A 57,671-nucleotide genomic window follows, 5' to 3' on the forward strand; every position below is an offset into this window, starting at 1 on the left:
ACGATCGTGTTCGTGACGCACGACATCGACGAGGCGTTGAAGCTCGGCGAGCGCGTCGCGGTGTTCCAGACCGGCGGACACCTCGCGCAGTACGCGAAGCCGACCGAGCTGCTGGCGGCGCCTGCCAACGACTTCGTGGCCTCGTTCGTCGGCAGGGACCGCGGCTACCGCACACTCACGTTCCTGCACGCCGACGTGCCCGTGCACCCGGTCACCACGGCCAAGCTCGGTGAGCGCATCACCGTCTCGGACTGGACGCTCGTCGTCGACGACGAGAACCGGCCGAAGGGCTGGCTGTCCGGTGTGGACGGTGAGATCGAGGTCGCCGAGAAGGACCTGATCTCCGGCGGCTCGCTGTACGACGGCTCCACGCTCAGAGGTGCGCTCGACGCGGCACTGAGCTCGCCGTCCGCACTCGGGGTGGTGATCGACGACGTCGGCGCGGTGACCGGGGTGGTCAGGGCCGACGACGTCATCAAGGCGCTCGCGAAGGCCCGCGCGGCGGGTGAGGTCCCGAAGTGACCTGGATTTTCGAGAACTGGGAAAGGTTCTGGGAAGTCACCGAGGTGCACCTCCGGCTCTCCGTCGTGCCGGTGCTGATCGGGTTCGTGCTCTCCATCCCGCTGGGGTGGTTCGCCTCCCGGTCCGCGACGGCGCGCGCGGTCCTCTTCCCGCTCGCGAACGTCCTGTTCACGATCCCGTCCATCGCACTGATCGTGATCACGCCGGTGCTGATCGGCGTGAAGATCCTCGACGAGATCAACGTCATCGTGCCGCTGACGATCTACACGGTCGCGCTTATGGTGCGCTCGGTCGCGGACGCGCTCTCCGCGGTGCCCGGCCACGTGACGGCCGCCGCGAACGCGATGGGGTTCAGGCCGTTGCGGCGGTTCCTCGTCGTCGACTTCCCGCTGGCACTGCCCGTGACGATCGCGGGTCTGAGGGTCGCGACGGTGTCGAACATCAGCATGGTGAGCGTCGGCGCGCTCGTCGGGCTCGGCGGTTACGGCCAGCTCTTCACCGAGGGGTACCAGACCGACAACAGCGCGAAGGTCTTCGCCGGTCTCATCGGGACGGTCGTGCTCGCGGCGCTCGCGGACGGGCTGCTGTTGCTGGTCGGGCGAGTGCTCACGCCGTGGGCGCGGGCGGGGAGGTGAGCTGAATGGGTGGCTGGCTCTTCGATCCCGCGCACTGGTCCGGCACGGCCGGGATTCCGGCGCGGTTGCTGGAACACCTCGGTTACACGTTGATGACCCTGTTGATCGCCGCGGTGATCGCGATCCCGCTCGGCGCGTTCGTCGGCCACACCGGCAAGGGCGGGTTCGTGGTCGTCGGGCTCTCGAACGTGCTGCGCGCCCTGCCCACCACCGCCGTGCTGATCCTGGTGGTGCTGTGGGCGGGTCTCGGTGACTTCCCGGTGTACGTCGCACTGGTGCTGCTGGCGATCCCGCCGATCATGGCGGGTACCTACGCGGGCATTCGCGCGGTCGACCCGGTGGCGGTCGACGCCGCGCGAGGCGTCGGCATGCGGGAGTGGGGTGTCCTGACGAACGTGGAGATCCCGAACGCGCTTCCGTTGATCTACGGCGGTTTCCGCGGCGCCGCACTGCAAGTGGTCGCGACCGCCACCATCGCCGCCTACACCGGCGCCGGTGGTCTCGGCAGGTTCGTCTTCGACGGCCTCGCCCTGCAGGAGTTCGGACAGATGCTCGCCGGCGCGGTGCTCGTGGCACTGCTCGCCGTTCTCGTCGACCTGGGGTTCGCCAGCCTGCAAAGGCTGACGGTCTCGCCAGGGCTGCGTCCAGTGGGAACCGGAGGAAAACGATGAAGCGCATCGCGACAGTCGTCGCTGCGGCCATGCTCTTGTCGGCATGTGGCGGTGACCCGTTGACCGGCGGCAACAACAACCCGGCCCCGACGGACACGATCGTCGTGGGTTCCGCCAACTTCCCGGAGTCGACCGTGCTCGCGGAGATCTACGCGCAGGCGTTGGCGGCCAAGGGCGTGAAGGTCTCCAAGAAGCTGAACATCGGCAACCGCGAGCTGTACTTCAAGGGCGTGCAGGACGGCTCGATCGACCTGATCCCGGAGTACAGCGGCGTGCTTCTCAAGCACGTCAACAAGGAAGCCCCCGAGGTCGGCTCCGACGAGGTCTACGCGGCGCTCAAGAAGGCTCTGCCGCAGGGTCTCACCGTGCTCGACAAGTCCGCGGCAGAGGACAAGGACGCGGTCGTCGTCACCAAGCAGATCGCCGCGCAGTACAGCCTAAAGTCGATCGACGACCTCGTGCCGTACTGCAAGGAGCTCGTCTTCGGCGGCCCGCCGGAGTTCCAGAACCGCCCGGACGGCCTGCCCGGCCTGAAGGCCAAGTACAACTGCGAGTTCAAGGAGTTCAAGGCACTCGACGTCGGCGGCCCGCTGACCGTCGCCGGCCTGAAGGACAACACCGTGCAGGCGGCCGACCTGTTCACGACGGACTCGGCCATCAAGGCCAACGAGTTCGTGGTCCTCGAAGACCCGAAGAACGTCTTCGCCGCGCAGAACGTGTTGCCGCTCATCAACGAGAAGAAGGCGTCGCAGCAGGTCCGCGACACCCTGAACGCCATCTCGAAGAAGATCGACACGAAGACCTTGCTGGACCTGAACCAGAAGCTGGCGTCGCCGGACAAGCCGGAGCCGGAGAAGGTCGCGAAGGAGTGGCTCGCTTCCGCGGGCATCTGAGCTGACGAACGGGCGGGGCGGGCACCTTGAGGGTGTCCGCCCCGCTTTCGTTTCACAGCTTCAGATCGGCCACGCGTGCGCTCAGGTCGACGGTGGTGAGCCGGTCGGTGAAGCCGAGCGAGTGGTTGATGCGCCGCATGTGCTCGTTGGTGCTGTTCGTTTCGGTCTCGACGGTCTCGATGCCGGTCAGCTGGTGGAGCATGTGCGCTTTGACCAATCTGCCGAGTCCTTGGCCGCGGTGTTCGGCAACCACGGCGGTGTGCCGTTGGTGACCAACCGAGGGCCGCGAGAGAGTTCGGTGCATCACGGTCACACCGGCGGCCTCGTCGCCGTGCAGTGCGAGGACGACCCACACGTCGACTCCGGCGGCAGACAGGTCGTCTTCCTCCTGCCGCACCTGTTCCCGCGTGAGTGGGACAAGTTCGATCGCGCTGTCGCCCATGGGCTGGTCGTTCGTCGCGTTGAGCGCATCGACGAACGCGTCGAGCAGGTCTTCCGGAGCTCGCCCGGTCCAGTGCTCCAGCCGATACCCGGACGGCACTTCGCCGACCTCGGGCAGCGGGTCGGTGAGCACGAGCTCCTGCAGAGTGGCTGAACTGACGACGGTGAAGCCGCGGCTGGTCGCCCATCGCGCGCCCTCGCCGTCCGCAGGAACCCACGAGGCCTCGGCGGTGTCGCGGTTCGCCGAGCGCAGGGCGCACCGGAGCAGCGCGGTGCCGATGCCACGACCCCGCCACCGCTCGTCCACCACGATGGTGCCCACGACGAGATGCGCGTTGCCGGTCGTCGGCAGGTATCCGTCCGCGTACCCGACGATGCGTCCGTTCTCCCGTGCGACGGCGAACCGCGGGCGGCCCCAGCCGGCCTCCGGTGTCCGTCGCCGCCGCACCCAGCCGCTGAACGCCGGCAGCTCACGTGATGGCACGGCCCTCGTCCACCAGGCCACCTGAAGGTCGAACAGGGCACGCAGGTCGGGTTCGGCGGCACCGTCGAAGTCGAGTTCCTCGATGTCGATCTCGCCCGCGAATTTCGCCTGCACGGCCAGAAACGTGTAGAGGTCCCGGTAACCCAACGCGTGGTTGACGCGCAGCATGTGCTCGTTCCCGCTGCTGGTGCGCGTGAAGATCACCTCGACTCCGGTGAGCTCGTGCAGCATCCGAGTCTTCAACACCATGCCCAGGCCGCGACCGCGATGTGCCGGCACCACGACCGTGTGCAGCTGCTCGGCCGTCGTGGGGCCGCCGGGCCCGCGCTCCACGATGGTGAGGCCTGCGATCTCACGGCCGTGCAACGCGAGCACCACCCACCGGTCGCCCCCGGCGTTGAGGACGTTGGACTCCTCTCGTCGCAGGCGGTCGACCGTGTAGCCCGCCGAGTCGAGCGCCGTGTCGCCGAACGGCGCGTCCGCCATGGCGTTGAGCCCGTCGACGCACGCCTGCGCGAACTCGTCCGGTGTCCGGCCGGTCCAGGTGACCAGCTCGTAGCCCTCCGGCACCTCGCCGATCTCCGGCAGTTCGGTGACGTCCAGCCGTTGCCTCGTCATCGACGTGACGACCCGCAACCCCTGTGCAGCCGCGAAGTGCTCGCCCGCGGTGCCCTCGTACACGTTCCAGCACTCGGCGACGGTTCGTCCCGGCATCAGCGACGGCAGGGCGCGCAACAGTGCTCTGCCGATGCCACGACGGCGGAACTCGGGCAGCACCACGAGGTACACCAGCGCGATGTGGTCGTTCGCCGCTTCCTCGGTCACCCGCGCCGAGACGTAGCCGACGAGCTGCTCGCCCTCTCGTGCGACCGCGAAGCGCGCGGGCCCGAAGCCGAGGTCGTTGGGCGACTGCCAGCCGGTGACCTGGGCCTCGTAGGGCGGAGGTTCCCTCAGCTCTTCGGCCTCAGAGGCGGCGAGCACCTCGTACAGGCCTCGCCGCTCGTGTTCGGGTGCGTGCGCGAAATCGAACTCTTCAACCCCCATGCACCCGATCTAAGCAAGATCGTGCTGATCCGCCCAGGCCGCGACCGCCGCCGCGATCTCCTTCGGCCGGTCCTCCATCGCGTGGTGGCCCGCCTCGCCGAGCGCCACCACGTCCAGTGCGGCGATGTTCGCCGAGCACCAGGCCTGCAACTGCGGCCCGATCAGCAACGTCGGCGAGCCCTCGAACGTCATGAGCAGCTTCGGCACGTCGGAGGTCGCCAGCCACGCGTCGTAGGTCTCGATCCGCGGCACCAGCGAGGCGGGCTCCCCGTCGAACGGCATCTGCCGCGCCCACGCGAGCACCGGCCGCCTGCTCGCCGCGTCGGGGAACGGCGCCAGGTAGGCCGCCAGGTCCTCGTCCGACACGGGCGTCAGCACGCCGCCGGTGTACGCCTGGCGCACGAACCCGTCGTCTTCCAGCGCCTCGGTGGCGCGGAACCTGCGCACCCGTTCCTGCGCGGGCACCGGCAGCTCGGAGCCGTACATCGGCTTCACGATCGTCTCGAAGAACGCGATGCCCGCGACGCGCGAAGGGTTCCGGGCTGCCCAGTCGAACGCCAGCGCGCCGCCCCAGTCGTGGCCGACGAGCACCACGCGGTCCAGTTCGAGAGCGTCGAACCACGCGTCGAGGTAGCGGGCGTGGTCGGCGAACGAGTACTCGACGTCCGGCTTGCCCGAGCGGCCCATGCCGATCAGGTCGGGGGCCAGTCCGCCCAGCTGCGGCAGGACGTTGCGCCAGGCGTGCGACGAGCCGGGGTTGCCGTGCAGGAACACGAACGGCGCCGTGCCGGACTGCTCGTAGTGCACGGTCGAGTCGAGAACAGGAACAACAGGCATGACGGACCTTCCTCAGGACAGCGGAACGGCGAGCAGTGCGGTCAGGTCGTGCGAGAAGGCCGGGGAACGATCACCCAGCGGGGCTGTCAGCCGGTCGAGCAACGACCTGACCACGGCGACGGCGGGTTCGACCGTCGACCGGCCGTGCGGGGTCAGCTCCAGCCGGACGGTGCGGGTGTCGGTGGTGTCCCGAGTGCGCGAGATGAAGCCGGAGGCCTCCAGCGAGCGCGCCAGCTTCGAGACGTACAGCGCTTCGAGGCCGGTGTGGTCGGCCAGTTCGCGTTGCGACGGACGGTCCAGGGCCAGCAGCGACGACAGCGCGACGTACTGCGCGTGCGTCAGGCCGATGGGGTCCAACGCGCGGTCAACGGCCGTCCGCCACTTCATCGCGAGACGCCAGACGAGATGTCCAACGGTGAACTCTGCACTGCTCATGGCGGATACAGTACATGGCTACTATGTACACGGCTACTAACTGGGCGCCACGTGCCCGCCGATCCGGGCGGTCAGCTCGTCGGCCGCCTTGCGAACCTCCTTGGCGAGGTCCGGCCACGTCTGGCCGCAGGGCGTGTCGCACAGGTGCCGGAACGTCAGCGTGATGGCCGCGATCGGCCGTTCCCCGTGGTCGAACACCGGCGCCGCCACCGAGGCGAACCCCGCCGTCACGAACCCGTCCTCGACCGCCCAGCCCTGACGGCGTTCGACGGTCAGCAGCCTGCGCAGCGCGGGCAGGTTGTGCGGGCCGCGGCCGGTGCGGTCGACGAAGGACGCGACGGACGGAAACAGCGCCCTGACCTGCGCCGGGGGCACGTGGGCCAGCATCGCGCGGCCGGACGCGGTGAGGTGGGCGGGCAGGCGCACGCCGACGTCGGACACGATCGTCTGCGGCTGCCGCGGCTGTTCCCGCACCAGGTACAGCGCCTCGGCGCCGTGCAGAACACCCAGATGGGCGACCTTCTCCATCCGGTCCGCGAGCTTGCGCAGCAACGGACGGGCCAGCCGTTCCAACGGGTCGTGGCGCAGGTACGCGGAGCCGAGCTCGAACGCCGCGACGCCCAGGCCGTAGCGCTTCTCCTCGGGGAAGTGGGTCGCGAACCCGGCCTCGGTCAGTTCCGAGAGCAGGTGATAGGTCGTTGACCTGGGCAGATTGAGCTCGCGCGCCACCGACGCCGCGGAGACGGGACCCGGCCTGCCCGCCAGCAGCCGGAGGACCGCGAGGCCTCGCCGCAGCGCGGGAACGTCACTGCTGCTGCCCACAACAGTGATTTTCCCACGTGATGCAGCCCACGCCGTTCCTCCATCAGGGCACACTCAACAGAACAGGACCGAGGCGCGTCATAGGGACGTGACGGTTTTGAAGGGGGTCGGGATTGACACCGAGTTTCGATGACTTCGTGGCAGAACAGGTGACCCCGTTGCTGCGCTACGCCACCGTGCTCACGTGTGACCCGCACCTGGCCCAGGACGTGGTCCAGGAAGTGCTGCTGCGCGCGCAGCAGAAGTGGGATCGCATCGGTTCAGTCGACCTCCCTCACGCCTACGTCAAGCGCATGGTGACCAACGAGTACCTCTCGTGGCGCAGGCGCAGGGCCGCCAAGGACGTCGCTCTGTGCATGACGACTCTGGAGTCCGTCACACCTCCCGTCTCGGACACGACGCACCACTACGACGAGCGGGAAGCAATGTTGCAGCGGATCGCCAAGCTCCCCCGCAAACAGCGGGCCGCGGTCGTGCTCCGCTACTACGAGAACTACGAGGACTCGGAGATCGCACAGATGCTCGGTTGTGCCGAGGGAACCGTGCGCAGCCACATCTCACGTGCGCTGGCCACACTCCGGATGGACCACACGCCGGAGCCCGCTGGTGTCGGGTTGCGGCTCGGGGAGGGCCTGTCGTGAACGACACCGAACAGCTCGTCAAGGACGCGCTCGGCAAGCTCGCCGAACGCACCCCGCATCCGGGGCCGACGCTCAACGCCCTGCGGCGCAAGCGCAAGCGGCAACGGAACAACATCTTCCTCATCGCCACCGCTGGCGTGGCGGCCGTCGCGGTCCTGATCTTCGCGGGCGTCATCGCGAGCGACAGGTACGCGCCGCCGGCCGGCAACGACGCGGCCGCGGCGCTGGTGCCCGGCACCGGTCAGGGCGTCGTCGCCCTCAAGTACTCGCCGCACTGGCTGCCGGAGGGTTTCACCGAGACCCTTCGCGCCGCGAACCCGGACGGCACCACCGCGCGTGTCTGGGCCACCACCACGACCGTCCCGCAGGTCGACGCACCGCGGATCGAGCTCGACAGCGGCCTGGACTACGAGGGCGGGCTGGCCGAGTGGCAGGACGCGGTGGTCCGCGGCCTGAAGGCTCGCGTGCAGGTGTCCGGCACGAGCGCCGTCGTCGAGTGGAAGGCGCAGGACAAGCTGGTCGTCCAGGTCGTCGGCATGACCGACCCGAAGGAGACGGCTCTGCGCGTCGCCGATTCGGTGCGTGCGGACTCGAACGTCACCTTCCGGGCGCCGTTCAAGGTGAAGGACAGGCACGCGAACGAGTTCAAGGGCACCAGCCCCGGAGACTGGAGTGCGCGGCTTTCCCCTGCGCCCGTCGACGTGACCGTGTTCTCCGCGACGCCGGACTTCAGCGGCAAGAAGACCGAGCCCGTGACCGTCCGGGGCAAGCAGGGCGTGGTCCTCCTCGACGGCCGTGCGGTGGCGGTGCAGGAGGGCGGGGTCTGGATCAGCGCGACCAGCACCGGGGACAAGTCGGTCCAGGACCTGGTCGCGGCCATCAACGACGTCACGATCGCGCCGGACCTCGACACCGGCTGGATCGGCAAGAAGTAGCCCGTCTGGGATACCAGACGCCATCAAGCGCTCCGGGGTCGCTGAGTCGGCTCCGGAGCGCTGTGATGTCTGCATGCGACAACCGGTGGAGCTGGGTCCGAAGCCACTGACCCTCGAGGACGTTCATGCCGTCGCCCGCGACGGCGCCCCGGTGGCGATCACCGAGGCGGCCCGTGAGGCGGTCACCACCGCCCGCGGCCACATCGAACAGCTCGCCACGGCCGAACGCCCCACCTACGGCGTCTCGACCGGGTTCGGCGCGCTCGCCGTCCGGCACATCCCGCCGGACCGCCGTGCCCAGCTGCAGCGGTCGCTCATCCGCTCGCACGCCGCCGGCTCAGGTCCGGAGGTGGAACGCGAGGTCGTGCGGGCGCTGATGCTGCTGCGGCTGCGCACCCTCTCGACCGGCCACACCGGCGTCCGTTTGTCCACTGTGGACGCCATGGCGGGCATGCTGAACGCCGGCATCACCCCCGTGGTGCACGAGTTCGGCTCGCTCGGCTGCTCCGGTGACCTGGCGCCGCTCTCGGCGAACGCGCTCGCGTTGATGGGCGAGGGCATGGTCCGCAACGCCGCCGGGGAACTCGTCACGGCGGCGGAAGCGCTGGCGGAAGCCGGCATCGAACCCGTGCAGCTGGCCGAGAAGGAAGGCCTCGCGCTGATCAACGGCACCGACGGCATGCTCGGCATGCTGTCGCTGGCGATCGCCGACCTGACCAGGCTGCTGGACATCGCGGACCTCACCGCCGCGATGAGCGTCGAGGCGTTGCTCGGCACCGACCGGGTCTTCGAGCCCGAGCTGCACGCCCTGCGCCCGCACCCCGGCCAGAACCTGTCCGCGGCCAGGATGCTCGCGTTCCTGCGGGACTCCGAGATCGTCGCCTCGCACCGCGGCCCCGACTGCACCCGCGTTCAGGACGCGTACTCGCTGCGCTGCTCCCCGCAGGTGCACGGCGCCGCGCGCGACACCGTGGCCTACGCGGCGACCGTGGCCGACCGCGAGCTGGCGTCGGTGATCGACAACCCCGTGGTGCTGGCCGACGGCCGGGTCGAGTCCAACGGCAACTTCCACGGCGCCCCGGTCGCCTACGCACTGGACTTCCTGGCCATCCCGCTCGCCGACGTGGCCTCGATCGCCGAACGCCGCACGGACCGCATGCTCGACGTCTCGCGTTCGCACGGCCTGCCGCCGTTCCTCGCCGACGACCCCGGCGTCGACTCCGGCCACATGATCGCCCAGTACACGCAGGCGGCGATCGTGTCCGAGCTCAAGCGCCTCGCGGTGCCGGCGTCCGTCGACTCGATCCCGTCCTCCGCGATGCAGGAGGACCACGTGTCGATGGGCTGGTCCGCCGCCCGCAAGCTGCGCAAGGCCGTGGACGGCCTGACCACCGTCCTGGCGATTGAGCTCTTGACCGCCGCGCGGGCTCTGGACCTGCGCGCGCCCCTCAAGCCCGCCCCCGCGACGGCCGCAGCCGTGGCGAAGTTGCGCGAGACGGTCCAGGGGCCCGGCCCCGACCGCCACCTCGCACCCGAGATCGCCGCCGCCGAGGCCCTGATTCGAAGTGGAGCTCTGTAATGGTCGTACGCGCTGACCGTGGCACCGAACTGACCGCCAAGCAGTGGTCGACCGAGGCCGCGCTGCGGATGTTCCACAACAACCTCGACCCCGACGTCGCCGAGCGCCCCGAGGACCTGGTCGTCTACGGCGGCACGGGCAAGGCCGCCCGCGACTGGCCGTCGTTCGACGCGATCTCCCGCGAGCTCAAGAACCTCGAAGCCGACGAGACGCTGCTCGTGCAGTCCGGCCGCCCGGTCGGCGTCATGCGCACGCACGAGTGGGCGCCGCGCGTGCTCATCGCGAACTCGAACCTCGTGCCGGACTGGGCGAACTGGCCCGAGTTCCGCCGCCTGGAGGCCGAGGGCCTCACGATGTACGGGCAGATGACCGCCGGTTCGTGGATCTACATCGGCACGCAGGGCATCCTCCAGGGCACTTACGAGACGTTCGCCGCGGTCGCTCAGAAGCGCTTCAACGGCACGCTTCGCGGAACCCTGACGGTCACCGCCGGACTGGGTGGCATGGGCGGTGCGCAGCCTCTCGCCGTGACGATGAACGAGGGCGTCGCGCTGTGCATCGAGGTTGACCCGCACCGCGCCCAGCGTCGCCTGGAGACCCGCTACCTCGACGAGATCGCTGCGGATCTTGATTCGGCGATCGAGCGCGTGCTGGCCGCCAAGGCCGCCGGTGAGGCCGTGTCCGTCGGTGTCGTGGGCAACGCGGCCGAGATCCTGCCCGAGCTGCTGCGCCGCGAGGTCCCGGTCGACATCGTCACGGACCAGACGTCGGCGCACGACCCGCTGGCGTACCTGCCTGTCGGTGTCTCGCTGGAGGAGTGGCAGGACTACGCCGGCGCGAAGCCGGACGAGTTCACCCAGCGCGCGCGGGAGTCGATGGCCGCGCACGTCGAGGCCATGGTCGGGTTCATGGACCGCGGCGCCGAGGTCTTCGACTACGGCAACTCGATCCGCGGTGAGGCGCAGCTCGGCGGCTACGACCGCGCGTTCGCGTTCCCCGGCTTCGTGCCCGCCTACATCCGGCCGCTGTTCTGCGAGGGCAAGGGCCCGTTCCGCTGGGCCGCGCTGTCCGGCGACCCGGCCGACATCGCTGCCACCGACCGCGCGATCCTGGAGCTCTTCCCGGAGAACGAGCAGCTCGCCCGGTGGATCAAGATGGCGGGGGAGCGCGTCGAGTTCCAGGGCCTGCCCGCCCGCATCTGCTGGCTCGGCTACGGCGAGCGGCACCTCGCGGGCCTCAAGTTCAACGAGATGGTGGCGTCCGGTGAGCTGTCCGCGCCGATCGTCATCGGCCGCGACCACCTCGACTGCGGCTCGGTGGCCTCGCCGTACCGCGAGACCGAGGCCATGGCGGACGGTTCCGACGCGATCGCGGACTGGCCGCTGCTCAACGCGCTGGTCAACACGGCTTCCGGTGCCACGTGGGTGTCGATCCACCACGGCGGCGGCGTCGGCATCGGCCGCTCGATCCACGCCGGTCAGGTGACGGTCGCGGACGGCACTGAGCTGGCGGCGCAGAAGATCGAGCGCGTGCTGACCAACGACCCCGGCATGGGCGTCATCCGGCACGTGGACGCCGGGTACGACGAGGCCAAGGCCGTGGCCGCCGACAAGGGCGTGCCCATCCCGATGATGCACAGGCCGATGGAGGGCTGATGCTCGACCAGATCGCGGACGTCGGCAGAGACGCGAAGCGCGGCGGCTACTCCCGCCACGGCTACGACAAGCCGGAGCTCGAGCTGCGGCACTGGTTCGTCGAGCAGGCCGTCGAACGCGGCCTGAACGTCGAGACCGACCAGAACGGCAACCTCTGGGCGTGGTGGGGCGAGCGCGGCGACAACGCGCTCGTCACCGGCAGCCACCTGGACTCCGTTCCCGGCGGCGGCGCGTTCGACGGCCCGCTCGGCGTCACGAGCGCCTTGGAGGCCGTTGATCTGTTGCAGGCCAAGGGGTTCACGCCGCGCAGGCCGTTCGCCATCGCGGTCTTCGCCGAGGAGGAAGGCGGCCGGTTCGGGGTCGCCTGCCTCGGCAGCAGGCTCCTGACCGGTGCCATCGACGCGGACAAGGCCCTGAACCTCAAGGACCCGGACGGCATCACGCTGGCCGAGGCCATGAAGGCCGCTGGCTACGACCCGAACCTGGTCGGCAAGGACGAGAAGGCCCTGGGCCGCATCGGGCAGTTCGTCGAGCTGCACGTCGAACAGGGCCGCGGCCTGACGGTGCCGGTGGGCGTCGCGTCCAGCATCCTGGCGCACGGCCGGTGGCGCTTCACGTTCCGCGGCGAGGGCAACCACGCCGGTGCGACGTTGATCGAGGACCGTCGCGACCCGATGCTGCCGGCGTCGCAACTCGTTCTGGCGGCACGGAAAGCGGCCAAGGGCGGCGGGCGGGCCACCGTGGGACGGCTCGTCCCCAACCCCGGTGGCACGAACGTCATCGCGTCCACTGTGGACGTCTGGCTGGACGCTCGGGACAGCGACGACGCGCGCACCCGTGCGATGGTCGCGGAGATCTCCGAGGCGGCGCACAACGCCGCTGCGGAGGAGGGGTGCGAGGTGACGATCACCGAGGAGTCGTACGGCGACACCGTGCACTTCGACCCCCGGCTCCGCGACGACATCGCCACAGCGCTCGGCGGCGTCCCGGCGTTGCCGACCGGTGCGGGCCACGACGCGGGCATCCTCGCCGCGCACGTGCCGACCGCGATGCTGTTCGTGCGCAACCCCACCGGCGTGAGCCACGCACCGGAGGAGTTCGCCGAGCAGGCCGACGTCGACGAGGGCGTCAAGGCGCTGGCCGCGACGCTCGAACACCTCGGCTCATGAACTTCTGGTGCGAGCGGGCCTGGTTGCCCGACGGGCTCGCCGAACGCGTGCTGATCAGGGTCGAGAACGGTGCCGTCGCGAGCGTGTCCACTGTGGACACGATTCCGCTCGGCGTGCGAAGGCTGTACGGCGTTGTCGTGCCGGGCTTCGCGAACGCCCACTCGCACGCGTTCCACCGTGCGCTCCGAGGTCGTACGCACGACGGTGGTGGCACGTTCTGGACGTGGCGCGAAGGCATGTACGCGCTGGCGTCGAAGCTGACCCCGCAGTCGTACTACCGCCTCGCCCGCGCGGTCTACGGCGAAATGGCGCTCGCCGGCGTCTCGGCCGTCGGCGAGTTCCACTACGTGCACGACAGGTCGAACGAGTTCGGGTACGCGCTCAGGGAAGCCGCGAGTGACGTGAGCATCCGCCTCACGCTGCTCGACACCTGCTACCTCGCCGGCGGCATCGACCAGCCGGTGAACGAGGTGCAGCAACGGTTTTCCGACGGCACGGCGCAGGCGTGGGCGAACCGGGTGTCGGAGCTCAAGTCCGACGACGTCATGAAGGTCGGCGCGGCGATCCACTCCGTTCGCGCCGTCCCGCGGGCCGAGCTTTCCGTGGTGGCACAGGCGTTCCCGGACGCACCGCTGCACGTCCACCTGTCCGAGCAGCCCGCCGAGAACGAGGCCTGCCTCGCCGCCTACGGCCTCACTCCGACCGCGCTGCTGCACGAGGCGGGAGCCCTGTCCCCGCGCACGACGGCGGTGCACGCCACCCACCTGACGCCCGAGGACATCACGCTGCTCGGTGAGTCGGGTACCGGTGCCTGCTTCTGCCCGACCACCGAGGCCGACCTGGCCGACGGCATCGGCCCCGCTCGCGAGCTCGCGGACGCGGGCAGCCCGTTGTCGTTGGGCAGCGACCAGCACGCGGTGATCGACCCGTTGCTGGAGACTCGCGCGCTGGAGCACAACGAACGCCTCCGCACCGGTCAGCGCGGCCGTTTCTCCCCGGCCGAACTGCTGGCGGCGGCCACCCGGCACTCCGCGCTGGGATGGCAGGGCGGGCGCATCGAACCGGGTGCGCCCTGCGACCTCGTGGCGATCAGCTGCTCGACACCGCGCACCGCGGGTTCGCTGCCGCAGCAGGTGTTCCTGTCGGCGACGGCGTCCGATGTGGACACCGTCGTGGTAGGTGGCCGGGTGGTCGCTTCCGGCGGTGTGCACGAGACTCTGGGAGACGTCGGCAGGCTGCTGGCGGACGCGGTCGAGGAGCTGTGGGCATGAGCGTGCTGATCACCGGCATCGGTGAGCTGACGACGAACAGCGAGTCCGCCGGTGACGCGCTGGTCGTCGACGGTGAGCGGATCGCGTGGGTGGGCAAGGCTTCCGAAGCTCCGGCAGCGGACTTCAAAGTCGATGTCGAGGGCCGCGCGGTGCTGCCCGGCTGGGTCGACAGCCACACCCACCTGGTCTTCGCGGGCGACCGCACCGCCGAGTTCGGCGCGCGCATGGCGGGCAAGCCGTACACCGCGGGCGGCATCGCGGTGACCGTCGGCGCGACCAGGAACGCCACCGACGCCGAGCTGTCGGACGTCGTGCGCAGGCACGTCGCCGAGGCGTTGCGGCAGGGCACGACGTTCGTCGAGACCAAGACCGGCTACGGCCTGAACGTGGCGGACGAGGTGCGCAGCGCGCGGATCGCGGCCGAGCACGTCGACGAGGTGACGTTCCTCGGCGCCCACCTCGTCCCGCCGGGCGAGGACGCGGACACCTACGTCGAGCTGGTCCGCGGCGAGATGCTCGACGCCGTCGCACCTCTCGTGCGCTGGGCCGACGTGTTCTGCGAGAAGGGCGCCTTCGACTACGACCAGTCGAAGGCCGTGCTCATCGCGGCCAAGGAGAAGGGGCTCGGCCTGCGCGTGCACGGCAACCAGCTCGGCGAGGGACCTGGCGTCCGGCTGGCCGTCGAGCTCGGCGCCGCGTCCGTCGACCACTGCACGTACCTGTCGCAGGAGGACGTCGACGCGCTGGCCTCGTCCGACACGGTCGCCACGCTGCTCCCGGCGTGCGACCTGTCGACCCGCCAGTCGCTGCCGCCGGCCCGTGCCCTGCTGGACGCCGGTGCGACGGTGGCGCTGGCCAGCAACTGCAATCCCGGCTCGTCCTACACGTCGTCGATGGCGTTCTGCGTGACGACGGCGGTGCTCCAGATGCGGATGAGCGTCGAGGAGGCGGTCTGGGCGGCCACGGCCGGAGGCGCGCGGGCGCTGCGCCGTGACGACGTGGGCGTCATCAGGCCTGGTGCACGCGCTGACCTCCACGTGCTGGACGCGCAGTCGATCACGCATCTGGCCTACCGTCCGGGCGTCCCGTTGACCCACTCGGTGTGGCGCAAGGGCGTACGAGCCGTCTGAGGCACGACCCTCCGTGTGGGCCTACTGGCGGAGGGTGCGGCGCCGTACGGTGGCCCCGTGGTGGACTTCGCGGAGGCACTGACGAAAGCCGTCGACCGCAGCGGTCTCAGCCTCGAACGCATCCAGCACCACCTCGCCGCCCGCGGCATGCAGGTGAGCCTGTCGACGCTGAGCTACTGGCGCCGCGGCCGCAGCAGGCCGGAGCGCCCGGAGTCGTTGAAGGTCGTCGCCGCGCTGGAGGACCTGCTCGACCTCGGCGAGGGCTTCCTCACCGACCGGCTCGGCGACAAGCGGCCGCGCGGGCGGTGGGTCGGGCAGGCGATGTCCATCGAGGACATGTGGGACTCGCGCGCCACCGACCTCAGCGAGGTCATGGCGCGGATCGACCGGCTGCAGCCGACGGCGTCGACGTACGTCAGCGTGCAGGACCGGCAGGTGATCGGCCCGGACCGCCGTGAGGTGTCGAACCGTTGCACCGGCGTCGTCCAGGCGTTGGAGGACGGTGTCGACAGGTTCCTCGCGATCCAGCTCGCCGACGCCGCGGACCTCGGGGTGCCGTCGATCGAGGCGGGACCGCCGTGCCGGCTCGGCAGGGTGCGGGGTGAGGACTCCACCGGGTTCCTCGTCGCGGAGATCCTGTTCGACCGGATGCTCAGGGCAGGGGAGACGGCACTCGTCGACTACACGGTCCGGATGAGACCCGGTGCGGACAGCGAGGTCTGCGACCGGCGGTTCCTGCGGCCGGTGGGCGAGTACACGCTGCAGATCGACTTCCACCCGGACGCGGTGCCCGCGCGCTGTTACGAGTTCGCTCGGCCCTCGTTGCAGGAACCGGAAACCGCGCTGAACGACCTGTGGATCGGGACGACCGCTTCGACGCACATCCACGTGCGGAACGTGAAGCCCGGAATCTGTGGAGTGCGGTGGGAGTGGGAGTAGCCGCTACTCCCACTCCCACCGCAAGCGCCCCCAGTCGATCGACGAGCCAGGCCGAGCCGCATTCGGCCTGCCCGTCGAGGGCGCCCAGGACGGCCGTCGCCGCTGCAGGGTTGCGGTGACGGCAGGTCAGTGGGCCTTCGGCGATCAGGTTCGTTGAATCCGTGCTGATGCCGGTCAGCTCGTTCGGTGTCGCCGCGAGAAAACTAACGCGACCTGTGGGTTGGGCGACAGGTTCGAAACTTCAGTTCTCAACTCTGTCAAAACTGTGGCGGAGCCCGGCCGGGCGGACGCGAAGTGCTGGGCCCGGCCTCGGCACCGCCCAGTCGTGAGAGCGCTCCCACAAGAATCGTATATGAAAGTTGCCAGTAGAAAAACAGTCGAGGAAACGTTTGCGGAACGCCGGTTGCCGCCAAACGGGTCAAGGTCGACTGCTGATTCAGATCGTTGTTTTGCGGAGTGGCGGCGGTAGACTCGCCGGAAGTTGAAATTTCTAGGAGAGTGAATTTTGTCCGCAAATCCTCGCAGGGTTCTTTCCTTGGTCGTGACCGCGGCTCTTCTGGCTGCGTGCGGCGAAACCGGTGGAGGCGTGAGCTCCACCGAAAGCTTTCACGGCGGACCCGGAGTGACGCAGGACAAGATCCGCCTCGGCGTTCTGAGCGACCTCTCCGGCCCGTTTGCTTCGGGTGGCAGGAACGTCACCGAAGGTAATCAGCTCTTCGTCAACGAAGTGAATTCCAAAGGTGGTATCTGCGGCAGAAAAGTCGAACTGATCGTGCGTGACCACGCCTTCGACACCGAAAAGGGCAAAAAGGAGTACCTGTCCCTGGAGCCAGAGGTGCTCGGGTTCGTCCAGATCGTCGGAGCGCAGATCACCCAGTCGATCGAGGACGACGTTCTCCACCAGCAGGTGCTGACGGCGCCGACGTCGTGGAACAGCGCCTTGCTCGACAACCCGTACATGATGGTGGTCGGAGCGACCTACAAGGTCGACGTCATGAACGGCCTCGAATACCTGATGCGGCAGGGCCTGCTCAGTCGCGGCGACACGGTGGGCCACCTGCGCATCAGCGATGAGAAGGAATACGGTGACGACGCCGTCGCCGGCAGCACCTTCGCTGTCACGCAACTCGGCCTCAACCTGACGAAAGCCGCACTCCAGAACGCTGATCCGGACATGTCGCCGGGGATCGCGGCTCTCAAGCAGGCCGGCGCGAAGGCACTCGTCCTGAGCACCAACCCGCGGCAGACAGCGAGTGCCGTCGCCGCCGCCGCGCAGCTCGGGCTCGCCGTGCCGATCATCATCAACAATCCGGGTTTCGCGCCTGAGCTGCTGCAGGGACAACTCGCGCCGATCATGGAGCGTCAGGTTTTCGTGCTCTCATCGGTCGCCCCCTTCGACGCCGCGATCCCCGGCCCCCGCCAGGTCGCGGCGGAGTACCGGTCGACATTTCCGCAGGGAACTCCGTCCATGGCGGTCAACTACGGCTACCTGGTCGGGTTGAGCTTCGGCTCGGTGCTGAAGAGAGCCTGCGAGCACAAGGACTTCTCACGCGAAGGCGTGCTCAAGGCGTTCCGCGAGGTCAACAGCGTGGAATCGGGAGGGACGTCCGTTCCGCTGAGGTTCTCCATCACCGGCAGGCCGTCCGCGACGGAGACGTTCGTTCTCCGGCCCGACTCCAAGGTGCAGGGAGGGCTCACGATCGTCGCGAACCAGTTCGAGTCGGAGGTCAGCAGAAGAGCCGGCCGGTGATGCCTGGAGCAACTCCACGTGGCATCACGCCGTGCCGCGGGGCAGGGTGGACGGCATGGAGTACACGAACCTCGGCCGCAGCGGTCTGTCCGTCTCCCGCCTGTGCCTCGGCACGATGAACTTCGGTCCCGAGACGACCGAGGCCGACAGCCACGCGATCATGGACCGGGCCCACGAGCACGGCCTGAACTTCTTCGACACGGCCAACGTCTACGGCTGGAAGCAGGGCGAGGGCGTCACCGAGCAGATCATCGGCCGGTGGTTCGCCCAGGGCGGCAACCGTCGCGAAAGGACGGTCGTCGCCACCAAGCTCTACGGCAGCATGGGCGACTGGCCCAACGACAACAAGCTCTCGGCGCTGAACATCCGCCGCGCCGCCGACGCCTCGTTGAAGCGCCTGCAGACGGACTACATCGACCTGTACCAGATGCACCACGTCGACCGGGACACGCCGTGGGACGAGATCTGGGAAGCCTTCTCCGTGCTGCGCCAGCAGGGCAAGGTCATCTACTTCGGCTCGTCGAACTTCGCGGGCTGGCACATCGCCCAGGCGCAGGAAGCCGCACGCACGCGCGGATTCCTCGGCCTGGTGTCCGAGCAGTCGATCTACAACCTGATGACCCGCTGGGTGGAGCTGGAAGTCCTGCCTGCTGCTCGGCACTACGGCCTCGGCGTCATCCCGTGGTCGCCGCTGCACGGCGGTCTGCTCGGCGGCGTGTTGCGCAAGCAGCGCGAGGGCGGCGGCTCGCGCAGCTCGTCCGGCCGTGCCGCGGATGCGTTGGAGAAGCACCGCGACACGATCGACGCCTACGAGAAGCTCTGCGCGGAGCTCGGCGAGGACCCGGCCAACGTCGGCCTCGCCTGGCTGCTGCACCAGGACGGGGTGACGGCACCGATCATCGGGCCGCGCACCGCCGAGCAGCTCGACAACTCGTTGCGGGCGGCGGAGCTGAAGCTGGACGCGGAGGTGCTGGCCAAGCTGGACGAACTGTTCCCGGCACCGGCTCCGAACGGGTCGAAGCCGGCCCCGGAGGCCTACGCCTGGTGAGCTAGTCCGTGGCGAGCACGATCGTCTCTGTCGCGCGGAGCCTGCCGTCGACGCGTCGTTGAAGCAACGACACGCCGGCGGCGATCCGCCGGAGGATCTCCGACTCAGCCTTCTCAGCCTCGACCGCGAGGCACATCGCGGTGATTCTGAGCTCCGCGGCGAGGTCGGGAGTGAGCGGCTTGACCCGCCGGAACACGGACCGGCACACGGTCACGAAGTCACTCTTGTTCGCTTCGCCCCAAGCCGTGAGCGTCATGTCCTGCACCAGCTCGACCATGTCCGCAACGGTGTTCGGCGGCACGACGTAGACGCTCTGGCCGTTGCTCACCACCTCGATGAAGTGCTCCCGGAACCGCTCCCTGGACTTCAGTGACCTGGAGTTCTCGGACAACTCGATGGTCCTGGTCAGCGCTGAGCCAACCAGTTCGCGGATCGGCAGGGATCCCAGCTTCAGCACCTGAGGGATTGATGTCCACACGCGTGGTGTCCATCCCTCCCCGAATTGGACGCCGATGAAGTGTTCGCAGAACCCGACCACAGCGGGCACAAAAGCGAAGTCGTCGTAAAGATCCTCGTACAGGACCTGGGATTTGATCGCGTACTGAGCAGGATCGTGCGGCCAGGGCTTGGTTCCTTCCGCCGTCCACGTGCTGAGGGCGCTGAGCTTGTGCCGCACCGGTGACGACTCCAGCTCGGCCGCGCGAGGCAGCCGGAATCCGAGCTCGTTCCCGCTGAGGTCGTTGACCCAGCTGATGAACGCTTGGGCATCGTCGAGCCGGATGCCGACGATCGGGTCCGTCGGCTCGCCGATCGGTGCGTCGGGTTCGCGACCTGGATATTCAGTGCAGAACAACCGGTAGAGGTCGGTGGAGACGGGCTCCGACCAGGTTCGAGTCCCTTCCGCGGTGCGCACGAGTTTGCGGGCGTGTCTCGCCACCACGACGCCGAGCATGAGGTCGCGCACCTGCGGGTCCCTGATCTTGTTCTTGAACACGCCCACCAGCAGCGCGTCCAGTTGGGTGCGCAGCTCCGGTGCGAGGTCACTGCCCTGTTCCGCGCAGTCGAACGCCAAGGACAGCGCCGCCGCGGTTCTCGAGCCGAGGCACGCCTCGACGACCGGATCGGCGTTGGAGCGGGCGACGTGCATGAGCGTGGTCTCGCGCCACCACACGTCGTTCACGTTCGTCACGAGGATCTCGGTCAGCTGCTTCTCACGGATGTGGTGTGCCGCGAGGTACTCCTGGAACGTCAGGTGTGCGAAGGCGTAGCTGTCGCGCTCACGTTCGAGCAGCAGACCGCTCGACGTGATCTCGGACAGGAAGTCCCGGACGTCCATCCCCGCTGCCATGCGCCGCAAGAACGGCCGCAGCTCCAACGCCATCTCGTCCCGCGTGACGTCCCGGACCTTCCGCTTCATCATCCAGAACGCGAGGCTGCTCAACAGGATCAGCTTCTGGTCGCCGGTGAGCTCCGACTTGAGATTCTTGGCCTCCTGCCGCCGCCACAACAGGACCTGGCAGATCTCGCTGTAGAGGTCGACGCGGCTGCCCGGGAGCGCGCCGCGGAACTTGTGCACGTTGGAGATCATGGTCAGCAGCAACGGGTTCACGGTCAGCTCGTAGAGCACCGGGTTGTGGTGCAGGCGTTCGAGCAGGTCGTCCGCCTCCTGCGCGGCCCGTCGCGTCACGTCCGCGGACCTGGCCCCGGTACTGCGTTGTTCGAACGCGAGGTACCAGCCGCGCACGAACCGGCTCACCTGCTCGTCGGTGAACCCGCGGACCTGCACCACGGTCGCCCCGGCCACCGGCGCGGACTGGTACCCGTGCGGCCGGGACGAGATCACGAAGTCGTTCAACGGGAACTGCGCGATCTGGCGCTCGACCCAGTCCGCGACCTCGTGCCGGTTCTCCTGGTCGGCCACCTCGTCCAGGCCGTCGAGGAGGACCACACATGCACCGGTCCGCAGTTTCTCCGCGAACCAGCCGGGCGGCGCGCTCTTGTGGACCTGCTGGATCAGGTTCGGCAGCGCGGTGCCCTCGGTGATCGCCTGAACGTGATCCCGCAGGTAGAGCAGAACCGGCAGGCGCCGACGCCGGCGGCCCTTGCGGCAGATGAGCAGGGCGGTGTGCCGCAGGAGAGTCGTCTTCCCGCAACCGGGCGGCCCGATCACCGCGAGCACGACAGGATCGGGTCGGTCGATCAGATCGCCGATGAACCGCCTCGCCGGGTCGAGCTGTCGCTGTCCCAGCACACCGGACGCCACAGTGGACGGTTCGCTGTAGACGAGGCTGACGTCGACGAACACCTCGTCGAGCTGCGGCGTGTAGAACCCGACGGTGGCCAGGCCCTTGAGATCGATGAACCGCAGGTTGCCCAGGACCGCCTCCCGGTACCGGCGGTCGTACCGGGAGAACCGGCGCCGGGCGCCCTGGTCGATCCGGTCGGCCAGCGGGTCCTTCCACCGGTTGCGCAGCTCGTCGGCCGTACCGCCGACGAGTCTGCCCACGAAACCCGTGCCCAGCACCAGGACCTCGTAGCCGGCGAACACCAGGAGCGCCTGGACCGGGTGCGTCTTGGCCCAGCTCTGCAGGAAGGCGAAGGCGGCGGCCGGTGGAGCGATGGCGGCGGCGAGCAGGCCGAGGATCTTGCCCATGTCACGATCATCGCGCAGAGTGCCCGAAGCACTACGCTATTCGACGTGACTGGGCTACGAGGCCTGCGTCGAGGCCCTGAGTCCGAGCACGAGCGTGCTCGATGCGGTCAGTCCTCGAAGTCGTCGTCGTCGCGCGCCAGGAACGTGGCGAAGCGCTCGATCGGCGTTTCGAAGTCCGGGTTGGCGTCGACGAACTCGCGCAGCTTGTCGGCGAGCCACGCGAAGGTGACCTCTTCCTCGCCGCGCCGCTTCTCGAGCTCCTCGATGCCGCGATCGGTGTGATACATGGGAAAACTCCTGTGAGGGCTTAGAAAACGAGCCGCCGGACCCCGAGGGAATCCGGCGGCTCGCTCGTTCAGTACTGGCTCACTCGAACGCGCGGGTGATGATCTCGCGCTGCTCGACCTCGTGCACCTTGCTCGAACCGGCCGACGGGGCGGCCATCGGGCGGCGCGACACGCGGCGGACGGTGCCGAGGTGCTCGGGCAGCAGCTCCGGCAGAGCCAGACCGTAGAACGGCCAGGCACCCTGGTTCGCCGGCTCCTCCTGCACCCAGCGGACGTCCTTCGCGTTCGGGTAGCGCTCCAGGGTCTCGGTCAGCTTGCGGGCCGGGACCGGGTAGAGCTGCTCGACGCGCACGATCGCCACGTCGCCGCTGCCGCGCTTCTCACGCTCGGCGTGCAGCTCGTAGGAGATCTTGCCGCTGCACAGCAGGACCTTCGTGACGGCGTTCGGGTCCTTGACCGTCGGGTCGTCGATGACCGACTGGAAGCGGTCGTTGATGAACTCGTCGGTCCCGGACACCGCGGCCTTGAGGCGCAGCATCGACTTCGGCGTGAACACCACGAGCGGGCGGTCGACGCCGTCGAGGGCGTGGCGACGCAGCAGGTGGAAGTAGTTCGCCGGGGTCGACGGCACCGCGACGGTCATGGAGCCCTCGGCGCACAGCTGCAGCCAGCGCTCGATGCGGCCCGACGTGTGGTCGGGGCCCTGGCCCTCGTGGCCGTGCGGCAGCAGGATCACGACGTCGGAACGCTGACCCCACTTGGCCTCACCGGACGAGATGAACTCGTCGATGATCGGCTGCGCGCCGTTGACGAAGTCACCGAACTGCGCCTCCCACAGCACCAGCGCCTGCGGGTTCGCGACCGAGTAGCCGTACTCGAAGCCGAGCGCGGCGAACTCCGACAGCACCGAGTCGTAGACCATGAACTTGCCCTGGTCCGGCGACAGGTTCTGCAGCGGCGTGTACTCCTCGCCGGACTTGCGGTCGATCAGGGTCGCGTGGCGCTGCACGAACGTGCCGCGGCGCGAGTCCTGGCCGGCCAGGCGGATCTTGCGACCCTCCAGCGCGAGCGAGCCGAACGCGAGCAGCTCGGCGAACGCCCAGTCGATACCGCCCTCGCGCGCCATCTTCGCGCGGCGCTCCAGCACCGGCTTGACACGGGCGTGCGGCGTGAAGCCCTCAGGCAGGTTCACGTGCGCGTCGGCGATGTGCTCGAGCGTCTCGCGCGTGATGCCGGTCGGCAGCTTCGCGGGGACCTGCTGCTCGGCCTCCACCGACGGGCTGACCGTCACCGGGTGCTTCTCGAGCTCGCGGACCTCGTTGAAGACGTGCTCCAGCTGGCTGGAGAAGTCCTGCAGCGCCTTCTCGGCCTCTTCGACCGTGATGTCGCCGCGGCCGATCAGTGCCTCGGTGTAGGTCTTGCGGACCGAGCGCTTCTGGTCGATCACGTCGTACATCGCCGGCTGCGTCATCGAGGGGTCGTCGCCCTCGTTGTGGCCGCGGCGGCGGTAGCAGACCATGTCGATCACGACGTCCTTGGCGAACGCCTGGCGGTAGTCGACGGCCAGCTTCGCGACCCAGTAGCAGGCCTCGGGGTCGTCACCGTTCACGTGGAAGACCGGCGAGCCGATCATCTTCGCGACGTCGGTCGAGTACTTCGAGGACCGCGAGTGCTCCGGCGCGGTGGTGAAGCCGACCTGGTTGTTGACGACGATGTGGACCGTGCCACCGGTGCGGTAGCCGCGCACGAGCGCGAGGTTCAGCGTCTCGGCCACGACACCCTGGCCGGCGAACGCCGCGTCACCGTGCATGGCGACCGGCAGCACCGGGAAGGAGTCGCCGCCGCGGTCGAGCAGGTCCTGCTTGGCGCGCACGATGCCCTCGAGCACCGGGTCGACGGCCTCGAGGTGCGACGGGTTCGCCGTCAGCGACACCTTGGTCTCGCCGTCGCCGAACATGCGGAAGTACTTGCCCTCGGCACCGAGGTGGTACTTCACGTCGCCCGAGCCGTGGGCCTGGCCGGGGTCGAGGTTGCCCTCGAACTCGCGGAAGATCTGCGAGATCGGCTTGCCGACGATGTTCGCGAGGACGTTCAGGCGGCCGCGGTGCGGCATGCCGATGACGACCTCGTCGAGCTCGTGCTCGGCGGCCTTGTCGAGCACCGCGTCGAGCAGCGGGATGACGGTCTCGCCGCCCTCCAGCGAGAAGCGCTTCTGGCCGACGTACTTGGTCTGCAGGAACGTCTCGAACGCCTCAGCCGCGTTCAGCTTGCTGAGGATGTACTTCTGCACGGTGGCCGGCGGCTTCTCGTGCGGAACCTCGACGCGGTCCTGGATCCACTTCCGCTCTTCCGGCTCCAGGATGTGCATGTACTCGACGCCGACCGTGCGGCAGTACGAGTTGCGCAGCACACCCAGGATGTCGCGGAGCTTCATCCGCTCCTTGCCGGCGAAGCCGCCGACCGGGAACTCGCGGTCCAGGTCCCACAGCGTCAGGCCGTGGCTGAGCACGTCCAGGTCCGCGTGGCTGCGCTGGCGGTAGTTCAGCGGGTCCGTGTCGGCCATCAGGTGGCCGCGCGTGCGGAACGCGTCGATCAGCTCGATGACGCGGGCCGTCTTGTCGACAGCGCCCTCGGGGATGTCGGCGACCCAGCGGATCGGCTCGTAGGGCAGGCGCAGCGACGCGAAGATGTCGTCGTAGAAGCCGTCCTCGCCGAGCAGCAGCTGGTGCACGCGCTTGAGGAACTCGCCCGACTCCGCACCCTGGATGATGCGGTGGTCGTACGTGCTGGTCAGCGTGATGATCTTGCTGACGCCCATGTCGGTGAGCGCCTGCTCGCTGGTGCCCTGGAAGTGCGCGGGGTACTCCATGGCGCCGACGCCGATGATGGCGCCCTGACCGGCCTGCAGCCGCGGCACCGAGTGGTTCGTGCCGATCGTGCCGGGGTTGGTCAGCGAGATCGTGGTGCCGGAGAAGTCCTCCGTCGTCAGCGACCCGGCGCGAGCCTTGCGGATCAGGTCCTCGTAGGCCTGCCAGAACTGCGTGAACGTCATGTTCTCGCAGCCCTTGACCGACGCGACGACCAGCGTGCGCTGCCCGTCCTTGCCGGGCAGGTCGATCGCCAGACCGAAGTTCACGTGTTCCGGAGTGACGACGAAGGGCTTGCCGTTCTCCTCGGCGTAGTGCCGGTTCATGTTCGGGAACGCCTGCAGCGCCCGGACCACCGCGTAGCCGATGACGTGGGTGAAGGAGACCTTCCCGCCACGCGTCCGCTTCAGGTGGTTGTTGATGACGATGCGGTTGTCGGCCAGCAGCTTGGCGGGCACGGCACGAACGCTGGTCGCGGTCGGAACGGTGAGCGAGAGCTCCATGTTCTTCGCGATCGCCGCGGCGGCACCGCGCAGCTGCTTCTGCTCGGGCTGCGCGCTCTGCGTGACCGGCTTGGCCTTCGCGGCCTGCTGAGGCGCGGGCTTGCCGGTCTGCGGCAGCGAGGCCGCGGGCTTGGGCTGTGCGGCCGGCTTGGGTGCGGCGGGCGCGGCCTTGCCGTTGTCGGCGGCCGGCGGCGTCACGGTCGCGGTCGTGGTGGCAGTACCGCCACCCGCGCTGGCCGTGGCGGTGCCGTTGCCGCCCGCACGCTTGTAGTCGGCAAAGAAGTCATGCCACGCCGGGTCTACGGATGACGGGTCCGCGAGGAACTGCTCGTACATCTCCTCGACGAGCCACTCGTTCGGCCCGAATTGTGACGCAGGACTGCTGCTGGACACGGCTGGCGCTCGCCTCTATCCATCTCGCTCTTGGTGTTGACTCATGCGGTAGTCAGGCTAGTCCCCCAGGCCTCGGCCTTCACACGCTGGAGGCACCTGGCAAGGAGTGCTCTGTCACAGGATCGATCAGGACGGGCCTGACGTCACCCGCAGTTGAGCAGTTCTTGATGTGCGTCTCACTACTTCCCCTCCCTTTCCGTGCACCGTTGGACTGGCATACGCGCCGAACGCAGTGATCAGTTCACGATAGGTAGAAGTTCTCGCGTTCGCGGATTGATCTTGTTCAGTCGAGCGAGGCCGCTATCGACCTCGTCATCGCCTCCACGAATGCGTCTTTGACGTCGCCGGTCGTCCGGTCGAGGGACAGGTACGGGTTCAGGTCCTCCAGCTCGACCAGCAGAAGCTTCCCGTCCTGGGTGCGGCAGGCGTCGACCCGCTGAACGCCGTGGTCGAGGTCGTTCCAGTCGATGAAGGTTTGAGCGAACTCCAGATCTTGTGGACTCGCGTCGTAGTGGGTGAGCTCCCAGCGTTGGGCGGGGTCCGGCGCGTGCAGGGCGTACTGGAAGCCGCGGTCCACGAAGTAGAACGACACCTCGTACCTGAATTCGATCTTCGGCTGGATGAGCACGCCGTCTTTGTTGGTGGTGGAGGCGAGGTTCTCCGCTGTCGTGAACTCGAGCCCGTGCGAGTCGGCGCCGGCCTTGGGCTTCACGACGTACTCGGGCGCCTCGGGGAGGCGTTCGAGGTGGGCCAGGTCGTCGATCGTGGGGATGACCGGGAACCCCTGGCCGGTCAGGTCGACCAGGTACTGCTTGCCGGCCATGTCGGCCTTGCCGGTGAGCGGGTTGTAGACGCGCTGCCCGGTGGCTTTCGCGTGGTTGCGGAACTCCTCGTAGGCCTCGGGGTAGTCGATGACGGGGCCGCTGTTGCGGACGACCACCGTGTCGAAGCCTCGCATGAGGTTCGTGGCGTCCTCGGGGTGGCAGATGGCCAGGTCGAAGTGGTCGCGGAGGCGGGAGGTCAGGTAGATGTCCTCGTCGCAGTAGCGCCTGCCCCTGGCCGGGTAGGTGAGGTCGGAGACGTACAGGACGGTGGGGCGGGGCATGGGGGCTCCTTGACCTGGCTGGTCCGGGAGTTGGGTTGTACGTCACGGGTGGGGGTGGGGACGAGGGATCGTGGTGGGGGCCACGGGCTGAGGGCACGGGGTTGGGGCGGGCCGTGGGTTGGGTGGGCTGTGGGCGGGCCGTGGCTTGGACGGGCCGTGGGTCGGGTGCGCTGTGGGCCTGGGTGGGCTGTGGGCCTGGGCGGGCCGCAGGTTGGGTGGGCCGTGGGTTTGGCGGGCCGTGGATTGGGTGGGCTGTGGGTCGGGTGGGCTGTGGGCCTGGGCGGGCCGTGAGTTGGGGCGGGCCGTGGCTTGGTGCGGACGTGGCTCGGTCCATTCGCCTTCGGCGTCCACCCGCGTGGTATCGGCGTGCGCGGCTGGGCGGCACCCTCGCCGGAGCGGCGTGCCAGTGGTGGGCCGCCCCTGGGACCCGGTCCGGGCTGGGCTGGAGGCTGGCGGGGGCGTGTGGTGCGCCTGAGTCGGGCTCGGTGCCGCGGTGTGCGGAAGGGCGCCACCCCAGACGTCGCGGCTGGCTGGGTCAGGCGGCCGCCTCCGGGGTGGTGCCGTGGCGCCAGAGGCGGGCGTAGGCGCCGTTGGCTGCCAGGAGGTCGGCGTGGGTGCCCTGTTCGGCTATGCGGCCGTTGGCCAGGACGATGATTCGGTCGGCTCTGGCGGCGGTGGCCAGGCGGTGGGCCACCACGAAGGTGGTGCGGGTGCCTGTCAGGTGGTCGCTGGCGGCCAGGACCGCGGATTCGGTGGCTGGGTCGAGGGCTGCGGTGGCTTCGTCCAGCAGGAGGAGGTCCGGGTTCACCAGTTCGGCTCTGGCCAGGGCCACCAGTTGGCGTTGGCCTGCTGAGAGGTGGTTGCCGCGTTCGCCCACTGGCTGGCGGAAGCCGTTGGGGAGGGTGGCGACCATCGGGAGGGCGCCCACGGCTTCTACCGCCTGCTGGATTTCCTGCTCCGTGGCGGTGGGGCGGCCGTAGGCGACGTTGGCGGCCACGTCGCCGCCGAAGAGGTGGGCCTCCTGGGGGACCACGCCCAGGCGTTGGCGGTAGGACGACAGGTCGTAGGTGCGGACGTCCACGCCGTCCACCAGGACTGTGCCCGCCGTGGCGTCGTAGAAGCGGGCGATCAGTTTGACCAGTGTGGACTTGCCTGCGCCGGTTTCGCCTACCAGGGCGACGGTTTCGCCTGGGGTGACGTGCAGGGTGACGTCGGTCAGGGCCGGCTCGTCGGCGCCCGCGTAGGTGAAGCTGACGTTGCGGAGTTCCACCTCGCCGCGCAGGTGGGGTGGGACGGAGACGGGGGACGTCGGCGGCTCCACCGTGCTGGGGGTGCGCAGGAGGTCGCCGATGCGGTGCAGGCCCACTCGGGCCTGCTGGTAGCCGTCGAAGACGCCGGAGAGCTGCTGGATCGGGCTGAAGAACAGGCCCAGGTACAGCAGGAAGGCGAGCAGCACGCCGGGGGTGAGGGTGCCGGTGGCCACGCGGTGGGCGCCGACGGCCAGCACGATCGCCTGGGCCACGCCCGAGAGCATCGCGACGAACGGGAAGTACGTGGCGATGTAGCGCTGGGCCCGCAGGCGGGTGCGGCGGTAGGCGTCGCTGCGTTCCGCGAAGGCCTCCGCGGAACGGCGCTCTCGGGTGTACGCCTGGGAGACGCGCAGGCCCGACACGTTCTCCTGGAGGTCCGCGTTCACCGCGCTGACCCGTTCGCGGGCTTCCGCGTACGCGGTGGAGGAGAGGCGCTGGAAGATCACGGTCGCGACCAGCAGCACGGGCAGCACCGACAGGGCGATCAGGGCCAGCGACGCGTCCGTGAACACCAGGGCCGCGGTGATGCCGACGACGGTGATCAGGCTGATCACGGCGGTGACGAGGCCGGTCTGCAGGAACGTCGAGAGGGCGTCGACGTCCGTCGTCATCCTCGTCATGATGCGGCCGGCCATCTCGCGCTCGTAGTAGTCGAGGCCGAGGCGTTGCAGGTGGGCGTAGCTGCGGACGCGCAGCAGGTAGAGCAGCCGTTCGCCCAGACGGGCGGCGAAGATCGTGCTGCCCGCCGTCGTCAGCCAGCCGACCACGACCAGGCCCGCGCCGAGGCCCACCGCGAGCCACAACGCCGACTCGGCACCGGTCGTCACGCCGCCGTCGACGCCCAGGCGCACCAGCGCGGGCAAGCCCATGCCGACCAACGCGTCCAGCACCACCAGCGCGGCCACGGCGGCCAGGCCCCAGCGGACCGGGCGCAGGAGCCGGGCCAGGCGGAAGCCCGGATCGGGGGCGCGCGGGTCTTCTCCGTGCAGTACCGGCACCTCGGTGGCCGGCGGCAACGCCCGCACCTGCGCCAGCAGCTCCGGCGTCGGCGGGCCACCGGCCAGCGCGGCCATGCCCCCGCCGCCGCCACCTCCTCCTCGCCGCCCGCCGGACGACGCGGGTGCCGAGGTCTTGGCCTCGTCGATCAGGCGCTGGTCCAGGTCTTCCTGCGACAACGCGGGCCACAGCTCGCCGGTCCGCACCGGCGCGGCCGACTCGATCGCCTCGCCGGGACCCGCCAGCAGGTCGCGGTAGAGGGCGCAGCGCGACGTCAGCTCCTCGTGGGTGCCGATGTCGACCACCCGGCCCGCGTCCAGGACGGCGATCCGGTCGGCCAGCGACAGCGTGGAACGCCGGTGAGCGACCAGCAACGTCGTGCGGTTCTCCGTCACGGAGGCCAGCGTCGCGTGGATCGCGGCTTCGGTCGCGTTGTCCACCGCGGACGTCGCGTCGTCCAGCACCAGCACGCGCGGATCGGACAGCAGCGCACGAGCGAGAGCGACGCGCTGGCGCTGACCGCCGGACAACGTCAGCCCGCGTTCACCGACCACCGTGTCGTAGCCCAGCGGCAGCGCCTCGATGAAGTCGTGCGCCTCCGCGGCCTTCGCGGCGCGCTCGACCTCCTCGCGCGACGCGTCCGGCCTGCCGTACGCGATGTTCGCGAACACCGTGTCCGAGAAGAGGAACGCCTCCTCGAACACCACACCCACCGCACCGCGCAACGACTCCAGCCGCAACGTCCGCACGTCCGCGCCACCGACCCGGACGGCACCGGCGTGCACGTCGTAGAAACGCGGCAGCAGCAACGACACCGTCGACTTGCCGGAACCCGCGGTGCCGACCAGTGCCAGCGTCTCGCCCGGCTCGACCGAGATCGAGAAGTCCTGCAGCACCGGTTCGCTGCGCGCGTACCCGAACGTCACGTCCGAGAACGAGATCCCGAGCGGCCCGGACGGCACCTCGGCGGGCCCGTCCTTCACGTCCGGCTGCGAGTCCATCAGCTCGTACACCCGCTCCACCCCGGCACGGGCCAGCTGCGCGGACACCACCAGGCCGGACAGCAACCGCGTCGGCCCCACCAGGTTCGCCACGTACGTCGTGAACGCCAGGAACGTGCCCAGCGTGACCTGGCCGTGCAACGCGAGCCAGCCGCCCAGGCCCAGCACCGCGACCTGCCCGAGCAACGGCAGCGCCGTCACGCTCGCCAGCGGCTTCGACGACAACCGGGCCGCCCGCATCCGTTCCGCGAACAGCGAACGGGCGTGCTTCTCCAGCCGCGCGACCTCACGCGCCTCCTGGCCGAAGCCCTTCACCACGCGGACACCGGTGACGGTCTCCTCCACGTGCTGCGCCAGATCGGCGGCCCGCTGCTGCGCGGACCAGGTGGCGGGGAACAACGTGAGCCGGGTGCGGCCCGCCAGCCACGCCACCAGCGGCACCACGATCACCGCGATGATCGTCAACGGCACCGACAGGTAGATCATCGCGGCCAGAGCGGCCACCGCGAACACGACGGTGCCGATCGCCAACGGCGCCATCATCAGCAGCGACTGCACCATCTGCAGATCGGTGATCGAGCGCGACACGATCTGGCCCGTCCGCATCTCGTCCTGCTTCGCGCCGTCGAGCCGCTGCACCGCCGAGAACACGCCGAGCCGCAGGTCGTGCTGCACGCCCAGCGCCAGCCGCCCGCCCAGGTAGCGCCGCAGGAACGCGGACCCGAACGTGAGCAGCTCCAGCACGACCAGCGCGACCATCAACGGCCACAACCGATCGGTGCGGCCCACCGTCGAGTCGTCGATCGCCGTCTTGAGCAGCAACGGCCCCGCCGCCTGCAGACCCACGCCGACGACCGCGGCCACCACCGACAGCACCACCAGTCGGGGGTGCTGCCAGCACGCTGCGGTCAGTCGGCGGATCCAGCCCTTGGTCACGGGACCCACAGTACGTTCGGGGTCCGACAGAAAATTGTGACGTCAGAAACCGCAGGTCAGGTGATGTCCTTCGACTGCGTGACCGCCCAGCCGCCGGCGAACACGACCCCGGCCCAGCCGAGGAACACGAGCCCCGACCACCACCAGTCGAGCGCACCCGCGGCACCGGCGATCGCGCGCAGCACGTCCTCGATCTCCGGCGGCACCACACCGGCCGTGGAGAGGAAGAGGTCGACCGCGACCGACCCGGTGAGCCCGTTGATCGACCCGTTCGGCAGGAACCCGATCACCGACGGCACCTCGAGGTACGCGAGCACGCCGTGCAGCACGTTCTCGATCACCAGGAAGTACAGCAGCAGCAACACGATCGTGCCCGCGACGTTCGGGATCAGCGCGCCGACGCCGACGCCGAACATCGTCATCAGGATCGACGACATCACGCAGACCAGCGTCAGCATCGCCCAGCCGCCCGCGTCCGGCAGCTGCCCGGCGGAGCTGGTGAACACCACGCCGAGGCCGACGAACAGCATGATCACGAGCCCGTAGATCGCGCCCCACAGGACGTAGACCAGCATCTTCGCCAGCATCGAGTGCATGCGCGACGGAGCGGTGAGGAACGTCGTCGTGATCGTCCGCCGGTTGATCTCACCGGAGATCGCCATCGCGCCGAAGATCATCGGGAAGATCGTCGAGATGTTGATCGCCCTGGCCATGCCGAACAGCGAGACCTTCCACTGGTCCGGCGTCACCCCGAGGAAGTCCGACACCTCGTCGACGTCGCTGGACGACGCGAAGTCCACGAAGAACTGCCCGAGCAGACCGGTCGCGAGCCCCCAGCCGAGCGCCAGCACCGCGGTCGGGATCAGCAGACCCCACCACAGTCCGGTCGTCGTCGTCTTGCGGAGCTCCGCCTGTACGAGGTTGCCCATCAGGCCCAACCACCCTGCTGCTTGAAGGGGGCCGGCGCGTGCCCCGCGTACTGGCCACTGGTGAGCTGGAAGAACAGCCGCTCGAGGTCGACCTGCTCCTCCTGGATGCCGTAGATCGACACGCCGGCCTTCAACGCGCTGTCCGCCACGTGCCGGGAGTCCACACCGGACACGGCGAGCCTGCCGTCGGGCAGCTGCTCGATCGCGTGCACGCCTTCCGCCCGCAGCGCGGTCGCCAGTGCGTTGATGTCCGACGGCTGCACGAGAACGCGCCGCTGCTGCGACTGCCGCAACTGCTCCAACGGCCCGTAGAACATCGTCTGCCCGCGCGAGATGATCACGACCTGGTCGACGGTCTGCTCGACCTCCGCCAGCAGGTGGCTGGAGATCAGCACCGTGCGCCCCATGCGCGCGTACGACTGCAGGAACGTGCGCAGCCACGCGATGCCCTCGGGGTCGAGGCCGTTCGCCGGCTCGTCCAGCACCAGGACCTGCGGGTCACCGAGCAACGCGGTGGCCAGCGCCAGTCTCTGCTTCATGCCCAGCGAGAACCCGCCCACCTTGCGGTCGGCCGCGCTGCCCAGGCCGACCAGTCCGATGACCTGGTCGGCCTGGGCGTCCGGCACACCGATGGCCGACGCGTACACGCGCAGGTGGTTGCGGGCCGAGCGCGCCGGGTGGAACCCCTGCGCCTCCAGCACCGCGCCCACCACGCGGCCGGGCTGGCCGAGCTGGTGGAACGGTCGTCCGTTGATCGTCGCCGTGCCGCCCGTCGGCTTCACGAGTCCCAGCAGCATTCGCAGGGTCGTCGTCTTCCCCGCGCCGTTCGGGCCGAGGAAGCCCGTCACGCTGCCGGGTGACACGGTGAAGCTCAGGTTGTGCACGGCCGTGACAGACCCGAACTGCTTGGTCAGGTTCTGGACCGCGATGAGGCCGCTGCCGTCATGCATGCGGCCCATCCTGCCTGATGTGTCAGTCCGGCAAGGCGTGCTTCGGCCGAGACACGACGGGCGCGCGGTGCACCAGCGGTGGATCGTCGGTCAAGATCGGCAGCTCGGTGGTCATCTCGACCGGTGTCTCCTCCGGCAGCTCGATAACGCCCGATCGGGTGAACGGGTTGCGCAACGGCCGCCGTCGTTCGCGATGCGGCAGCCCCTCGCCGATCAGGTGCTGGTGCGCCATGTTCCAGACCTGGCACGGCCACCGGCGGCGCCGCAGCCAGCCGGGGCACGCCTTGCACCGGCCGTCCTCGTCGGGCTGGTGCACCGTGAGCAGGAGGCGCCAGCCGTCCGCGAGGCGGTGGATCTCCGCGCGGGCCAGCGGAACCAGCGCCTCGGCCTCACCGTGCTCGGCCACCTTGTCCAGCAGTGCCAGCCGTTGCAGCACCGCGTCGCGCAGGGTCTCGTCCATCACATCTTCGCCGTGGCCTGGTCGAGCAAAGAGCCCAGGCGGCGTGTCTGGGTGGCGGACATCACAGCGGTCTCGCCCGGTGGCGTGACCAGGAGAACTCGGTCGTTCTCGACCAGAACGGTCATCGATCTGTCCCGACCGAACGGGTCGTGGCAGTGGATCCATCCCTGTGGTTCAGCCATGGAATCTCCCTTCGAGGGACGCCCGACTCCGTCTTCATCGGCCGTTGGCCCTGCTCGCCGCACCGTGCGAGGGGGAATTCACTCGTTTGCTGGACGAGCCGAACACGGGCAGTGGTCCAGTCGGGGAAACTTTCTGGTCGTGTTTGGGTGGGGGTGCTGGGCGCGCCCCGCTCGGGCCCGCTATATTTGTTCTCGGCGGCCCCGCTCCCAGTGACCCCCAGGCTGGTTGAGCGCGGCCGCCCTTTACGAGGCGGGCCTCGGTGCTTGTTGACCTTCGGTCAACTTCGCCGAGGCCCGCAGTATTTGCCGGGGGGACGACCCCCCGAACCCCCTGAAGGTTCAGGCGCTGTGCGCCTTCACGAATCCGTGCTGTCTCGCCTCTGAGTGAAAACCTCTTGCGCCCTGCGGTCTCGTACGCTGTAAGTTCCTCGTACACCGTAAGGGGTAGGAACGATGACTTCGACGACCGAGGAGGTCGGGGTGCGCCCGCACCCCCAGCGCTGGGCCGTGCTCGGCGTGCTCTGCCTGTCCGTGATGGTCGTGGTGCTGGACAACACCGTGCTGAACGTGGCCATCCCGTCGATCTCCGCCGGACTGGGCGCGAGCACCGCGGACATCCAGTGGATGATCAACGCCTACTCGCTCGCGCTGGCCGGCCTGCTGCTCACGACCGGTGCGTTGAGCGACAGGTTCGGCCGCAAGCGCGCACTGCTGGCGGGCCTGGCCCTGTTCGGCGCCGGCAGCGCCGTGGCGGCGTACGCGGGCTCTGCCGAGGCTCTGATCGCGGCGCGCGGCTTCATGGGGGTCGGCGCCGCGATGCTGATGCCGGGGACGCTGGCCGTGCTCATGCAGTTGTTCGACGAGAAGGAACGACCGAAGGCCATCGGCATCTGGGCCGCGGTCACGAGCCTCGGCTTCGCGGCGGGCCCGGTGATCGGGGGCGCGCTGATCAAGCACTTCTGGTGGGGCTCGGTGTTCCTGATCAACGTGCCGGTGGCGGTCCTCGCGATCGCCGCGGTCGCCGCGCTGGTGCCGGAGTCGAAGGACCCGGCCGTGCGCAGGCCGGACGTCGTCGGCTCGATCCTGTCGATCATCGGCGCGGTCTCGCTGGTGTACGCGGTGATCTCGGTGCCGGAGCACGGTTTCGGCTCGCTCGAGTTCGGTCTGCCGGTGGCGCTCGGCCTGGTCGCGATGACGGCTTTCGCGTGGTGGGAACGGCACACCGCCGAGCCGATGCTCGACCTCGGCTTCTTCTCCGACCGCCGCTTCACCGGCGCGGTGGCGTCCGGCGTGCTGGCGGCGTTCGGCATGGCGGGCTCGCTCTTCCTGCTGACGCAACACCTCCAGGGCGTGCTCGGCTACAGCCCGCTGGAGGCGGGCGTCCGGGTGGCGCCGATGGCGATCGCGTTGCTCGTCACCAGCAACACCCTGGGGCAGCTCGTGCTGAAACTGGGCGCAGGCAAGGCGATGCTGCTCGGCATGACGATCGTCGCGGGCGGCGTGGTGCTGCTGTCGATCGGCAACACCTACCCGCCGACGCTGGCCGGCCTGGTCCTCATCGGCGTGGGAGTCGGTGTGGCGCAACCGGTCGCGGTCAACGCGCTGATGGGATCCATCCCGCCGGAACGCGCCGGCATCGCGTCCGGGCTGTCGAGCACGCTGACCGAGCTCGGTTCCTCGTTCGGCATCGCGGTGCTGGGCGCGCTGCTGTCGGCGAGGTTCGTCGCCGAGCTCCCCGACGGCGTTCCCGGCCGGTCGCTGAGCGAGGCGCTGCACAGCGGTGCGGACGTCGCGGTCGTGCGTGACGCGTTCTCGAACGGCATGAGCGTCAGCCTGGTGATCGGTGCTGTCGCGGTGTTCCTGGGAGGTGTTGTGGCCAGCGTGCTGCTGCGGCGTGCCTAGGATCGGCCTGTGGACAGCGTGTGGTTCGGCAAGCCCAGGCCCAGCAGCGGGCAGCCCCTCGGCCTGAGCCGGGAGGCGATCGTCCGCAAGGCGCTGGAGATGCTGGACGAGCACGGCCTGACGAAGCTGTCGATGCGCAAGCTCGCCGCCGCACTCGGCGCCGCGCCCATGTCGCTCTACTGGCACGTGCCGACCAAGGACGCGTTGATCGAGCTCTGCGTCGACGAGATCTACGGCGACTTCCCGCTGCCGGCTCCCGACGCCGACTGGGAGCCCGCGTTGCGCGAGATGATGCACTCGCTGCGTCATCTCGCGCTCAAGCACCCGTGGTGGTTGCGGGCCATCGGCGAGTTCACGACCATCGGCCCGAAAGCGGTGGCGATGGCGGACTCGATGCTCGAACCGATGCTGCGCGCGGGACTGACGACGGCAGCGGCCGCGCAGTCGGTGTCGACGGTGTCGAGCTTCGTCACCGGGTACGCGCTCGCCGAAGCGAACTTCACCGCGCGCGGTGGGATGGACTCGTCGCCACCGGACCTGGGGAAGATCGCCGACCTGTACCGGGAGAAGCACCCTCGCTACGTCGAGATGCTGAACGATCCGGCGGTGTGGACGCTGGAGGGGCAGTTCGAGTTCGGGTTGGACTGCGTGATCGACGGGATCAAGGCGCGCGTCGCCGCCCTGAGATAGGCGAAACCCCCGCAGCGTTGATCGCGTGCGGGGGCTCCATCATTCAGTTGGCTCTCAGATCACGGACTCCAGCGGCGTGTGCGCGAGGCCGGTCGCCTCGGCCACCGGGCCGTTGGTCAGCTGGCCGGCGTGGGCGTTGAGGCCCAGGGCGAGCGAACGGTCGTCCTTCAGCGCCTTCTCCCAGCCCTTGTCGGCCAACGAAACGGCGTACGGCAGCGTCACGTTGGTCAGCGCGTAGGTCGAGGTGCGCGGGACGGCGCCCGGCATGTTCGCCACGCAGTAGAAGACCGAGTTGTGGATCTCGTAGGTCGGCTCGGCGTGCGTGGTGGGACGCGAGTCCTCGAAGCAGCCGCCCTGGTCGATCGCGATGTCGACGAGCACCGAGCCCGGCTTCATGTCGGCGACCAGCGCGTTCGAGACGAGCTTCGGGGCGGCGGCGCCCGGCACCAGCACGGCGCCGATGACCAGGTCGGCCTCGCGGACGGCCTGCTCGATCGCGAAGGAGTTGGAGGCCAAAGTCCTCAAACGGCCCTGGAACTGGGCGTCGATGGAACGCAGGCGGTCGACGTTGGTGTCGAGGATCTGCACGTCCGCGCCCATGCCGACGGCGATGGTGGCGGCGTTCAGGCCGGCGACACCGCCGCCGATCACGACCACGCGGGCCGGGGCGACACCGGGGACGCCGCCGGGCAGCACGCCGCGGCCGCCGGAGGGCTTCATCAGGGAGAACGCGCCGACCTGCGGGGCCAGGCGGCCCGCGACCTCGGACATCGGGGCGAGCAGCGGCAGCGAGCGGTTCGGCAGCTGCACGGTCTCGTAGGCGATGGCCGTGGTGCCGGACGCGAGCAGCGCCTCGGTCAGCGGCTTGTCGGCGGCGAGGTGCAGGTACGTGAAGAGGGTCTGGCCCGCGCGGAGACGGGGGTATTCCTCGGCGATCGGCTCCTTGACCTTGAGGACCATGTCGCCCTCCGCCCAGACGTCGTCGGCGGAAGCGAGGATCTTGGCGCCCGCCGCGAGGTACTCCTCGTCGGTGATGGCGGAACCCAGACCGGCACCCTGCTCGACGAACACGTCGTGGCCGCGGCTGGTCAGCTCGTGAGCACCCGCCGGGGTGAGGGCGACGCGGTACTCGTGGTTCTTGATCTCGCGGGGAACTGCGATCCGCACGGTGACTCCTCCGATCGGGCTGGCCTCTGTCTCACAATGTGAGGCAGCCGGAAGGTCATGTCACCGTGCGGATCGCACTATCCAGATGCAGTCCGGTTGTTCTCCTAGGACAAAGCGACCTTGAACACCCATGCGTGCTGACCGACGCCCGCAGGCACGTCGACCACCAGTTTTCCACCCGACCGGGTCCACTTCAGGGGCTTGTCGTACCCCAGCAGCGTGATGCGGTCACCATCGCGCACCGGCACCGGTGCGTCGACCACGAGCTGTGACCCCGGCTGGGCCAGCGAGGTGATGTAGAACGCCTCGTTCGGCTTCACGGTGAACCGCAGCGAACCCAGCTGCGCCATCCGCGACCAGTACGTCGTGCCGTAGATCGACTCGCCGTTCGTGCGCAGCCACGCCCCGGTCTCGCGCAGGCGCTGCCGCATGATCTCCGGGATCGAGCCGTCCGCCCGCGGGCCGATGTCCAGCAGGAAGTTGCCGTTCTTGGACGTCGTGTCGACCAACGTGTCGATCACCTCGTCCGCGGTCATGTACATCGAGTCCGGCGTCGCCCGGTTCCACCCGTACGAACGCGGGTCGAGACCGCGCGAGGCCTCCCACTTCTTCACCACGGTGTTCGGGTACGTCGCGTACTCCGGCGTCGTGTAGTCGTGGGTCGGGATGCCGCACCGGTCGTCGACCGTCACGTCCTTGGGCACGGCCCGGTTCTTGGCCTTGTTGAAGTAGTCCGCCAGCACCCGCCGCGAGTCGTTCGCGCCGCCGATGTCGCACCAGATGACGTCCGGGTCGTACCCGTCGACCAGCTCGGTCATCTGCGGCGCCTGGTAGTCGCGCACGAAGTCCCTCCCGGCCTGGTAGCCGGTGTAGGGCTCGGGAGCGCCGCTCCACGGGTTCCGCGGCCCGTGGCCACTCCACGGGTTGTCCGGGTTGAACCACTCCGGCATCGAGAAGTAGAGGCCGTTCTTCAACGACGGCGTGTACTTCCGCGACGCGTCGAACAGCTCCTTCACCAGGTCGCGGCGTGGCCCGAGATCGACGGAGTCCCGGCCGGACACCTTCGAGTCCCACAGCGCGAAGCCCTCGTGGTGCTTCGAGGTCAGCACGTAGTACTTCGCGCCGGCCTCCTCGAACAACCGGACCCACTCGCGCGGATCGAACTTCGACGCGGTGAACTGCGGGATGAACTGGTCGTAGGCGAAGTCCTTCCCGTACGTCGCCGCGTGGTAGGCGTTCACGGCGTTGGACGGGTTCTGCATCCACTGCCAGTACCACTCCGCGTACTGCTCACCCGGCGGCGACCACGCGGGCACGGAGTACAGCCCCCAGTGGATGAAGATCCCGAACTTCGCGTCGTCGAACCAGTACGGCGACTCGTGGGTGCCCAGCGACGCGTCGGTCGCCTGGTAGTCCGCCACTCCCAGCGTGAACCTGGCCTGCTGCGAGGCCGACACACGTCCGGACGAAGCGATGACCTTCCCGTCGAACGTGCCGGTCCGGTAGGCGTGGATGCCGATCCGCACCCGCGCCTCCTCGCCGGGCGCGAGCCTGCGAACCAGCGCCGGCTGGAGCGTCACGACACCGAGGCCCTCCGCCCGCACCGAGACGTTCGACACCCACTGGTCGCCGAGGTTCACGACGGTGGCCTCGATCGTCTGACCACCCACCCGCGGCAGCTTGGCCGTGCTGCGCGCGCCGCGGACCGCGAGCACCTCGCCCTTGCCGGCGGGCTGCAACGACAGCGCGAAGACGTGCAACGAGGACTTGCCCTCGACCGCCGGGTTCGTCACCGGCAGCGTGACGGCGACGGCGTCCTTCTGAGGATCCGCCCACACCTGGGCGGTCCCGATCGACACCGGGTGCTGGTCGGTTCCGCCGGGCGAGTACCGGAACGGCGCGGAGATCGGACCACTGCCCGAGTACCAGTCAGGTCCGGTCAGAGCACCGGTCGTGGTCGATCCGTCCGCGTAGTGCACCGTGGCGGTCCCGCCGGCCGCCCCGTACGAGGACGCGACGAGGAAGTGCGCGGTGAGGTAGCGGCCCTTCGGGAGCTCGATCCGCTGGCCCGTCGCGACCACGTTGTTGTTCTTGGTCTGTGAATTTCCCGGGAACAGGTACGGCACGCCATCGGCCGTGACCTGGCCGGACGGCAGTCCCTCCGCAGGGAACGCGTAGCCGGAACCGTCGAAGTTCCCGGTCCGGTCCGACGCGGTGTCGATGCCGTCGTTGTCGAAGAGGTGGCCGATGGGGACGGTCAGGGGAGCTGGGGCGTCTGCGGCCGACGCAGCCGGGACGGGAGTCAGCACCAGTGAGGCGAGCAGGGCGAGGATGAACGGTTTCCTCATGAGACCTCCGATGTCTGCCTCACCTCACCCTGGCAGCGCTCGTCCCGATGTCAACCATCTCGCGTTGACACTTGGCGGTGGCCGCACATAGCGTTCGCGCCGAGAACTGAAGACCGGCCGCGGTGCCCGTGAGGCACCAGAACCCGAGTGGGAGAGACCTCGACGAGCAAGTCGGGGCGCCGAAGGGGCAAGCTCCCGCACACTCTCAGGCAGCAAGACCGCTCGGGGTAGGCAACTCTGCACGGCGGAGGGGGCGTTAGTTGTCCTGACCCGTCACAGCCAGAGGAGTCGCCGTGGAGTTCCCCGAGAACCTGCTCTACACCCACGAACACGAGTGGGTCGACTGGACGCCGGGTACCCAGGACCCGTTGACCTGCGGAATCACCGAGTACGCCGCGGACGCCCTCGGTGACATCGTCTTCGTTCAGCTCCCCGAGGTCGGCGCGAAGGTCGTCTCCAACGAGGTGTGCGGCGAGCTCGAGTCCACCAAGTCGGTCAGCGACCTGTTCTCGCCCGTCACCGGTGAGGTGATCGAGGTCAACAGCGCCGTCGTGGACGACCCGGCGGTCATCAACAACGAGCCGTACGGTGCCGGCTGGCTGTTCAAGGTCCGCGTCGAGTCGGCGGAGAACCTGCTCACGGCGGCGAAGTACGCCGAGCTCACCAAAGACTGACAGCGGACCCCACCACGAAGGACTGATCAGTGGCGATCAGCGTTTTCGACCTCTTCTCCGTCGGCATCGGACCGTCCAGCTCCCACACCGTCGGCCCGATGCGCGCGGCCGCGATGTTCGTCGAGAAGCTCGGCGCTCGGGTGTCCGAAGTGGACCGCGTGCACGTCGAGCTCTTCGGCTCCCTCGGCGCGACCGGGCACGGGCACGGCAGCCCCAAGGCCGTGTTCCTCGGTCTCGAAGGCAACCTCCCGGAAGAGGTCGACCCCACGGTCGCGGCCACCCGCGTCGAGGAGATCGTCGCGGGCGGACGGCTCCGGCTCGGCGGCGTGCACGAGATCGGCTTCGTGCACGACCGCGACCTCGTCATGCACCGCCGCAAGTCGCTTCCGTTGCACCCCAACGGGATGAGCTTCGAGGCGTACCAGGGCGACGAGTCGGTCGAGCACGCCGTCTACTACTCGATCGGCGGCGGTTTCGTCGTCGACGAGAACGCCTCGGGCACGGACCGGATCAAGCCGGACACGACACCGTTGCCGCACCCGTTCCTGACCGGCGACGAACTGCTCGCGCGCTGCCGCGAAACCGGCCTGTCGATCAGCGAGATCATGATGGCCAACGAGCTGTCGTGGCGCAGTGAAGACGAGGTCCGGCAAGGACTTCTGCACATCTGGCACGTCATGCAGGAGTGCGTGGAACGCGGCTGCACCGAACAGGGCGTCCTGCCCGGCGGCCTCAAGGTCCGCCGCCGCGCCGCCGAGATGCGCAAGCGGCTGGAGGGCGAGCACTTCGTCACCGACCCGCTGCGCGTCATGGACTGGGTGACGCTCTTCGCGTTGGCGGTCAACGAGGAGAACGCGGCGGGCGGCCGTGTCGTCACCGCACCGACGAACGGCGCGGCCGGCATCGTGCCCGCGGTTCTGCACTACTACACGAAGTTCGTGCCGGGGGCCAACGACGACGGTGTCGTCCGGTTCCTGCTCACCGCGGGCGCGATCGGTGTGCTGTTCAAGGAGAACGCGTCGATCTCCGGCGCGGAGGTCGGCTGTCAGGGCGAGGTCGGCTCTGCGTGCTCGATGGCCGCCGGTGGTCTCGCCGAGGTCCTCGGCGGCACACCGGAACAGGTCGAGAACGCGGCCGAGATCGCCATGGAGCACAACCTCGGCCTGACCTGCGACCCGATCGGCGGCCTGGTGCAGATCCCGTGCATCGAACGCAACGCCGTCGCGTCCATCAAGGCCATCACGGCGGTGCGCATGGCGTTGCGCGGCGATGGCTCGCACTTCGTCTCGCTGGACAAGGTCATCAAGACCATGCGCGACACCGGCAAGGACATGTCGGTGAAGTACAAGGAGACCGCACGCGGCGGCCTCGCGGTGAACGTCATCGAGTGCTGAACTCGGCATGGATCAGGTCGTCCAGCGCCGGCCAGCGCTCCTCGTCCCCGGCCGCGCGCACGACGACGTCGGTGATCATCGACCGCAGCGCGACGCGCTCGTCCTCCGGCCAGCTCGGGAACCGCGCCTGCTCCAGTCCCGTGGTGCACATGGAGTCCGGCTCGTTTCCAGGATCTCGATCACCCGGTGCGCGAGCCTGCGCCACGCGAGCTCGTACTCGTCGGGGTCGAAGTGGCCGGTGGCCTCCTCCGCGAACCGTCGCACGGTGTCGTGCGGCACCAGCGCGGGGTCGCCGTCGAGGACGTCCAGCTCGGCCTGGGTCCAGCAGTACAGGCAGCCCTTCACCGGGCGTCGTACGCCTGCTGGGCCGCGAGCACCTCGGGCATCCGCGCCTCCAGGAGGTGGATCAGCGACAGCAGCCGTTCCGCCGTCTCGTGCCCGAGCGGCGTGAGGCTGTAGTCGACGCGCGGAGGGTTCGTCTGCTGTGCCTCGCGGTGGACGAGCCCGTCCCGCTCCAGCGCGTGCAACGTCTGGGACAGCATCTTCTCGCTGACCCCGTCGACGCGGCGGCGCAGCTCGTTGAACCGCAGCGGACCGTCCACGAGCGCGCCCATCGTCAGGCTGCCCCACCTGCCGGTGACGTGCTCCAGCGTCGGGCGCGACGGGCACGCCTTCGCGAACACGTTGAAGTCCATACCAGCATACTAACTGATAGTTAGTGGATTGGAGCTCTCGTTGTGGGTGAGAGCTCCAATCCGCTCAGAACGGCCAGTCGGCGTTCTGACCCGCCTCGAGCAGGGCGACCATGCGGAACGTCGCGTCCGTCAGGCCACCGAACTCGTGCCGGTTCGCCTTGCCGGTCGCGTACGCGGCCTGCCGGTACCCGTTCAGGTTGAACCCGTAGACCGGCACGTGCCGCGGCACGACGTCCGAGACGCCCTTCCCGTGGTGCCCGGCCACCGTCTGCATGTCCGAGATGATGAACACGCGGTCGTGGCCCTGGTAGCTGCGCTGCAACGCCCCGATGATGTCGGTGCCGTGCCCGACCTCACCGATCCTCTTCAGGAACCGGTCGACCTCGCGGATCACCGACGCCCCGCGCGCGACGTCGTGCCGGAACGTGCCGTCCGCGAAGCCGACGACGTTGACCTGCTCGCCCTTCGCGCCCAGCGCGACGCCGAACACCGCCGCGGCCTTGGCCGGGGCGACCTTCGACTTCGCCGAGATCGCGCCGTGCGTCATCGACGCCGAGGTGTCGACGAGGATCAGCGACCGGCCCGGCAGTGCTGGAAGGTTGCCGAGCGAGCACTGCAGCGCCTGGTCCAGGGCGTGGCCCCAGCGCAGGCTCGGCGCCGCCTCGTACGCGGACAGGAACCGGAACGGGAACTGCCGCGAGCGAGCGACCTGGCCGGGGTCGGCCACACGTGCCGCGACAGCCGCCGCGGCCTCGTCGGACATGCCGGCCTCGTCGAAGTTCCTGAGGTTTCTCAAGCAGTTTCCGGTGACCAGCCCTGCCGCCACGAACACGCTCGACGGCTCGACGGTCACGCAGTAGGTCGGACAGTCACCTCCATCCTCGATCGACACGACCCGGTCCAACGCGACGGCCTCGTCGTAGCCGTGCATTTCACTGCTCGCAGGTGCCACATGCGCCAACTGCTCAGCCAGCTTCGCGAGCTTGGCCGCCTTGTACCCGATCCGGAGATCGAGCAACCCGGCCAGACGCACCAGCGCGGTCGCCCGGTTCACCTCGACGATGTGAATCGGGTGCCGGCTCTGAATCGGGCCACCGCTCACACGCACCGCGTGCTTCCGGATGATGCTGGTGACGCCAAGCCGGAGCAGTGCGTCAGAGACCTGCTCTGCCAGTCGACGTGAAACCGTCGCGTACTCGACCGAGCCGTGAACAGTGCCCTTGGGGTTGACGCGCTCACGCACGCACCCGTCGGTGTCGATCAGTCCGGAAAGCGCGCCGATCCAGAACTCGCGGCTGAAAGGCCGGTTGGGCAACGCCTTGACCTCGCAACGCTTCCCCCACACGTCGTAGGCGCGCAGAACCTCTGCCAGCGGGTTCCTCTTCCACTGCTTGAACGGGAACCGCATCCGCACGATCCGGCCGTTCGCCGACTCGTTCGTGCCGCAGCCGTGCTTCGCCGCGTACTCGCGCATGAACGCCACTGCACCGTCGTCCGGATCGCCGTGGAACTCGGGCGTGAGCGCGGTCATGCCCCCGTCACCGAGCATCGCGCCGACGAAGTACCCGTCCCACGCGTCCCCCTCGTCTCCGAAGTACCCGGCCGTGAGAGGGATCGGGATCCGGTCGCCTGGCCGCAGTCCGTCGGACGTGGTCCACTCCCACGCCTGTCGACCGGTGGTACGGCGCTGACGGATCCAGCGGTGGTCCACCGTGGCGTTCACCGTTCGTCCTGACGCGAACCGGATGGTCAGGACCGGCCGGACACCGGTGTCGAGCCATGCCGATGGCACGGTCGGAACGAGGTTGCCCACCGAGCGGTCGCGAGGTCCCTGGTTGGCGCCGTACTTGACGGGACGGGTGTCCCAAGCCTTGTCGTAGGAGAGAACCGGCAGTCTGCGAGCGACGACGTCCTCGATGGGCGCCGTCGTTCCGTCGGCGAGCCAGACGGGGGTGCCCTCGGCGAGGCAGGCCATGTAACCCATGGACGGCGCCAGCGCCTCCCACACCTCACGGGTCATCGGTCCCTGCAGCCACCCCGCCACGGCCTCCCAGGTCATCCCGGCCCGGCGCAGCACGTCCGCCGCGTCGGGACGCCCGAAGAGCGCGCGTCGCTGGTCGACCGGCCACGCCATGAGCTCACGGCGTGCCGCGATCACCCGCAGCTGCGAAGGGACGGCCACGTCGCCGTCGCGGCGCCGGTCCAGCACGTACTGGAAGAGCGCGCCCTGCCAGTCGGCGGCCGGCGAGGGGTGGGCGAGGTTCAGCACGTCGGCCATGCGGAAGCCGCGGGCGTCGCTGTCCCACTTGAGGACCGCGCGCTCGTCGTACAGGCGCCGCACCGCGTCCGCGATGCCGCGCTTGATCGGCTTCGGCACGCGCCGGCCGTTCGCGCCCGTCCAGCAGGCGAGGAGCTCACCCGGCTCGTCCGCGCGCTGCAACACCGAGTCCACGACCGCGCGGTTGGTGACGCCCGCGTCAGCGGAGGCGGCGAGCCGTGCCGACACGAACTCGGCCGCGCCGACGAGCGACGCCGTGCGCATGTTCGCCTCGGTGCGCAGCCACTTCAGCAGCCGCGCGGTCCACTCGGGATCGGTGAGCGCGGCGGCGCGGACGAGCTGCGCGAAGCGGTTGTCGCGCTGGTTCCCCGACTCGTAGAAGGTGTCCTCGCCGCCCATGTTCGACACGGCGAGCAGGAACAGCTCGGACTTCGTGTCGCGGGCGTAGCCGTCGCCACCCTCGTAGGTCCTGGTCGACGGTGCCGGCGCCGTGGCGACCGGGCTGGTGCCCGCCGGACGTGCGCGAAAGATGTTGAACTTCGCCATCGGCTCTCTCCCCTCAAGACAAAAGAAAGGGAGCCCACGAACGACACACGTGTCCGAGATCAAGGTCGCGGAAGGTACGTTGCTGCTCTGCCCAACTGAGCTACAGCCGAAGTGGCTGGTGGGATTCGAACCCACGACCCGCCCATTAACAGTGGAAGTAACCCTCTGCTTCGCACCGGACACGTGTGAAGTTGTGTGCTCCCGAGATCAAGTCGCCGACGGTTTCCGGTTTTCGATTTGGTTTCGAAGAAGTATCCGTCGGCTTCGCACCGGGTGCGATTTCTATGCAACCACGCCGCGCCAGCGATTTAATTCCGGCCGGTGTGGAGTTTTTGGGCGCCCGAGATCGAGTCGCGGAAGGTGACTGCTCACCGAGGTGAGCGAAGACCGGCCGAGACCAGCTTCAGGAGTCGAACCTGAGGATGCCGAAGTAACCCTCCGCTGCGCACCGGGCGCACACTCATACAACCACACCGCGCCAGCGATTTTTCTAGGGCGCCGTCTTCACCAGCCGGCGGAGGAGGTAGAACAGTCCGACCGTGAGCAGAAAGCCGACGGCGCTGATCATCACGATCTGCTCGACGGTCTCGGCGCGTGACCCCGCGAACACGTAGGCAGTGCAAATCGGCACGGTGCCCATGAGCGTGAACAACATGAAATCCCGGAACGACACCCTGGACACCCCAGCGGACACCGAGACGGTCTCCGCCATCATCGGGATTCCCCGCGCCACCCCGAAGAACCAGGGCCCGAACTGGCGGCCCCAGCGCCGCATTTCGGTTAGTTCCTCAATGGTTACAACGCGGCGCACCAACCGCGGGCCGGAGTACCGGCCGAGGGCGTACCCTGCGGCAGAGGAACCCAGGGATCCGACGATCGCGAGTGCCAGCCCGAGAGGCAGACCGAGTGCCGTTCCCGCGAGCACGATGAGCGGAGTCGACGGCACGGGCAGCAGCACGTCCACGACGAGCAGGGCGAAGATCGCCACCGCCGCCCACACCGGGTCGATGCCGCGCACCCACGTCACGACCCCCTCGAAGTCGATGAGGTCGAACGCCTCGAACACGATCCAGCTCAGCAGCACGAAGCCGAGCACGACGGCCGGTATCCACTTCCACCGAACGCCCGTCTCATAACTCATCGGGTGATGGTCGCCCACCTCGATGCGCCGGACAATCCGCCAGTGGCGCAGGTTCCGCGAAGGAGACACACATGAGTGACGACCTGGTGCCGTTTCTCGGACACTGGGTGCTCGATCCGGCACGTTCCGCGTACACCGGCGGCACCCCTCCCCGAAGCGGCCACTACGACCTGCGCCTGGACGGAGAACGGCTGGTCGTCAGCATCGAAGGCGTGCTGGGATCGGGTGATCCCATCCGCACCGGGTACACATTGGACCTGTGGCAGGACACGCCGATGACCGTCGGCAAGGTCGACCGCGTGCGCACGGTCGTCGAGCCGAGACGGTTCTGCACGATCGCGTACGCGGGCGCGCAAGCGGTTGCGCGGGCCTGGCGGATCCTCGGCAACCTCAACGAGATGACGATCGTGCAGTCCGCACCGGACGCGTTCGGCGTGTGGCGTGACGACGTTTCCGTCTACCGCAGGCAGTTCTAGCGACCCTCGTGCCGGTCGAGCAGTGCCCGCAACGCCGCCATCTCCGCGGCGAGAGCGGTGCGGCCGGCGTCGGTGATGTGCAGCCACGTCTTGGGGCGCTTGCCCTCGTAGCCCTTCTCGACCTCGACCAGTCCGGCCTGCTCCAGCACGGAGATGTGCCGCGACAGGTTGCCCGCGGTCAGCTCCAGCGCCGACTTCAGGTACGTGAACTCCACTCGTTTCGCCTCGGCCGCGATGGTCAGCACGCCGAGCCGGTGGCGCTGGTGGACCGTGTCGTCCAGGCCGGCGGTGGGGTTGTCGCTCATCGTGCCGTCTCTCGTCGCACGAACCCGATGATCCCGCCCACGAGCAACACGAACGCGGGCAACGCCGTGCTCGCGTACTGCTCCACCGCCAGCGGCCAGTAGAAGCCGAACCGTCCCGCCTCGTTCACGAACAGCACGGTAGCGGCGAAGATCGCCGCAGTGACCGTGCACACCGCGCTGCGCTCCAGGTGGGCGAGGCCGGCCAGGCCCGCGGCGACCACGAACAGCGGGCCGTACGGGTAGATCGTGACGAGGTGCGCCAGGGCGAACAGCGCGAGCACCACGAGCGTGAAGCCGACGCTGCGCTTCCACCACGTCGCCGCCACGATCACCGCCACCGTGACCGGCAGTGCGATCTGCCAGCCCGCCCAGCCGAAGAACAGCTTGCTGAGCAACGGCACGCCGGCCAGCGGCAGCGCCAGCAGGAAGGCCGTGACCTGGGTGTAGATCCTGGTCGGCGTCTCCACGCCGACCTGCGCCGCGCGCCACTGGTACCACCGGACGACTGCGAGAAGGCCGCACACCAACGCGACGATCCAGTAGACGTCGACGGCGATGCTCGGCGACGCGGGCATGAACACGGGGCTGGTCATCATCTGGCCGCCGCTGGGGTGCAGCCAGTGGTAGAGCCACGGCATGTCCGACGAGCTCCACGTGCACGGTTTCGGCTCCACGAGCTCCGGGTTCACACCACTCTCGACGCACATCTTGCGCGCGTAGAACGGCGTGGACACCAGCGTGATCAAGCCGAACAGCAGGAACGGCAGCCAGTAGCCGTGTCGGTCCGCTCGGGCGCGTTTGCGCATGGCGGTCAGCTCGGTGAGCAGGTCCTTCGGGTCCTCGGTCATGGTCAGTCCCCCAACTGCACTCGACTGCAATCAGGTTTGCATTGCAAACCTGATTGGTCAAGGACGGGGTCGAAGACCTGGGCCCCGACGTCACCACCAGGCACGGGTCTTGACTCACGCAAGGCCGTCACGAAAGATCCGATGAATCGCCGCCGCGTAGACGTGACCGCACATCGAAGTGAGGTGCCCGAACGTGGTCGAAATCAACCGGCGCACGCTGCTCGGAGGCGCGTTGGCCGGGGTGGCGGGCAGTGCGCTGCTCCCTTCTGGCGCATCTGCGGCAGGCGGCTTCAACTGGCAGGACTTCATCGGGTCATCGGATCTCATCTGGAAGAAGATGCCCGCGACCTGGTTCGAGGGTCCGTACCTCGGCAACGGTTTCCTGGGCTCCGGCATCTACGCCGAGCCGGGCGCCAACGCCGTCAGGTTCAACGTCCAGCACTCCCAGGTGCAGGACCACCGGCCGGAGTTCGGGGCGCTGTTCGGCCTCGCCCGGCTGCCCATCGGCTACTTCACGCTCGAACCCGTCGGCGCGATCACGGCGGTCGACTGGCGGCTCGACCTGTGGAACGCCGAGCTCACCGGCACGATCACCACGGCGGCCGGCAGCCTGAGACTCCGCGCGTTCATCCACACCGAACGCGACCTCTACGCCATCGACGTGCAGGCCAGCGAGGGGGAGCGCGCGTTCAGGTGGGTCTTCCACCCGCTCAAGGCGATCAGCCCGCGCACCGACCCGAAGTGGAACCGCCCGGCGCCCGCCGGGTTCACCGACAACCCGCCCGTGCAGCTCACCAGCGCCGGTGACGTGCAGCTCGCGGTGCAGCCGTTGAACGCGGGCGGCGAACACGTGACGGCGTGGCGCGAGGTCACCCGCGGCACGAGACGCACGCTGTTCGCCAGCGTCGCCTGGTCGCACCCCGACAAAACCGCCGTGCGCAAGGCGATCGGCAACGTCCGGTGCGGCTCGGTCGAAGGGCTTGCCGTCGGCCACCGGCTGTGGTGGCACGACTTCTACCGCAAGAGCTTTCTGTCCATTCCGGACAAGCGGTTGCAGGCGTTCTACTGGATCCAGCTCTACAAGTTCGCCTCCGCGGCGCGGAAGGAGGCGCCCGCGATCGCCACCTGCGGCCCGTGGCTCGAGAACACGCCGTGGCCCAACACGTGGTGGAACCTCAACGTGCAGCTGGAGTACTGGCTGATCCACGGCTCGAACCACGTCGACTTCGACGCCGTCACGCACTCGGTCGACAAGTACCGCGACGTGCTCGTCGAGCAGGTTCCCGCCGAGTACCGGCACGACTCCGCGGGCATCCCGCGCACCACCGACACCGTGCTGAACAACGGTGCGGGCATCGGCAACTCCGGTTACGGCGTCGGCATTCCCGGCCAGGACGTGCCGACGCCCGAGGTGGGCAACCTGACCTGGACGCTGCACAACGTCTGGCTCACCTACCGGCACACGATGGACGACCGCGTGTTGCGCAACGTGCTGTTCCCGTTGCTGCGCAGGGCGATCAACTACTACTTCCACTTCCTGGCCAAGGGGGCGGACGGCAAGTATCACCTGCCGATCACGTTCTCTCCCGAGTACGGCGTGAACGCGCCGGACTGCAACTACGACCTCGCGCTGATCCGGTGGGGCTGCCAGACGTTGCTGGAGTCCGCGAAGTCCTTGCGCGTCAACGATCCGCTGATCCCCAAGTGGCAGGACAGCCTCGCGAACCTCACGCCGTACCCCGTCGACCAGAACGGGTACATGATCGGCGCGGGCGTGCCGTTCGCGAAGTCTCACCGGCACTACTCGCACCTGCTGCAGATCTACCCGCTGTACGAGGTGACTTGGGAAGATCCGTCGAAACGTCAGCTGATCGAGACCTCGCTCAACCACTGGATCAGCTTCGAGGGTGCGTTGCAGGGCTACACGTTCACGGGTGCGGCGTCGATCAGCGCGCAGATGCTGCGCGGCGACAAGGCGGACTTCTACCTCGGCGAGCTGATGCGCCGGTACATCAAGCCCAACACGATGTACCAGGAGTCCGGACCGGTCATCGAAACACCGCTCTCAGCTGTGCAGTCCGTGTACGACATGCTCTGCCAGAGCTGGGGCGGGGTGATCCGCGTCTTTCCCGCGGTGCCGTGGCCCGAGATCTCGCTCGACAACTTCCGGACGCAGGGCGCGTTCCTGCTGTCGGCGTCACGGCAGAAGGGCGTCACGCGGTGGATCAAACTCCGCAGTGAGGCAGGCGCGCCGTGTGTCGTCCGGACGGACATCAAGGATCCTGTCGTGCGTGACCGTTCGGGCCGGCCGAAGCGCTTTTCGGTGCTGCCCAACGGAGATCTGCGCATCGAGCTGCGGCGCGGTGAGGAGGCCGTCGTTCACCGGTCCGGCGACAGGCCGGAGCTGGAGGTGGGCCCGGTGATCGGTGCTCCGGCGCCGTCGTGGGGTCTGCCAGGGTAGAGACGTCACCGGTGTTCCAGCGCGACGGCGGTGCGCTGGAACACCGGTGACGCGGACTAGAAGTCGAACACCTTGCCAGTGTGGACGTGCAGCACGCACGGGTTGGAGTAGTCCTGCTCGAAGGAGACCTTTTTGCCGCGCCACGTGCCCTTCAGTGTGGCTCTGGTCATGTTGAGCTCCATGGTGCACATGACGTCGGGGGCGGGCTTCATCTTGGTGAAGTCGCCGTCCACGCGTGCGAGTGCCGCACATGCCTGGTTGGCGTTCTTGTGCAGCCCACCGGGGGGATCGCAACGCAGCTTCGTGGTGCTGGGCGTGCTGAACGTGCCCATCTCCGACCGCATCGACAGCACCAAGCCGGTCGCGGCCCGAGGCGCCGCGGCACCGGCCGTCACGGGGACGAGCGATGTGGCGAGTGCGAGAAAGGCAAACAGAAGTCGAGTCCTTGCCATACCGCAACTGTGACTCCGCAAGGACCCGGATCTCCATTCATACCAGCGGTATGCACCAGATCGTGTAGCCCGCCTCAAGGGTGTGCAACTAGACGCCGGTGGATTCCGTCCCGGCGAGTGCGGCGGCGACCTGCTCACCCACCGCTTTCATGCCACTGGCATTCGGGTGAACCGGGAACGCGAGCCGGGTGGGGATGAGGCCCTCCACCCACTTGTCCCACGGCGCCGCGCACACGTCGCGGCCGAGGCTGATGTCGTACGGGTTGACCCAGCCGGCGCCCGCGGCGTTCGCCTGGGCGGCGAGCATGCCGTTGAGCAGCTGCTGCATGTTGTCGAGGTACGGCACGTCACCGCTGGCGATGGGCACGAGCGGCCAGCAGCCCTGCGCCGGCGGGAGAATGCGCAGGTAGCCGACGACCACGATCCTGGCGTTCGGTGAACGCTGCTTGATGCCCTTCAGGACGGCCGCGACCTTCGGTGCGGTGGCGTTGATGCGCCGGGCCAGTTCGTCGCCGTAGAGGGCCTTGCAGGGGGCGCCGTGCGGGTCGAGCAGGCCGCGGCTCGCGCACGTCGTGATGATCTCGCTGAACCCGATGTCGTTGCCACCGATGGAGATCGTGACGAGGTCGGTGTCGGCTTTCAACGCGGACAGCTGCGGCACCGACTGGCCGGGGAAGCCGCTCTGCACGCCCTCCACGTCCTTGGTCTGCGCGCCACCGCAGGAGATGTCGGTGAAGTTCGCGATGCCGAGACGGCGGGCGAGCACGGACGGGTAGTTCTGGGTGGACTTGAAACAGCTCAGCGGGTCGAGGCGCTGGACGGGGATGAACGGACCGGAGACGAACGAATCTCCGAGTGAGACGTAGTTCCGGTAGGTCGTGGCGGCGCTGGCGTGCGGGACCAGCAATGCCGCGATCAGGGCCGTGAGCAGGGAAACGACAGTCACTCGGCGCGTCATTGCTACCTCGTTACTGAAGAGTAGGAACGTAGGACGAAGGGTGACCGGACCATTGCGCAGTGTCAATCCCTCGACCAGGCTGGAACGATGACGGGGGTACGCAAAGTAGCTGTGGCTTCTGCGGTCGGTAACACGATCGAGCTGTACGACTTCCTGCTCTACGGCACAGCGTCGGCGCTGGTGTTCAACAAGATCTTCTTCCCGCAGTTCGACTCGCGCGTCGGCGTGCTGCTGGCGTTCGCCACTTTTGGCGCGGGTTTCGTGGCCCGGCCGCTCGGCGGCGCGGTGATCGGGCACTTCGGCGACCGGCTCGGGCGCCGCGCGATGCTCGTGATCACCCTTTCGGTGACGGGGCTCGCCACGGCGTTGATCGGGCTGTTGCCGTCCTACGCCTCGATCGGCATCTGGGCACCGGTGCTGCTGGTGCTGCTGCGGATCGTGCAGGGCTTCTTCATGGGCGGCGAACAGGGCGGCGCGTCCCTCATGGCCGTCGAGCACGCGCCACCAGGACGCCTGGGCTGGTACGGCAGCTGGGTGTTCATCGGCTCGCCGATCGGTCTGGTGCTCGCGAACCTCGCGATGTACCTGTCGTCGAAGGCGTCCGGCCCCGGATTCCTGACGTGGGGCTGGCGGCTGCCGTTCCTGTTCTCGATCGTGCTGGTCGGCATCGGCGTCTACATCAGGCTGCGGGTGCCGGAGAGCCCGCGCTTCACCCGCACCGAGAAGTCCAGGACGCCGCTCGCCGAGGTGGTGCGCACGCGGTGGCGGGTGCTGCTGCTCGGCGCCGGCGTGAACCTCGGGTTCCAGATCTTCATCTTCGTGCTGTCGGTGTTCACCATCAACTACGGCCGCACGGAACTGCGGCTGTCGCCGGACGATCTCCTGGTGGCACAGGTGCTCGGAGGACTCGCGCAGGTGGTGTCCCTGCCCGTGTTCGCCTGGATGTCGGACCGGATCGGGCGGCTGCCCGTGATGTTCGGCGGCGCGGTGTTCCAGGCGGCCTTCGCGTTCCCGATGTTCTGGTTGATGGACGCGCAGTGGTTCACCGCGGCGATCGTGCTCGGCTTCATCGGCTCCGGCGCGTTGTTCGGGCCGATGGCCGCCTATTTCGCCGAGCTGTTCCTCACCCGCGTGCGGTACAGCGGGGTGGCGTTGAGCTACCAGCTCGGCGCCGTGCTCGGCGGTGGCCTGGCGCCGTTCGTCGCGACTTCGTTGCTGGGCTGGGGAACCTGGGCCGTCGCGGTCTACCTGATCGCGGGTGCCGTGATGTCCGGCGTGTGCCTGCTGGTGATCGGCTCAGCACACGAGGCGGAGCCGGCGGGCGGCGAGTCCGATGCTCAGCCGCTGACCCCAGCCGAGGCGTAGCGCGTCGCTCTCGATGCCGTCGCCGAACGCCACGAGCCCGTCGGACTCGACGTCGATCGTCAGCGGTTCGCCGGTGATCTCGCCTTCGGTGTGCTCGATGCCGGTGCTCGGCGACGGCCACGCCTCCCGGACGAACCAGACGAGCCTGGGCTCGGTCGGTTGCGGGAGGGCGAGGGTGCTCTTCCGTTCGCGGTGCGCACTCGAGCACCAGCCCGTGGCGCCCGTGCCGCTGCCGACGAGGATGCCGGACGAGGCCTGGCGTTCCTGGTGGATCCGGTACCGGCTGGTCTGGTGGCTCGGGTGGCCGACGTAGATCTCGTTGAGCGCGTGGAGGGTCTGGCCGTCGTCCGTCCGCACCTCGACCATCGTGCGGTCTTCGGTGTTGTTCGTGCCGTGCAGGAGTTCCGCCGCCTGCGAAGGGGCGTGCTTGGCGAGCACGCCCTGCTCGGGGTTGATGCCGATCACGGGCTGGCCGTCGAGGTACTTGGCGACGTTGGCGACCAGCCCGTCCTGCCCGACGATGACGACTACGTCCTCGGGCGCGAACAGGAACCGCGACAGGTCTTCCCTCTCGACCACGCCGCGGCGCCAGTCCAGCGGGATTGCGGCGCTGACCTCTCCCAACGCTTTGCGGGCCTGCTGGTCACGGTGCACCACCTCGTCCAAAGTTCTGTTGCGGGACTTCAGGAAGAACTCGACCTGGCCACGGGTGCCGTGTCGTGCCAGCAACTCTGTCAGCTCGGTGCGCCTGTGCACCAGCACAATTCTCGGCGCGAGGCTCATCGCGCGAGCCGTTGCAGGATCGGCTGGATGACGTCCGGCGTGAGCGTGATGCTGCCGATCTCCGGCAGGTTGCCCGCGAGCTCCTTGGCAGCGAGGGCGAGCAGGGTGGCCTGGGGAACTTCCTTGTAGGCGTCGAGGCGAGCCTTCTCACCGGCGGCCTCTGCTTCCGCGAGCTTGCGGATGCCGTCCGCCTTGGCGTCGTCGGCGATTCGGCTGGCCCTGGCGTGGTCTTCTGCCTTCTTGAGCGCGTTCGCACCTCGTTGCACGACGAGGAGCTCTTCTCGTTTCGCGAGCTCGATCTGGTTCTGCAGCTCGTTCTCGCTGATCGCGCGCTCGCGTTCGACGGCGATGGCGCGGCGCTCGTAGGTCGCCTTGTCGGCTTCCTGCTGGACCTTCTCGCGGATGGTGGTCTGGAGGGCCTTCTCCACGTCGGCGTCGGGGCGGATGGCCACCACGCGGATGTCGATGATCTCCAGGCCGATGTGCGCGGCGGTGAGGTTGCTCGTGGTCGCTTCCTTGACCCGTTCGACGCCGACCCGCAAGGCCGTCTCCAGGTCGAGGGTCGCGAGGATCCGGAGGGCGTGCTGCTGGGTGCTCTCGGTCAGCGTGTTCGCGATCTGGCTCAACGGGTCCTGGCGCCAGGTACCGGTGTCGGGGTCGATCGAGAAGTCGATGCGGGTCGTCGCGGTTTCGGGGTCGGTGCAGCGGTAGGTGACGGTGAGCTGGACCGTGACGTCCTGGTAGTCCTTCGTTCTGGCGTGGAAGAGCATGGGGAGCTCGCGGTCGTCCACCGGGACTTCTGACAGGACTGCGGTTCTCGGGCGGAACCAGAAGCTCAGGCCCGTGCCTTCGTGGATCAGCTTGCCCTTGCGGATGTGTCTGATGTGGACCGTGGGGGCTCCTCGCAGGTGCCTGAGTCCAGGGTAAGTACTGATGTCGGCCATCTTCGTCTCCTTGGTGGGGTGCTGTTGGGAACGGTCTCGCTGACCGTCGAGCTGCTTGTCGTCTAACTGACGATAAGCCTATACTCGGGGGCGTGTACTCGCCAAGTGATTTCCCTCCCTTCGCTGTCACGGTCGATCTGGTGGTGCTGACCGTGCGGTCTGACGCGCTGTGCGCGCTGCTGGTTCGCCGTGGGGAGGCGCCGTATCGGGGGCGGTGGGCGTTGCCTGGGGGGTTCGTGCAGGTCGACGAGTCCGTGGATGCTGCCGCTGTCCGGGAGCTGGCTGAGGAGACCGGGGTGTCCGGGCTGCATCTGGAGCAGCTCGGGACCTATGGGGAGCCTCGGCGGGATCCACGGATGAGGGTGGTGTCCGTGGCCTATCTGGCGTTGGCGCCGGATTTGCCTGTGCCGGTGGCTGGGACGGATGCGGCTGCCGCCTCTTGGGTGCCCGTGTCAGAGGTGGGCGCGTTGGCTTTTGATCATGCGCGGATCTTGGCGGATGGGGTGGAGAGGGCTCGGGCCAAGCTGGAGTACACGCCGTTGGGGACTGCGTTTTGTTCTGCGGAGTTCACTGTGGCTGAGTTGCGGCGGGTCTACGAGATCGTGTGGGGGGTTTCGTTGGATCCTCGCAACTTTCATCGCAAGGTGACTGGGGTTGAGGGGTTGTTGGTTCCTACTGGGGGGAGTACTTCTCGGGATGGGGGGCGGCCGGCGGCTTTGTATCGGCGGGGGGATGCTGTTGTGTTGTATCCGCCGTTGGTGCGCGCGTCGGGGGCGTAGGTCGTCTCCCTGGTGCGTTGGCGGCTGCCTGTTTCGTGTCCGATAGGTGGTTGGGTTGGGCGGGTTCCGTTCCTGTTTCAAGATTTCTGGGGCGCCGCCCCAGACCCAATGCCGCGTAGCTTAAGTTGATCTTGCTGTGTCCGGTTGGAGGAAGTAGAACCGGATGGTGGCGGGTCCGGGGTGGCGTGTGCTGGCGGGTTCGTCGTGCTGTTTGACGCGGTAGCTGTTGTGGCGCATGCGTTTGACGGCGCGGGGGCAGGTGCGGTGCCGGCGGGGTGGGATGCGCATGCCCGCGATGCGGTCGAGGATGCGGGGTAGGTGGTCAGTCCAGTCCTGAGGGGGGAATGGTGGCGGTGCCGGTAGCAGTGCGGCGGATCAGGCGCAGGGTCTGGGTGTAGGAGATCCGGTCGGGGTCCAGCTCGGCGGCGGTGGCGGCCTGGGTGATCAGGGTGGTGATGGCGTGGTGGGTGATCAGCCAGGCCCAGATCTCCTGGTAGGCCAGTTCGGGTAGCCGGGAGCGCAGGACGCGGCCGGGGCCGCGGAGGTGGGTTTTGGCCTGGTCGTTACCGGTTTCGTGTTCCCATCGCTGGTGGTAGGCGTCGGCGAGTTCGTCGGCTCGGGCGTGGTCGGGGTCGAGGATGGTGGTGAGCAGGGTGATGATCTCGCCGGTGCCGTTGCCGTCCCGGTCGGGCACGTCGTACTCGATCACCCGAGCCCACTGGCCGTCACTGGGGTGGATGGCGTGTCCGGCGCGGGCGGCGGCGGTCACACGGTCCCGTCGTTCGCGTTTGTGGGTTTTCGGGTTGGACAGCATGGTCAGGTAGGTGCCGTCGGCCAGGACCCGTACCACCGGCAGCTCCAGCTGGGTCGGTGCCCGCCACAACAACGCAGCCCCCGTGGCGGCGGCGGATTCCCAGGCGGGCCAGGAGTAGAAGTTGCGGTCCGCGGTCAGCAACTCGTCGGCTTGCAGCCGTGGATACAGCTTGCCCGCCAACGTTTTCTCGCTCGTGGCGTAGGTGCCGATCTCGGCGGCGAGCAAGGCGTGCGTGCCGCACTCGGTGAGTGTCACCACCCGTGCTTTCGGGAACGCCGAGCGGCTCTCGCCGGTGCCGGCGTAGCCGAACTCGGCGGCGTTGGCCTCGCTGTCGGGCAGGTCGGCCTCGAACCCGTCGACCGCGACCAGCCGCCAGTCCCGCAGCCACGCCCCGCGAGCCCGGCCGGTCGCGAGCATGCCCGCCATCGGGCCCGATTCCCCGCCCGCCGGACCGCAGACCCGCTCGAAAATCTCACGAAAGACGGCAGGGCCCAGGCGTTTGCGGGCCTGGGTGATCGCACTCGAGGTCGGCGGCGTCCACGAGGCGTCCCAGCAGCCCCACCGGTCCAGCGACCCCGTCACCCTGGCCGCGACCTCGGTGTAGTCATCGTCGCTGAACAGGCACAACGCCATCGTCAGATACGCCACCACATGCGGCGGCAGCTTCCCATCCGAGCGGCGCGCACCGGCCCCGCACGCCGCGATCGCCTCGTCCACCGCGTCCCGCGGCACCGCCGTGACCAGCACACCCAGCGACACCTGATCCGGTAAGGCCACAGCCGTAGTCACGACCACAGACCGTGCCAGCCTTCGGCGTGATGATCACGTCACCACGCCGACCCGCCAGCACAGCACCAAGATCAACTTAAGCTACGCGGCATTGGGTCTGGGGCGGAGCTCCCAGAAATCAGCAGATGGTTGCGGACTCAACGTGCCCACCTACGAACACGAAACCGGCAGTCGCCGACGCAACAGGGGGACGACCCACGAAACCAAGGCGGGACCCAAACACCCACCCTGACCAGCCAAAACCCAAACCACACAGAAACTCCACAATTTCTCCGAAATCCGGCGCAACGAGCAGCCACCTCGTACGTCTATGTGGGTGTCGCAAGCAGCACAGCCGAGGAACGTTCGGGGCGGTCCAAGGCAAGGGGAGCAGCCTGCAGACGAAGGGG

General features: G+C 68.6%; 48 protein-coding genes and 1 riboswitch (1 of these 49 only partly in view). Of the genes, 22 read left to right on the forward strand and 26 right to left on the reverse strand.

Annotated features, from left to right (window positions below):
• The 4 genes in view from AOM45_RS29310 to AOM45_RS29325 are tightly spaced (at most 5 nt apart) and all read left to right on the forward strand, a layout consistent with a single transcriptional unit that may run on beyond the window.
• Positions 1-522, forward strand: partial view of an ABC transporter ATP-binding protein gene (locus AOM45_RS29310; protein WP_030471306.1) — the 3' portion only. Its footprint begins 561 nt before the window's first position; the window shows 522 of its 1,083 coding nt (coding positions 562-1,083); its start codon lies off the left edge, out of view; the stop codon is at positions 520-522.
• Positions 519-1,157 (forward strand): ABC transporter permease, encoded by a 639-nt coding sequence (locus AOM45_RS29315; protein ID WP_030471307.1) that lies wholly within the window; start codon positions 519-521, stop codon positions 1,155-1,157. Before AOM45_RS29310 ends, AOM45_RS29315 begins: the two co-directional genes overlap by 4 nt.
• Before the next feature lie 5 nt (positions 1,158-1,162).
• Complete coding sequence (locus AOM45_RS29320; RefSeq protein WP_035912529.1) at positions 1,163-1,828, forward strand: ABC transporter permease; 666 nt, start codon at positions 1,163-1,165, stop codon at positions 1,826-1,828.
• Positions 1,825-2,721, forward strand: coding sequence for an ABC transporter substrate-binding protein (locus AOM45_RS29325; RefSeq protein WP_030471309.1), 897 nt, complete (start codon positions 1,825-1,827; stop codon positions 2,719-2,721). Before AOM45_RS29320 ends, AOM45_RS29325 begins: the two co-directional genes overlap by 4 nt.
• A gap of 52 nt (positions 2,722-2,773) precedes the next feature.
• Here AOM45_RS29325 and AOM45_RS29330 read toward each other — a convergent pair whose 3' ends face one another.
• Genes AOM45_RS29330 through AOM45_RS29345 form a run of 4 tightly spaced genes read right to left on the reverse strand, consistent with a single transcriptional unit; the run spans position 2,774 to position 6,784 of the window.
• On the reverse strand, positions 2,774-4,690 hold the full coding sequence (locus tag AOM45_RS29330; protein ID WP_030471310.1) for a GNAT family N-acetyltransferase: 1,917 nt from the start codon (positions 4,688-4,690) through the stop codon (positions 2,774-2,776).
• Positions 4,691-4,699: 9 nt separating this feature from the next.
• A complete protein-coding gene (locus AOM45_RS29335) occupies positions 4,700-5,527 on the reverse strand; it encodes a haloalkane dehalogenase (RefSeq protein WP_030471311.1) in 828 nt (275 codons plus the stop codon).
• 12 nt (positions 5,528-5,539) lie between these two features.
• Positions 5,540-5,962 (reverse strand): MarR family winged helix-turn-helix transcriptional regulator, encoded by a 423-nt coding sequence (locus AOM45_RS29340; RefSeq protein ID WP_030471312.1) that lies wholly within the window; start codon positions 5,960-5,962, stop codon positions 5,540-5,542.
• 36 nt (positions 5,963-5,998) lie between these two features.
• Positions 5,999-6,784 carry an IclR family transcriptional regulator gene (locus tag AOM45_RS29345; protein ID WP_030471313.1) on the reverse strand — a complete coding sequence of 262 codons (786 nt, stop codon included), beginning with the start codon at positions 6,782-6,784 and terminating at the stop codon, positions 5,999-6,001.
• Positions 6,785-6,897: 113 nt separating this feature from the next.
• On the opposite strand from AOM45_RS29345, the gene AOM45_RS29350 reads away from it, so the two are divergent.
• From AOM45_RS29350 to AOM45_RS29395, 10 genes are all read left to right on the forward strand, one after another.
• Positions 6,898-7,425, forward strand: a complete 528-nt coding sequence (locus AOM45_RS29350) for a SigE family RNA polymerase sigma factor (RefSeq protein ID WP_030471314.1) — start codon at positions 6,898-6,900, stop codon at positions 7,423-7,425.
• Complete coding sequence (locus AOM45_RS29355; RefSeq protein WP_030471315.1) at positions 7,422-8,360, forward strand: hypothetical protein; 939 nt, start codon at positions 7,422-7,424, stop codon at positions 8,358-8,360. Before AOM45_RS29350 ends, AOM45_RS29355 begins: the two co-directional genes overlap by 4 nt.
• A 73-nt stretch (positions 8,361-8,433) precedes the next feature.
• The gene (gene hutH, locus AOM45_RS29360) at positions 8,434-9,939 is read left to right on the forward strand and encodes a histidine ammonia-lyase (protein ID WP_030471316.1); all 1,506 of its coding nucleotides are present in this window, start codon (positions 8,434-8,436) and stop codon (positions 9,937-9,939) included.
• A complete protein-coding gene (hutU, locus tag AOM45_RS29365) occupies positions 9,939-11,594 on the forward strand; it encodes a urocanate hydratase (protein ID WP_030471317.1) in 1,656 nt (551 codons plus the stop codon). The genes hutH and hutU overlap by 1 nt, the downstream gene beginning before the upstream one ends.
• Entirely contained in the window at positions 11,594-12,763 is a 1,170-nt protein-coding gene (locus AOM45_RS29370) for an allantoate amidohydrolase (RefSeq protein ID WP_030471318.1), read from the forward strand. The genes hutU and AOM45_RS29370 overlap by 1 nt, the downstream gene beginning before the upstream one ends.
• The gene (locus tag AOM45_RS29375; RefSeq protein ID WP_030471319.1) at positions 12,760-14,034 is read left to right on the forward strand and encodes a formimidoylglutamate deiminase; all 1,275 of its coding nucleotides are present in this window, start codon (positions 12,760-12,762) and stop codon (positions 14,032-14,034) included. Before AOM45_RS29370 ends, AOM45_RS29375 begins: the two co-directional genes overlap by 4 nt.
• Positions 14,031-15,164: an imidazolonepropionase gene (gene hutI, locus AOM45_RS29380; protein WP_030471320.1), complete on the forward strand. Its 1,134-nt coding sequence runs from the start codon at positions 14,031-14,033 to the stop codon at positions 15,162-15,164. The genes AOM45_RS29375 and hutI overlap by 4 nt, the downstream gene beginning before the upstream one ends.
• Before the next feature lie 57 nt (positions 15,165-15,221).
• Positions 15,222-16,103, forward strand: coding sequence for a hypothetical protein (locus AOM45_RS29385; protein ID WP_156094200.1), 882 nt, complete (start codon positions 15,222-15,224; stop codon positions 16,101-16,103).
• A 622-nt stretch (positions 16,104-16,725) separates the two neighbouring features.
• Complete coding sequence (locus AOM45_RS29390) at positions 16,726-17,853, forward strand: ABC transporter substrate-binding protein (RefSeq protein WP_236703884.1); 1,128 nt, start codon at positions 16,726-16,728, stop codon at positions 17,851-17,853.
• A gap of 55 nt (positions 17,854-17,908) precedes the next feature.
• A complete protein-coding gene (locus AOM45_RS29395; RefSeq protein WP_030471323.1) occupies positions 17,909-18,901 on the forward strand; it encodes an aldo/keto reductase in 993 nt (330 codons plus the stop codon).
• Between the two features lies 1 nt (position 18,902).
• On the opposite strand, the gene AOM45_RS29400 is transcribed toward AOM45_RS29395, so the two are convergent.
• The 9 genes from AOM45_RS29400 to AOM45_RS48940 form a co-directional block, all read right to left on the reverse strand.
• Positions 18,903-21,554: an NACHT domain-containing protein gene (locus AOM45_RS29400; RefSeq protein WP_051784331.1), complete on the reverse strand. Its 2,652-nt coding sequence runs from the start codon at positions 21,552-21,554 to the stop codon at positions 18,903-18,905.
• A gap of 107 nt (positions 21,555-21,661) precedes the next feature.
• Positions 21,662-21,841, reverse strand: a complete 180-nt coding sequence (locus tag AOM45_RS29405; protein ID WP_030471325.1) for a DUF6104 family protein — start codon at positions 21,839-21,841, stop codon at positions 21,662-21,664.
• A 79-nt stretch (positions 21,842-21,920) separates the two neighbouring features.
• Complete coding sequence (locus tag AOM45_RS29410; RefSeq protein ID WP_030471326.1) at positions 21,921-25,604, reverse strand: multifunctional oxoglutarate decarboxylase/oxoglutarate dehydrogenase thiamine pyrophosphate-binding subunit/dihydrolipoyllysine-residue succinyltransferase subunit; 3,684 nt, start codon at positions 25,602-25,604, stop codon at positions 21,921-21,923.
• A 283-nt stretch (positions 25,605-25,887) separates the two neighbouring features.
• Entirely contained in the window at positions 25,888-26,709 is an 822-nt protein-coding gene (locus AOM45_RS29415; RefSeq protein WP_030471327.1) for a hypothetical protein, read from the reverse strand.
• Between the two features lie 535 nt (positions 26,710-27,244).
• Positions 27,245-30,961 carry an ABC transporter ATP-binding protein gene (locus tag AOM45_RS29420; RefSeq protein ID WP_030471328.1) on the reverse strand — a complete coding sequence of 1,239 codons (3,717 nt, stop codon included), beginning with the start codon at positions 30,959-30,961 and terminating at the stop codon, positions 27,245-27,247.
• Between the two features lie 47 nt (positions 30,962-31,008).
• Entirely contained in the window at positions 31,009-31,881 is an 873-nt protein-coding gene (locus AOM45_RS29425) for an ABC transporter permease subunit (RefSeq protein ID WP_030471329.1), read from the reverse strand.
• Entirely contained in the window at positions 31,881-32,831 is a 951-nt protein-coding gene (locus tag AOM45_RS29430) for an ABC transporter ATP-binding protein (protein ID WP_030471330.1), read from the reverse strand. Before AOM45_RS29430 ends, AOM45_RS29425 begins: the two co-directional genes overlap by 1 nt.
• Positions 32,832-32,853: 22 nt before the next feature.
• Positions 32,854-33,291 (reverse strand): hypothetical protein, encoded by a 438-nt coding sequence (locus AOM45_RS29435; RefSeq protein WP_030471331.1) that lies wholly within the window; start codon positions 33,289-33,291, stop codon positions 32,854-32,856.
• Positions 33,291-33,473, reverse strand: a complete 183-nt coding sequence (locus AOM45_RS48940) for a hypothetical protein (protein WP_045312139.1) — start codon at positions 33,471-33,473, stop codon at positions 33,291-33,293. The genes AOM45_RS29435 and AOM45_RS48940 overlap by 1 nt, the downstream gene beginning before the upstream one ends.
• Positions 33,474-33,926: 453 nt before the next feature.
• Between AOM45_RS48940 and AOM45_RS29440 the strand changes: the two genes are divergently transcribed.
• Together AOM45_RS29440 and AOM45_RS29445 are read left to right on the forward strand one after the other, a co-directional pair.
• A complete protein-coding gene (locus AOM45_RS29440; protein ID WP_030471332.1) occupies positions 33,927-35,375 on the forward strand; it encodes an MFS transporter in 1,449 nt (482 codons plus the stop codon).
• Positions 35,376-35,384: 9 nt separating this feature from the next.
• Positions 35,385-36,065: a TetR/AcrR family transcriptional regulator gene (locus tag AOM45_RS29445; protein ID WP_051784332.1), complete on the forward strand. Its 681-nt coding sequence runs from the start codon at positions 35,385-35,387 to the stop codon at positions 36,063-36,065.
• A 54-nt stretch (positions 36,066-36,119) separates the two neighbouring features.
• Here AOM45_RS29445 and ald read toward each other — a convergent pair whose 3' ends face one another.
• A complete protein-coding gene (ald, locus tag AOM45_RS29450) occupies positions 36,120-37,232 on the reverse strand; it encodes an alanine dehydrogenase (protein ID WP_030471334.1) in 1,113 nt (370 codons plus the stop codon).
• A 104-nt stretch (positions 37,233-37,336) separates the two neighbouring features.
• Positions 37,337-39,580: an alpha-L-fucosidase gene (locus AOM45_RS29455; RefSeq protein WP_081902528.1), complete on the reverse strand. Its 2,244-nt coding sequence runs from the start codon at positions 39,578-39,580 to the stop codon at positions 37,337-37,339.
• A gap of 138 nt (positions 39,581-39,718) precedes the next feature.
• A riboswitch (glycine riboswitch) is annotated at positions 39,719-39,811 on the forward strand.
• Positions 39,812-39,873: 62 nt separating this feature from the next.
• Between AOM45_RS29455 and gcvH the strand changes: the two genes are divergently transcribed.
• Positions 39,874-40,254 (forward strand): glycine cleavage system protein GcvH, encoded by a 381-nt coding sequence (gene gcvH / locus AOM45_RS29460; RefSeq protein ID WP_030471336.1) that lies wholly within the window; start codon positions 39,874-39,876, stop codon positions 40,252-40,254.
• A gap of 29 nt (positions 40,255-40,283) precedes the next feature.
• Complete coding sequence (locus tag AOM45_RS29465; protein WP_030471337.1) at positions 40,284-41,648, forward strand: L-serine ammonia-lyase; 1,365 nt, start codon at positions 40,284-40,286, stop codon at positions 41,646-41,648.
• A 75-nt stretch (positions 41,649-41,723) separates the two neighbouring features.
• Here AOM45_RS29465 and AOM45_RS51170 read toward each other — a convergent pair whose 3' ends face one another.
• The 4 genes from AOM45_RS51170 to AOM45_RS29480 all read right to left on the reverse strand — a co-directional run bounded on the left by AOM45_RS51170 (position 41,724) and on the right by AOM45_RS29480 (position 46,308).
• Entirely contained in the window at positions 41,724-41,993 is a 270-nt protein-coding gene (locus AOM45_RS51170; RefSeq protein WP_030471338.1) for a hypothetical protein, read from the reverse strand.
• Complete coding sequence (locus tag AOM45_RS29470; RefSeq protein WP_030471339.1) at positions 41,990-42,343, reverse strand: winged helix-turn-helix transcriptional regulator; 354 nt, start codon at positions 42,341-42,343, stop codon at positions 41,990-41,992. The genes AOM45_RS51170 and AOM45_RS29470 overlap by 4 nt, the downstream gene beginning before the upstream one ends.
• Positions 42,344-42,407: 64 nt before the next feature.
• Entirely contained in the window at positions 42,408-45,167 is a 2,760-nt protein-coding gene (locus AOM45_RS53860; protein ID WP_081902529.1) for an LAGLIDADG family homing endonuclease, read from the reverse strand.
• 490 nt (positions 45,168-45,657) lie between these two features.
• Entirely contained in the window at positions 45,658-46,308 is a 651-nt protein-coding gene (locus AOM45_RS29480) for a TVP38/TMEM64 family protein (RefSeq protein ID WP_156094201.1), read from the reverse strand.
• Positions 46,309-46,379: 71 nt separating this feature from the next.
• Between AOM45_RS29480 and AOM45_RS29485 the strand changes: the two genes are divergently transcribed.
• A complete protein-coding gene (locus AOM45_RS29485; protein ID WP_030471341.1) occupies positions 46,380-46,784 on the forward strand; it encodes a hypothetical protein in 405 nt (134 codons plus the stop codon).
• On the opposite strand, the gene AOM45_RS29490 is transcribed toward AOM45_RS29485, so the two are convergent.
• Entirely contained in the window at positions 46,781-47,089 is a 309-nt protein-coding gene (locus tag AOM45_RS29490) for a winged helix-turn-helix domain-containing protein (protein WP_030471342.1), read from the reverse strand. The two genes, AOM45_RS29485 and AOM45_RS29490, sit on opposite strands and share 4 nt — an antisense overlap.
• The gene (locus AOM45_RS29495) at positions 47,086-47,937 is read right to left on the reverse strand and encodes a hypothetical protein (protein WP_030471343.1); all 852 of its coding nucleotides are present in this window, start codon (positions 47,935-47,937) and stop codon (positions 47,086-47,088) included. Before AOM45_RS29495 ends, AOM45_RS29490 begins: the two co-directional genes overlap by 4 nt.
• Positions 47,938-48,130: 193 nt before the next feature.
• Here AOM45_RS29495 and AOM45_RS29500 point away from each other — a divergent pair, with 193 nt between their 5' ends.
• Positions 48,131-50,398: a glycosyl hydrolase family 95 catalytic domain-containing protein gene (locus AOM45_RS29500; protein ID WP_030471344.1), complete on the forward strand. Its 2,268-nt coding sequence runs from the start codon at positions 48,131-48,133 to the stop codon at positions 50,396-50,398.
• A gap of 56 nt (positions 50,399-50,454) precedes the next feature.
• Here AOM45_RS29500 and AOM45_RS29505 read toward each other — a convergent pair whose 3' ends face one another.
• Together AOM45_RS29505 and AOM45_RS29510 are read right to left on the reverse strand one after the other, a co-directional pair.
• Positions 50,455-50,793 (reverse strand): SSI family serine proteinase inhibitor, encoded by a 339-nt coding sequence (locus AOM45_RS29505; protein ID WP_051784333.1) that lies wholly within the window; start codon positions 50,791-50,793, stop codon positions 50,455-50,457.
• Positions 50,794-50,938: 145 nt separating this feature from the next.
• Positions 50,939-51,808, reverse strand: coding sequence for an SGNH/GDSL hydrolase family protein (locus AOM45_RS29510; RefSeq protein WP_035912536.1), 870 nt, complete (start codon positions 51,806-51,808; stop codon positions 50,939-50,941).
• An 87-nt stretch (positions 51,809-51,895) separates the two neighbouring features.
• Between AOM45_RS29510 and AOM45_RS29515 the strand changes: the two genes are divergently transcribed.
• Positions 51,896-53,173 (forward strand): MFS transporter, encoded by a 1,278-nt coding sequence (locus AOM45_RS29515; RefSeq protein ID WP_030471347.1) that lies wholly within the window; start codon positions 51,896-51,898, stop codon positions 53,171-53,173.
• On the opposite strand, the gene AOM45_RS29520 is transcribed toward AOM45_RS29515, so the two are convergent.
• Together AOM45_RS29520 and AOM45_RS29525 are read right to left on the reverse strand one after the other, a co-directional pair.
• On the reverse strand, positions 53,105-53,929 hold the full coding sequence (locus AOM45_RS29520; protein WP_236703872.1) for a diacylglycerol kinase catalytic domain-containing protein: 825 nt from the start codon (positions 53,927-53,929) through the stop codon (positions 53,105-53,107). The genes AOM45_RS29515 and AOM45_RS29520 overlap by 69 nt on opposite strands.
• 23 nt (positions 53,930-53,952) lie before the next feature.
• On the reverse strand, positions 53,953-54,900 hold the full coding sequence (locus tag AOM45_RS29525; RefSeq protein ID WP_030471349.1) for an SPFH domain-containing protein: 948 nt from the start codon (positions 54,898-54,900) through the stop codon (positions 53,953-53,955).
• A gap of 92 nt (positions 54,901-54,992) precedes the next feature.
• Here AOM45_RS29525 and AOM45_RS29530 point away from each other — a divergent pair, with 92 nt between their 5' ends.
• Positions 54,993-55,679: an NUDIX hydrolase gene (locus AOM45_RS29530; RefSeq protein ID WP_035912539.1), complete on the forward strand. Its 687-nt coding sequence runs from the start codon at positions 54,993-54,995 to the stop codon at positions 55,677-55,679.
• 322 nt (positions 55,680-56,001) lie between these two features.
• On the opposite strand, the gene AOM45_RS29535 is transcribed toward AOM45_RS29530, so the two are convergent.
• Positions 56,002-57,300: an IS4 family transposase gene (locus AOM45_RS29535; protein WP_082157644.1), complete on the reverse strand. Its 1,299-nt coding sequence runs from the start codon at positions 57,298-57,300 to the stop codon at positions 56,002-56,004.
• Between the last annotated feature and the right edge of the window lie 371 nt (positions 57,301-57,671).

The organism is Lentzea aerocolonigenes (assembly GCF_000974445.1).
Lineage (GTDB): Bacteria > Actinomycetota > Actinomycetes > Mycobacteriales > Pseudonocardiaceae > Lentzea > Lentzea aerocolonigenes.

Coding starts and splice junctions, on each gene's coding strand:
- AOM45_RS29320 (WP_035912529.1), top strand. CDS start 1,163: ATGGGTGGCTGGCTCTTCGATCCCGCGCACTGGTCCGGCACGGCCGGG.
- AOM45_RS29325 (WP_030471309.1), top strand. CDS start 1,825: ATGAAGCGCATCGCGACAGTCGTCGCTGCGGCCATGCTCTTGTCGGCA.
- AOM45_RS29330 (WP_030471310.1), bottom strand. CDS start 4,690: ATGGGGGTTGAAGAGTTCGATTTCGCGCACGCACCCGAACACGAGCGG.
- AOM45_RS29335 (WP_030471311.1), bottom strand. CDS start 5,527: ATGCCTGTTGTTCCTGTTCTCGACTCGACCGTGCACTACGAGCAGTCC.
- AOM45_RS29340 (WP_030471312.1), bottom strand. CDS start 5,962: ATGAGCAGTGCAGAGTTCACCGTTGGACATCTCGTCTGGCGTCTCGCG.
- hutH (WP_030471316.1), top strand. CDS start 8,434: ATGCGACAACCGGTGGAGCTGGGTCCGAAGCCACTGACCCTCGAGGAC.
- hutU (WP_030471317.1), top strand. CDS start 9,939: ATGGTCGTACGCGCTGACCGTGGCACCGAACTGACCGCCAAGCAGTGG.
- AOM45_RS29370 (WP_030471318.1), top strand. CDS start 11,594: ATGCTCGACCAGATCGCGGACGTCGGCAGAGACGCGAAGCGCGGCGGC.
- AOM45_RS29375 (WP_030471319.1), top strand. CDS start 12,760: ATGAACTTCTGGTGCGAGCGGGCCTGGTTGCCCGACGGGCTCGCCGAA.
- hutI (WP_030471320.1), top strand. CDS start 14,031: ATGAGCGTGCTGATCACCGGCATCGGTGAGCTGACGACGAACAGCGAG.
- AOM45_RS29395 (WP_030471323.1), top strand. CDS start 17,909: ATGGAGTACACGAACCTCGGCCGCAGCGGTCTGTCCGTCTCCCGCCTG.
- AOM45_RS29400 (WP_051784331.1), bottom strand. CDS start 21,554: ATGGGCAAGATCCTCGGCCTGCTCGCCGCCGCCATCGCTCCACCGGCC.
- AOM45_RS29405 (WP_030471325.1), bottom strand. CDS start 21,841: ATGTATCACACCGATCGCGGCATCGAGGAGCTCGAGAAGCGGCGCGGC.
- AOM45_RS29415 (WP_030471327.1), bottom strand. CDS start 26,709: ATGCCCCGCCCCACCGTCCTGTACGTCTCCGACCTCACCTACCCGGCC.
- AOM45_RS29425 (WP_030471329.1), bottom strand. CDS start 31,881: ATGGGCAACCTCGTACAGGCGGAGCTCCGCAAGACGACGACGACCGGA.
- AOM45_RS29430 (WP_030471330.1), bottom strand. CDS start 32,831: ATGCATGACGGCAGCGGCCTCATCGCGGTCCAGAACCTGACCAAGCAG.
- AOM45_RS29435 (WP_030471331.1), bottom strand. CDS start 33,291: ATGGACGAGACCCTGCGCGACGCGGTGCTGCAACGGCTGGCACTGCTG.
- AOM45_RS48940 (WP_045312139.1), bottom strand. CDS start 33,473: ATGGCTGAACCACAGGGATGGATCCACTGCCACGACCCGTTCGGTCGG.
- AOM45_RS29440 (WP_030471332.1), top strand. CDS start 33,927: ATGACTTCGACGACCGAGGAGGTCGGGGTGCGCCCGCACCCCCAGCGC.
- AOM45_RS29455 (WP_081902528.1), bottom strand. CDS start 39,580: ATGAGGAAACCGTTCATCCTCGCCCTGCTCGCCTCACTGGTGCTGACT.
- AOM45_RS29470 (WP_030471339.1), bottom strand. CDS start 42,343: ATGGACTTCAACGTGTTCGCGAAGGCGTGCCCGTCGCGCCCGACGCTG.
- AOM45_RS53860 (WP_081902529.1), bottom strand. CDS start 45,167: ATGGCGAAGTTCAACATCTTTCGCGCACGTCCGGCGGGCACCAGCCCG.
- AOM45_RS29480 (WP_156094201.1), bottom strand. CDS start 46,308: ATGAGTTATGAGACGGGCGTTCGGTGGAAGTGGATACCGGCCGTCGTG.
- AOM45_RS29485 (WP_030471341.1), top strand. CDS start 46,380: ATGAGTGACGACCTGGTGCCGTTTCTCGGACACTGGGTGCTCGATCCG.
- AOM45_RS29490 (WP_030471342.1), bottom strand. CDS start 47,089: ATGAGCGACAACCCCACCGCCGGCCTGGACGACACGGTCCACCAGCGC.
- AOM45_RS29495 (WP_030471343.1), bottom strand. CDS start 47,937: ATGACCGAGGACCCGAAGGACCTGCTCACCGAGCTGACCGCCATGCGC.
- AOM45_RS29510 (WP_035912536.1), bottom strand. CDS start 51,808: ATGACGCGCCGAGTGACTGTCGTTTCCCTGCTCACGGCCCTGATCGCG.
- AOM45_RS29515 (WP_030471347.1), top strand. CDS start 51,896: ATGACGGGGGTACGCAAAGTAGCTGTGGCTTCTGCGGTCGGTAACACG.
- AOM45_RS29525 (WP_030471349.1), bottom strand. CDS start 54,900: ATGGCCGACATCAGTACTTACCCTGGACTCAGGCACCTGCGAGGAGCC.